Consider the following 57,671-nt stretch of genomic DNA (forward strand, 5'->3'; position numbering starts at 1 on the left):
TACTTGGTTTTTTCGGTGAAATGTGTATAATAGAGTTCAATATAATAATGTCAAACTTGGTTACGCCGTTTTATGCTATTTTAAATGATATGGAGGGTTTACGATGAAAATTGTGGTAACAATTGTGGGACAAGACCGGGTAGGTATTATTGCGATGGTGAGTAACATATTGGCGAGTTATAATGTGAATATCTTGAATATTAATCAGAATATTTTGGAAGGGTTTTTTAATATGGTTATGATTGCCGATATGACCCAAGCGACAATCAGTTTGAAAGATTTGCAGCAAATACTGCGGGAAAAGGGAGAAGCCATCAGTTTGGATATTAAAGTCCAGCATGAGGGCATTTTTCAAATTATGCACCGGATTTAGCGCCTGGGGGCAGTTTTCTCCGGAATGAATGCAGTTTTTCAGCGGTAAAATCAGAGGAAAAGAGGAGATTGGGATGCTAACCATACGCGATATTTCAGAAACCAATCGTATGATTGAAGAAAATAAATTGGACGTGCGTACGATTACGATGGGAATCAGTCTGCGCAATTGTGCTCATCCGGATGTAAATCAGTTTTGTGCCAATATCTATGAAAAAATTACCCGCGCGGCGGAAAATTTGGTGCGAACCGGGGAAGATATCGAGACGGAATACGGCGTTCCCATCATTAATAAAAGAATATCCGTAACCCCGATTGCCATCGCGGCGGAAAGCTGCCATACCGATAATTTTGTAGCAGTCGCCCAGGCTTTAGACAGAGCCGCCAAAACGGTCGGCGTAAATTTTATTGGCGGTTTCTCCGCGTTAGTGGAAAAAGGCTATACTCATGGCGACCAAATATTGATTCAGTCTATACCGGAAGCGCTGGCCCAAACCGAACGGGTATGTTCCTCCGTGAATCTGGCTTCTACCAAAGCGGGCATTAATATGGACTGTGTCCGGGAAATGGGAGAAGTGATCAAGAAAACGGCAGAATTAACCAAAGAGCAAGATGCCTTGGGCTGTGCGAAGTTAGTGATTTTTGCAAACGTACCGGAAGATAATCCTTTTATGGCGGGCGCTTTTCATGGTGTGGGCGAACCGGAGATGGCGATTAACGTGGGAGTAAGCGGCCCCGGGGTGGTTAAACGGGCTTTAGAAGAAGTCAGGGGAATGGATTTTGGTACCGTGGCGGAAACTATCAAGAAGACTGCTTTTAAAATTACCAGGGTAGGACAACTGGTAGCTCAGGAGGCTTCCCGGCGGCTTGGTGTTCCCTTTGGAATTATCGATTTATCTTTAGCTCCTACTCCGGCGGTCGGGGACAGTGTTGCTCATATCTTAGAGGAGATGGGCCTGGAAAGCTGCGGTGCTCCCGGTACTACGGCAGCGTTAGCATTATTGAATGATGCCGTAAAAAAAGGAGGGCTTATGGCTTCCTCCTATGTGGGAGGATTGAGCGGTGCCTTTATTCCGGTGAGCGAGGATGCCGGTATGATTGCCGCCGTAGAGCGGGGGAGCCTGAGTCTGGAGAAGCTGGAAGCAATGACTTGTGTATGCTCCGTGGGACTGGATATGATTGCGGTTCCCGGTGATACTTCGGCGGCTACCCTGTCGGCCATTATTGCCGATGAAGCGGCTATTGGCATGATTAACAACAAAACGACAGCCGTGCGAATCATTCCTGTACCCGGCAAGACGGTAGGGGAAAAGGTGGAGTTTGGCGGCCTATTAGGTTACAGTCCTATCCTGCCGGTTAGTTCCTTTAAATCGGACCGCTTTATCGCCCGCGGCGGACGCATTCCGGCTCCTGTACGGAGTCTGACGAATTAGGGAATAACTTTTCGTTTCCGGGGAGGAAAATAAAGTGGCCCTGAAAAAAGTGAGAGTGGAAGACGCGGTGGGAATGGTTCTGGCCCATGATATGACGAAAATTGTTCCGGGAGAATATAAAGGACCACTGTTTCAGAAAGGTCATATCATCCGGGCTGAAGATATTCCGCATCTGAAGGATATTGGCAAAGAACATATCTATCTCCTCGAAATAGCGGCAGGACAACTGCATGAGAATGAAGCCGTCGCCCGGATTGCCCGTGCTGTCGCGGGAGAGAATGTCGAGCTTACGGTGCCGGTAGAAGGCAAAATTATCATCCGCGCCGCCAGAAGCGGTTTATTAAAAATCCGGCGTAATGCCGTAATGGAAATTAACAGGATTGAGCATATGGTGTTATCCACCATTCATGAAAACATGGTTGTACAAACAGGAGACAGCCTGGCCGGAGTGAAAGTGGTGCCGCTGGTAGTAGCGGAAAGTGCCGTATGCGCCGTTGAGCAGATTGCGGCCGCCTGTTCCGGCAGTATTATTTATATAAAGCCGCTGCAAAAGCTGAAAGTGGGAACCGTCATTACCGGCAATGAAGTATACTTCGGCAGAATTCAGGATCGATATGCCGCTGTGTTTGCCGAGAAACTGGCAAAGTATGGTGCCACGCTTATGGGGACGGTCTATTTGCCCGACGATTGCGCCAGAATTGCAGCGGCGATCGAAACATATAAGCAGCAAGGGGCAGATCTTATCATTACTGCCGGTGGCATGTCCGTCGATCCGGACGATGTCACACCCGACGCAATCCGGGCTTCGGGCGCTCAGGTCATCAGTTACGGCGCACCGGTGCTTCCCGGGGCGATGTTTATGCTTGCTTATTTCGGGGATACAGCCGTTTTGGGAATGCCTGCCTGTGGCATGTATTCGAAAATAACGGTGCTTGACCTTGTTTTGCCCCGGTTACTAGCAGGGGAACGTTTAAATAAAGCAGACATTGCGAACATGGGTTACGGCGGATTCTGCCGGTCCTGTGACCGTTGTTCGTATCCTTGCTGTTCCTTTGGAAAATCATCGTGATTGCCGCTGTAATTTTAGCTGCCGGACAAGCTTCCCGTATGGGGGCTCCCAAACAGTTGCTCCCATTGGCGGGAAAACCGGTAATACGCCATGTGGCCGAGACAGCCTGCCTGTCGGCGGTGGATGAATGCGTAATTGTAACCGGATGCTATAGCCGGGAAGTTATGGCAACGGTAAGGGATTTGCCGGTAAAAATTATCTACAATCCGGCTTGGACTAAAGGGCAGGCCGGCAGTGTAGTGGCGGGCATCCAGGCCGTATCTTCTGCGGCCGCGGGGGTTTTATTCCTGCTGGCCGACCAGCCGTTGGTGACTGTTGAATTTTTGAATCATTTACTAGTAAACTATCGAACGCGTCCGGAAACGATCGTTGTGCCGGTTTATCAGGGGAAACGAGGAACCCCCGTCTTGTTTGACCTTCCCCATTGGCGCCGGGAACTGCTTTCTCTGACGGGGGATGAGGGCGCCAGAAAAATTATTTTGCAGCACCCGGAGAGTGTATGGCAAGTCGAATGGGAGGATAAAAACGTATTTCGCGATATTGATACGGAGGAGGATTATCAGGAGATTTTACATCTCTAATTTTGGGTTCGATGGAGGAATTATGCGTATCACAAAGGCGGTTAAACAGCAAATGCTTTCTATTTTGCAGGAAACTTACCGGGATACGACAACCGCGCTTAATTATAATGCTCCTTTTGAATTATTAATTGCGGTTATACTGTCGGCTCAGTGTACCGATATCCGGGTAAATCTGATTACGGCCCGTTTGTTTCCTGAATATAATACACCGGCCAAGCTTTTGAGCCTGGGACGGGAACGGTTGGAAGAATTGATACGGGATTGCGGGTTATTCCGCAGTAAGGCAAAAAATATTTTGGCAACTTGTGAGATTCTTTGCCGGGAATACGGAGAAAATGGACAAATCCCGGATACGTTTGACGCGTTAATCCGGTTGCCAGGGGTGGGCCGTAAGACGGCCAATGTGCTTTTAAGCCAGTTGTTCCGGGTTCCGGCCATTGCGGTGGATACTCACGTATTCCGGGTAGCCAACCGTCTTCATTTGGCTCCGGGGGATACGCCACGGGAAGTGGAGGAGGGCCTGATGAAAGTAATTCCCCGGGAGAACTGGGGGGACGCGCATCATTGGCTGATTTGGCATGGCCGGAAGGTATGCCGGGCTCAAAATCCGGCGTGTTCCATTTGCCCATTACAGCCATTATGTCCCAGTAAAGAGTCATAAACATTCCTGGTTGTATATATATATAATATTTGTTATAATTATACAAACTAGGAGGGATGATATGATTTATCGCAAAGCAATATTTCAGGATGTTGAATCCATTCATAAATTGGTTAATACATACGCTGAACAGGGTTTAATGCTGGGGCGCTCACGAAATATACTGTATGAGACCCTGCGCGATATGGTAGTTGCGGAAAATGACGGTGAGATTGCCGGTGTCGCCGCTTTGCATCTGGTTTGGGATGAGTTGGTTGAAATCAGGGCGCTGGCAGTGGCGCCGGAGGCAACGCAGCAAGGTGTAGGGCGACGGATTGTGGAAACTTTGCTAAAGGAAGCGAAAGAGCTGGGGGCCAAAACGGTGTTTGCGCTGACGTATCAGCCGGGATTCTTTAAAAAATTAGGTTTTCATGAAATCCCTAAAGAACAATTGTCTCCCAAGGTTTGGAAAGAGTGTATCAATTGTGCTAAGTTTCCTAATTGTGACGAAATTGCCATGGTGAAAGAATTATAGAGTAAAAAAGAGAGTCTAAAAGTTGTTTTTTTAGACTCTCTTTTTTGCAGTAATCGTTTTTCTTTTTCATCAGGCAGGAATTATTTGGAACTTTACAGAATACTATGTACTATTCTTGCCGTGGCTAAACTACTATATACACCCGGAATAGAAATGCCAACGGATGGAATTTTGCATTGATCGATGAATAGATTTACATTTTTTGGGGGAATATAATAGGAAAAACGAATTTGTTTATTTGTTTTCGCACCTGCCGGTTCTTGGAATTGCCTAAGTAGGGAGAAGAGGGTGATGATGGATGGTTTTAGAAGTGCACTTGTATTCGGATCTTAGAAGATATGCGCCAACCAGTTCTACGGGGATGTTGGCGGTGGATGTGCCTGACGGGATTGTGGTAGAAGAATTATTAAACGAGTTGGAAATCAATTATACGGAAATTAAGACAATTGTTGTAAATGGTTCAACCAGCGATTTACAACAGGTATTGGAAGATGGAGATCATATTAGTTTGTTTCCATAAATGACACTAAATAATGCGGGAATTAGGAAGGCTTATTGAAAAAAGATTGACAACATTCTACAGTTCTGATATATTAAGAATAATATAGCAATAAGAAATTGCAATGAACGGGAGAAGTAAGCCGGTAGCGTTTTTCAGAGAGCCGGGGCATGGTGTAACCCGGTAAATGTGCCGATTGAAATACACCCGTGAGCAGCAGGTCGAAAGCTTAAACCGAGTAGACCGGGCCGGAATGCCACCGTTATCATAGGCTAGGGTATCGGAGAGGGGAAAAAACTCTGTCCTGTACCGGAAGAAAGATGGCTTGCAATAGCAAGCAGGGTGGTACCGCGGGTAATTGATCCCGTCCCTGATTTGGGGACGGGATTTTTGCATTTTCAAATAATACAGGGAGGAAGTTAAAAATGATTATTGTCATGAATAAGCAGGCTAGTCAGACAGAGATTGAAGGAGTTGTTGCCAGAATTACGGAGGTCGGACTTAAGGCGCACTTATCGGAAGGCAGCTTTCGTACCATTATTGGTGTAATTGGGGAAAAAAAATTAATTGCCGAGCTGCCGGTGGAAGCCATGGCCGGAGTTGAAAAGGCGATTTCGGTTACGGAAAGCTATAAGCTGGTTAGCCGGGAATTCAAACCGGAAGATACCATTATCGACGTAGATGGAATATTAATTGGCGGCCGACAGTTGGTCGTGATGGCAGGTCCCTGCGCAGTAGAGAGCCGGGAGCAGCTATTGGAATCGGCTTTTATTGTGAAAAATGCCGGAGCTCAGTTTTTACGGGGAGGGGCTTATAAGCCGCGCACCTCGCCCTACGCGTTTCAGGGGTTGGAAGAGAAAGGTCTGGAGTTATTAGCGGAGGCCAGGGAACAGACCGGGCTTAAAATTGTTACGGAAGTCGTTGATGTACAGACTGTGTCCGTTGTTAGTTCTTATGCGGACGTTTTGCAAATCGGGGCGCGCAATATGCAAAACTTTCAGCTCTTAAAAGCTGTCGGGAAAACGGATAAGCCTGTTTTGTTGAAGCGGGGGATGGCGGCTACTCTGAAAGAATGGCTAAATGCAGCGGAATATATCATGAGCGAAGGAAATTACAATGTCATTTTCTGTGAACGGGGAATCCGCACCTTTGAAAATTATACCCGTAATACGTTGGATTTAAGTGCTGTTGCTGCGCTTAAGCAGGTTAGCCATTTACCGGTCATAGTGGATCCAAGCCATGGAACCGGAGTTTGGAAGCTGGTTCGTCCCATGGCAAGAGCCGCAGTGGCGGCTGACGCCGACGGGCTGATGGTGGAAGTTCATCCCAATCCGGCGAAGGCTTTATCCGACGGACCGCAGTCATTAACGCCGGAAAACTTCAGCGCCATGATGCAAGAAATTGATACGGTTGCCCGGGCAATAGGAAGGAGCTTATAATGAGCTCACTTCAGATTGTAATCGTAGGTATCGGCATGATCGGCGGTTCCTTGGGATTGGCGTTGAAAGAAGCATGGGGGGAAGAGGTGCGGGTTACGGGAGTGGACAATGATCAAGCGGCACTGGCGACAGCCTTATCGACAGGAGCGATTGACGCGGCTCTGTCATTGCTTGATGAGAAAATCGCCGCTGCGGATGTTGTTTTTTTGTGTACGCCCGTCCTGCAGATGACCGGGTTGGTGAAAAAAATGGCACCGTTTTTAAAGGCCGGTACGATTCTTACGGATGTAGGCAGTACCAAAAAGCGATTAAATGAACAAATTGTCGCAATGCTTCCGGCTTATATTGAATATATCGGTGGGCACCCCATGGCAGGGCGTGAAAAAAGCGGCATTACTGCCGCTGATAAAAACCTGTTCCGCAATAAAGGCTATATTTTAATCCGGGAACAAAATACATCCATTCGGGCATTGGAACGGGTGAGACAGCTTATTCAAAAGACCGGCGCTATTATTTACTTGATGAACGCCGACGAACATGATCATTGCGCCGCTGTCATTAGTCATGTACCACATGTTGCGGCGGCGGCGCTGGTAAACCTTTTACATTGCTACCCGGAACCGGATACGATAAGTAAACTGGCCGGCGGCGGATTTCAGGATACTACCCGGATTGCGTCTTCCAATGCTGACATGTGGGCCGATATTTGTCTCACCAATGGAGCGGCTATTATTGACGGCCTCGAAAAAATGCAGCTTATCGTAAATCAGGTTATCGAGGATATACGCCAACAAAAACGGCCGGCCCTCCATAACTACTTTTGCCTGGCTAAACAACGGCGGGATGAATTGCTAAAGAAAGCTCAATTATAATGGGGTTATTGAGTAACCCGGGTCCAATTGGCATTAATAATTTGGGCCATCAATTTTTTCCCTTCTATATCCAGATGAAGACCATCAATGGCATAGCGGTCCGGCAGTTCACGGGCGGCATCACAAAAATAAGGGTCGAGGTCAATGTAGTATCGCTGTCTGCGGATAAATGCATTGACGGTGTCAAATTCTTCCCGCCAGTCCGGCGCTGTTTCTTCATTGAATGCTTTCGCAATTGCAGCGGGATTAATGGGCGGCAGAGTCAGAAAAATTGGCCGTATGCCATGCTGGAACGCTTTGTCACGAATTAATGTCAGTTCGTCGATGACTTCCCCGGCCGGAACGCCGCCCCGCAGGCTGTTGGTCCCGCCTAAAATCAAGAGGAATCTTGGCTTGAAAGGCAGTACGTCCCGGTCAAACCGTTTAGCCATATCTTCGGCGGTATCGCCGCTGCGGCCCAGATTTACCGCCGGAAAGGCCAAATACGTCTGATAGTCGTATTCCCAGTTGGCCGGTGAATACGATATGGCGCCGCCGCCATGGGTAATGCTGTCACCCAGCGTGGCAGCATAATTTCCTTTATTAAGATCGACGACAAACCGGCCGGCGTCGGAAAAAATGCCGACAGCATTCCCCTGCGCATCAAAGCCTCTAACCCGCCAGTAGTAGATACCGGATGTAAGACGGGGTTCTTCATCATAACAATCAAAGCCGGTGACATTTTCTTTACTCCAGATGCGATGCCGGGACGGTTCGGTTCCGTTTGGATTCTCCGGCGGCTGATCCATAACTTCCACTTCATAAGAGACGGCCCCCGTAACGGGAATCCAGGAATAAACCGGATACAGGGGGGTTGCTGTGCCATGTTGATTGAATACGGTAGTAATAACCGGTTTAAGAGTCTGGGGAAGCGTATGGTCGATATAAACAGGGGAGGCATCCGAATAGACGCCGATGGGATTGCCGTCATAATCAAGGGCGCGTACCCGCCAATAGACCTTATTGCCGGCGTACCAGGACAGGTCGGCATTATAACCGTTAGTGAAAACTTCCCGCGAGGAAGCGATCTGATAACGGGACGGATTGATATCATTCGGGTTTTCCGGCAGGGAACTTAAAAATTCAATTTCATAGTAAACCGCGCCGGGAACGGAGGTCCAAGTTAACACCGGCTTGTCCGGAACCGGTTTGCCGTGAATAAAGACGGAAGTTGGCAAGGGTTTTATGGGAGAAAGTTCTTCACCGGAGCTGCCGCCGGCGATTTCTGATAACTTAATGGGGTCGGAATACAGCCCCAGCGGCCGTAGGAAAAGACCTTGCGCCGACACCCGCCAGTATGTATGAAAGGGAAAATTTCGGTTGATAACAAGCTGATTCTGCCAAGTATGATAACTGGTAATTCTTTGCTGCGCCGGAACTGGCGAATGGTCGCTTGCCGGCGGACTGCGGAGGACTTCCACCTCATAATAAGCCGGATAGGGCAGTTTTGACCAATGTAGTATATATTCATTGGCAAAGACCGTTGCCGTCAAATCCGGTTTAAATTGTTCCAATCCGGCAATATTCGTATTTTCTACAGCCCAAAGAACCATGGTTAGCATAAAAACAGCCAAAATCGAACGTTTCAATGATATGCACCTGCTTATATCCAGTGGTATTATAAAAGAAATTGGCGATTCAACGCCAAAATTCCTCTATTGTTTTTCAAGGGGTCTTTTCAGGGAGATGACGATTTGAACGGCGGCAGTATTTATAGCAGACAATTTATTAGTTTGTTACTGGCAAATTTATTTTTCTGGCTGAGCGTAAATGTTTTTTTACCCGTTTTACCGCTCTATTATCACCATCTGGGTATGGACGATAATGAGGTTGGTCTGGCCGTAGGCGCCTATTCTGTAGGAGCCATCGCCTGCCGGGTATTTGCCGGCAAAGCTACGGACCGGTATGGCAGTACTCCCGTAATTTCCATCGGCATTATTATTTCAACGATTGGCATCGCAGCCTATTATGTCAGCGGTTCGTTTATAACCGCGACGTTATCGCGGCTGGTTCATGGCGCGGGAATAACCGGTTTTGCCGCCGCCTCGATGACGATGGCTTCCCTGATGTATGAGAAAGAGTATGCGACGGAAGTATTGTCTGTCTTAACCCTGTCGACGATGATCGGGGTAGGCATTGCGGCCAGCAGCGCTTACGGACTGTATGAGTATGGCGGTATCGGGGCGGTTATTCTCGTTGGTGCGGTGGCGACGTTGTTGTCGTTGTTACTATTCCCGAAAAAGCCGCATTTAAAAATTAAAGCGGTAAAAAGCCAGTCGTTACCGTTGAAAAAGGTAATAACTCATCCGGGCGTATATGTGCCGACATTCAGTTTAGCGGCTGTAAACCTTTGCTTCGGTAGTGTAATGACCTTTTTTCCCTTGCTAATGCTGTCTCAAGGTATGAATCAGTTTAGTTTATTTTACATTGCTTATTCGATTGCCGTTATTTTCTCCCGTATGTGGGTCGGAAAACTTTGCTGCTGGCTGACACCGGAGCGATTAGCTATGTATATTATGATTTTGTTTGGCGGCACAATGGTCCTTACCGGCCAAATTTCCGGCCGGTGGATTGGCGTTTTGTGCGGTGCGGGGGTTGGCATCGGTTATGGACTGGCTTATCCCACGTTAGCGACTATTATAACGACTTGTACGCAACCGGCTAACCGCGGTACGGCCTTTGGTTTTTTCGCCATGGCTGTAGATAGCGGACTGGCAGTGGGAGCCATCGGTATGGGGTTTGTAGCCGGTACCTGGGGTTATCCGGCTGTTTTCACAGCAGCCGGAATGTATACTCTGGTTTATACGATACTGTACCGCTTTTGGTTGAAACCGAAAATGGACGGTTGCCTCGCTGCCCACCCAACCGGAAAAGCAATAACAGATGGTTTGTCAGGATGAAAGAAACCGGTTAGTTGAAATTTAGCCAACTGACCGGTTTCTATTATTATACTAAGTCCAGGATACGAAATGTGGGAAACAATGGGGCGTTGAGCAGGATTTTTGCCGCCGAGGCAGAATCAATTTCAGCGACCATGTTATTCCTGAGGGGAAAATGAAGGGAGCAAAAGAATAAGTGAACGGTTATTTAGCAGTGATTTTACTTTACGCAGTGGTTCTTATTGCAGCCGGCCTGATGATTGGAAGATATGTAAAGGGAGCTTCTGACTTTTTTGTTGCAGGCAGAAAGCTCGGCACGGCATTACTGTTTGCAACGCTGATTGCGCCGAATATTGGCGCCGGGTCGACGGTGGGCGTCGCCGGACTGGGATATAAATTCGGTCTTTCCGCCTGGTGGTGGATCGCTTCTTCTGCGCTGGGTTCTCTGATTCTGGCCTTTGTGGTTGGGCCGGCGATATGGCGGGAAGCGAAAAAACGGAATTTGTATACACTGGGAGATTATTTGGAGCACCGTTATAACCGGAGTTTCCGGGGGCTAATTTCGTTTATGATGGCGGTGGGAACGCTGTCTATTTTTGCGGGACAACTCATGGGCATTGCCTGGATATTGACGGCAGTCGCCGGTACGACAAAAGAGGTTGGTATTTTAATTGGCGCCATTGTCGCGGTATTGTATTTTGCCGCCGGAGGGCTGCTATCGGCGGCTTATGTAAATATCATTCAAATTGTTGTGAAATTCTTCGGTTTTCTTATCGCCATACCGCTTGTATTAGCCTATGTGGGCGGTTGGGGAGGGCTGCAGGCAGCGGTTGCTAAAAACCTGTCCGACGCAGTTCTGACCGGGCAATATTTTCACTTTGACGGCATGGGAGTCAGTATGATCCTGGGATATTTCCTGATGCTGACGCCTTCTTTCTTTATTTCGCCGGGATTAATCGGCAAGATATACGGAGCGGAAAATGAACGGACCGTGAGGATAGCAACGGCCCTGAATGCGGGAGTACAACTATTATTTGCTATCGTACCGGTTATACTGGGTATGGCTGCTTTTGCGGTTTTTCCTCATCTGGCGGACAGGGAACTGGCCTTGCCAACGGTTATGAAGGATTTTATGCCGTTTTGGGCTTCAGCCATTGCTTTGGCTGCTATCTTTTCCGCCGAAGTGAGTGCTGCCGATGCCGTGCTGTATATGATTACGTCGTCCTTTACCAAGGACCTTTATAAATCGTTTATTAATCCGGACATTTCGGATACACAATTATTGAAAATGAGCCGTATTGTCACTGTGATTGCCGGACTGGCCGGTGTTGCGCTGGCGGTTTTACTGCCAAATATTATTACAGCCCTTTCCATTTTTTATTCGCTGATGTCGGTGTCGCTGACGGCACCGCTGCTGTTTGGTTTATTTTCCCGCCGCCCGTCTATAGCCGCCGCTTTTTTGTGCGCTGTCACTGGTGTATTAGTAACGGTAGGACTGCAATTTGGCAATCATGGCAAGGGAATTTGGATTTTAAATGCCCAATCCACCGGTATTTTATGGACGTTAGGACTCATGGTATTTATGATGTATGTGTATCCGGCTACAAACTTCCGGAATAAATAGCTAATTTTTAATCTATCTGCATTTCAGGTTTTCTTCCGGTGAATGCTATAGGATAGGAGGTTTTTACATTGCATATTGTTCTGGTGGAACCGGAAATTCCGGGTAATACCGGTAATATCGCCCGGTTATGCGCTGCGACCGGCTGTGATTTGCATTTGGTCAAGCCGCTGGGATTTTCCGTGGAAGATAAATATTTAAAACGGGCCGGACTGGATTACTGGCATTTAGTTAAGGTCCATTTACATGACAGTTTTGCGGAGATTCAACAAAAGTATCCGGCTTGTTCCTTTTATTTTAATACGACGAAAGCAAGCCGGAGTTATACACAAATGAATTATAGGGAAGATGACTTTCTGGTTTTTGGCAAGGAAACGGCCGGTTTGCCGGCGGACTTACTGGCAGCCAACCGGGAGCATTGCGTACGTATTCCCATGGAAAATGAGGCCCGTTCCTTAAATTTGTCCAACGCGGTAGCCATTGTGGTTTATGAGGCCTTACGGCAGCAAAATTTTAAGAATTTGTGGTGATTCGAATGAGTACAGTAGCACTGTTTGGTCCGGCGGGAAATCCGGATGCCTTTTATAATGCGGGATTTAAAGCGTCGGTTCACATGCCGGCCTGGCTGGCCGGTCAGAAGTTAGGAGCCTATGAGTACCAATGCAGCCGAGGCGTCCACATTGGTGAGGAGACGGCAAGAATGTTGGGGGAAAAGGCGGCCGAATATGATGTGAAGCTAAGTATTCATGCGCCCTATTATATCAGTTTGGCTACGGAGGATGAGTTAATAGCGGCGAACACAACCAATCATTTTCTCAAATCGCTGGAAGCCGCCCGCTGGATGGGGGCTGACCGCATTGTTTTTCATATTGGCGGACCGGGCAAGCTGGAACGTGCCAATGCGATGCAACGGGTCAGAGAACGGTTTGCCCGTATTCTGGAGGAAGCCGAGCGGCGGAGCTTGACGGGAGTTTATCTGGCACCGGAAACAATGGGAAAGCAAAACCAACTGGGAACGCTGCCGGAGGTACTCTCTTTGTGCTCATTATCCTCCCGGGTGATTCCCGCACTGGATTTTGGACATTTACATGCTGTTTCCGGTGGCCGGTATACCACATTTGAGGAATATGAAACCGTGTTTAATCAGGTTGAGGAACAATTGGGGACTGCCGTTGCCGCTAATGTTCACATTCATTTTAGTAAGATCGAATTTACCAAAGCCGGCGAGAAGAGACATTGGACATTTAAAGATCCTTTTGGGCCACCCCATGAAGCGTTGCTGCAACTGATTGCGGCGAAGCATTATACACCCCGGGTCATTTGTGAATCAGCCGGTACCCAGGCCGAAGACGCTGCGGTTATGCAGACATATTACCTCTCGCGCCTGGAAGAAAGATAAGTGGTATAAGGAATTTACCAGGCCGGAAGGAACTTTGCGCTGGAAAAGGGAAGTGTATTATTAAAGGAGATTGCCGCATAATAATATTTGTATGAAAAGGGGAACAGTATGGAGAGAACTGTAAAGACAGTGACTCTAGGAGTCATGGCTGATTTATACAAAATTACTGGCGAATCAGTCGCCGAAGGACTGGATTTTTTTGGTGAAAAGTGATTTGTACGAAAAATTAAAAATTGCATTATTGTCGGTCATTCCACCCGGCCGCATCCGGTTTCAGGAACCTATGACGCTGCATACGACCTTCCAAATCGGCGGACCGGCGGATTTTCTCGTTTTTCCCAATTCGATTCATGAGGTTGCCGCCGCCCTGGACCTTGCCAGGCAACACGGGATTGCTGTCACCGTATTGGGCAATGGCTCCAATGTGCTGGTTTTGGACCACGGCATACGGGGAATGGTTATCAAATTTGGCAATGAAATGGGTTATATCCGGCATAATGGTAATGGTACAAAGGTAATTGCCGGAGCCGGTGCCTTATTAAGCGATGTTTCCAGTTATGCCGCCCAGCACCATCTTTCCGGCCTGGAATTTGCCATTGGAATTCCCGGTAGTATCGGCGGAGCCGTATTTATGAATGCGGGCGCTTATGAAGGGGAAATTAGTCAGGTGGTTGATGCTGTGACCGGTGTTTGTCCCGACGGTAGTATAAAGCGATTTACCTATGCGGAAATTGACTTTGGTTACCGGCATAGTATCTTCCAAGATAATGATTGTACGATTTGTGAAGTGGAATTGGCATTGTGTGATGGCATTCATCAGGATATTCACTGTAAAATGGGGGAATATACAGCAAAACGCCAGACTAAGCAGCCCATTGAAATGCCAAGTGCCGGCAGCACTTTTAAGCGGCCGCCCGGATATTTTGCCGGAACGCTTATCGAGCAGGCCGGTCTGAAAGGATTGCAAATCGGCGGGGCCCAGGTATCTTTGAAACACGCCGGATTTGTAGTAAATGCGGGAGGAGCGACGGCGCAGGACGTGCTGGCTCTGATTAAAGAAATTCAACACCGGGTGAATGATCAATTCGGTGTTTTGCTTCAGCCGGAAGTGCGTATTATCGGCGAAGCATAATATAGAGAAGAGATGGTCTAAAAGTATTAATGCTTTTAGACCATCTCTTTTTTTATTCTTACTGGAATGTAAGGGACTTTAAGTCGAGTGATAGCCGTTAACGGCAGAAGAATCGCCTTATCAACGCTCCGCTGTTACCACTAAACCCACTTTTCGCAGTCATCTTTCACTCGACAATAAATCTCCTGAGAAAAGATAAACTTAGTGAATTTAAGCAAAATATAAGGTCATTGTTTACTTTGTGGCTACGGATGGGGAGAAATATTGTCGCCATAAGTTCAGGGTGCGAAATGTGGGATAACCTCCGCTTATGACAAGACGATCCTTCTGCCTGGATTGCTGCCCAAAATGATTTTCCAGATGGTTTCCCCGCGCCCTGAGCCCTGCGGCGTGAGTCGAAAGACCGCGTAGCGGTTTTTCTTTTAAGAAGGTAAAACAAAGGGGAGTGTGGAATGGTACAATAGTAAGGAAGTTGTCATATGCTAAACCAAACTGTTGCAAAGGAGCGAATTTTGTCGTGCGATTAACATTTCTAGGTGCGGCCGGAATGGTTACGGGGTCATCTTATCTCCTGGAAGTCGGTGAACAGAAAATTTTGGTGGATTGTGGTATGTTTCAAGGTTCAAAAGCTATTACTGCTTTGAATCGCCGTCCGTTTCACTATGATCCGACTGCTCTGGATGCGGTCATTCTGACACATGCCCATATTGACCATAGCGGATTGCTGCCCCTGCTTTGTAAGTCCGGTTACAAAGGGCGTATTTATGCGACAAAGGTGACTGCGGAATTGTGTAGTATTATGTTGCCGGATAGTGCTCATATACAGGAATTTGACGCCGAAATTGAAAATCGTAAAGGGAAGCGGGCTGGTCGAAAATTCGTAGAGCCATTGTATACGGTGGATGATGCCTATGCGTGCCTGCAGCATTTTTCTCCGGCCCTATATAATACGGAGCTCCAATTATCGCCGCAAATTAAAATTCGTTTTCAGGATGCCGGCCATATTCTTGGATCTTCGATGGTTGAGGTTTGGGCAACGGAAGAGGATAAGACGGTTAAGCTGGTTTTTTCCGGCGATTTGGGCCAGCCGGATCAGCCGATATTAAAAGATCCCACTTATATTGATGATGCCGATTATATCCTTACGGAATCCACCTATGGTAACCGTACCCATGAACATTATGACAAGGTGGAGAAACTGGCGGGAATCGTAAATGAGACAATCCGTCAGGGCGGCAATGTGATTATTCCTGCCTTTGCCGTCGGCAGGACACAGGCACTGTTATATTATTTGCACCAGCTCATGAAAGACGGTAAAATTCCGGATGTTACGGTAGTACTGGATAGTCCGCTGGCCATTTCGGCAACGGAAATTTTTATGCACAATTCGCAGGAATATGATAAAGAAGCCCATGATATGCTTTATAAAGACCATGAAGACCCGTTGAAACTGCCGCATCTGGTCATAACAAAAACAGCGGAGGAATCCAAAGCGCTGAATTCTCTCGACCGGCCGGCCATTATAATTTCAGCGAGCGGTATGGCGGATGCCGGCAGAATTCTGCATCATTTGAAACATAATCTATGGCGTCCTGAATCCAGCGTGGTTTTGGTGGGTTATCAGGCGGAAGGCAGCTTAGGACGCAGGCTCCTGGAAGGAGTCAAGAAAGTCAAGATAATGGGTGAGAGCATTAGTGTAAAAGCAGCGATACACAATATAGACGGCTTTTCAGCCCATGCGGACCAGAATCAGTTGCTCGACTGGCTTGCTCACTTCAAGGCCAAACCGGCCAATGTCTTTATTGTTCATGGGGAACATGCTATGTCTGAGCCGTTTGCGGAATTGGTCCGGGAACGGCTGGGTTTTTCCGCTTATATTCCTGCTTATGGTGATGCCGCGGTCATTACCGGACGTACCTGGAAGGCAGAACCTTCCGGCATTAAACCGGTTGATACGTCTTCTTTGCTGCTGCTGCATGAATTCTTTGACAGTATGGAAAGTGAATACGGCGACTACAAGCAATACGTTGAACAACTGGCAGCCGCCGATGCCGGCAAAATTCCGGAAATTATCCGCCGCTTGAATAAAATTCGCGATTTTGTGAGAAAAAACTTAGATAATTTACGATAAAAGCGGATATTGCGATTGACATTTTTAGGATAGTATAATATATTAAATAAAATATGACACTAAGAAGGGTGCTTATGTCGCATCCTTTTTCTTTTGAGCAGGAGGAATTATTAATGAAGCGGGAAGATTTACGTAATATTGCAATTATCGCCCATGTTGACCATGGAAAAACAACACTGGTCGACGCGATGCTGAAACAGAGCGGCATATTCCGGGCCAATGAACAAGTTGTGGAACGCGTGATGGATTCCAATGACCTGGAGCGGGAGCGGGGGATTACCATCCTGGCTAAAAATACGGCGCTTATGTATAAGAACATTAAAATTAATATTGTTGATACGCCGGGCCATGCCGATTTTGGCGGGGAAGTGGAACGGGTGCTCAACATGGTTGACGGAGTTTTGCTGCTGGTGGATGCGTTTGAAGGGCCTATGCCGCAAACCAAGTATGTGTTGCGGAAAGCATTGGCCCAAAAATTGAAGCCGATTGTGGTAATTAATAAGATTGACCGCCCTGACCAACGGGTAAATGATGTTCTCGATGAAGTCCTGGAGTTATTTATTGAATTGGATGCCAATGATGAACAACTGGATTTTCCTGTTGTCTATACGGCAGCCCGTGACGGGATTGCGAAACTTAAAATGGAAGATGAAAACCAGGATTTGGGACCTTTGTTTGAACTCCTGGTATCCAATATTCCCGCGCCCCAGGGGGACATAGACGGTCCGCTGCAAATTATGGTTACCACCCTGGACTATGACGAATACGTTGGCCGGGTTGCGATCGGCCGGGTAATACGGGGGCGGATTTATAATGGACAAACCGTTGCGGTAATCAACGGTGATACAGAAACAAAGAATAAGATTGGCCGTTTATATACTTATCAGGGCTTGAAACGGACCGAAGTAAAGGAAGCGGCCTTAGGTGACATTATCGCTGTTACAGGTCTCGATTCGGTTAATATCGGGGATACCATAGCCGATCCGGAAAAGCCGGAAGCCTTGCCGGCCATCAATATTGATGAGCCAACCTTATCGATGGTTTTCAGCGTCAATAACAGTCCCTTTGCCGGCAGGGAAGGTCAATTCGTTACTTCCCGGCATGTGCGGGACCGTTTATTTAAAGAAGTAGAAACTAACGTCAGTATGCGCGTTAATGAAACCGACAGCCCCGACGCATTAGAAGTGGCCGGAAGGGGAGAACTGCATCTTTCCATTTTGATCGAAACTATGCGGCGGGAAGGATATGAGTTTCAGGTCGGCAAACCGAAAGTTATTTTTAAGGAAGTCAACGGCAAACAGTGCGAACCGATGGAGTATTTAACAATTGATGTTCCTCAGGAATTTATGGGAGCCGTTATGGAATCATTAGGGACGAGAAAAGCAGAGCTGGTCAATATGACGGAACTGGCCGGATATTTACGTATGGAATTTACTATTCCGGCACGGGGACTGATCGGGTTTCGTTCGGAGTTTCTCACCAATACGAAAGGAAACGGCATTATGCACCATGTTTTTCACGGTTATGCACCGCATAAGGGGGACATTCCCGGACGTACCCGCGGTGCTCTGGTAGCCTTTGAGAATGGGGAAACAACCGGTTATGGAATTCATAGTCTGCAGGATCGAGGTACGATGTTTGTCGTTCCCGGTCAGGCCGTCTATGAGGGGATGATCGTAGGAGAAAACAACCGGGAAATGGACATGGACATTAATCCGTGCAAGAAAAAGCACGTAACCAATATGCGTTCCAGTGCCTCGGATGAAGCGATTCGCCTGACGCCGCCGCGCATTTTCAGCCTGGAGCAAGCCCTGGAATGGATTAATGATGATGAATTACTGGAGGTTACTCCCAAAAGTTTGCGGTTGCGCAAGATGGTTCTTGACCGGCAGACACGGGGCCGGGAACGAAAAAATGCCTAGGAACGGGCGCTGAATAGACCGTTTGTCCCATGCAATATAGGACTTTCTACCCAATTTTAGTAGATGTAGAAAAAAATGCATAATAATTGCAGGAACCCTGGAAAATCTGTCGAAAAGAAATCAATAATCAGTTTTTATGTATTGTTGTGGGATATTACGTCTTGGAGGCGAGTCATATGGCGGTCGGTCTCATTGATAAATTGACAAATTTTTTAATGCCCGTAGAAGAAACAGAAACGGTTATGACGGAAGTTCCTGTTGCCCGGGAGAAAAAAACTCACCTGAAATTGCAGCCTGTTTCCAGTTCATTAAAAGTATTTGTGGGAACACCTGGATCCTTTGACGATGTAAAGGTATTGGCCGATTATTTAAGGGCCGGCACGAGTGTCGTTGTAAACTATGAACATGTAGATGAGGCCATTCAACAGCGGATTCATGATTTTCTAACCGGTTTATGCTATGTAATCGGTGGTTTGGCGGAACGAATTTCAGAAAATGTTTTGATCTATACGCCGGCCAATGTTGATGTCAGCAAAGAATTATATTCGTTTGCTGTTCCGACTTATGTGAAGAAGAAAGAGTAATAAACCGGGTCTGACAAAAAGACTCAGCTTTTTTCGAATTTTCGAAAAGGCTGGGTCTTTTTTTATGAGTTTGGAAAGTATCCTAAGAAAATGAATATACTGTAATAATCAACTGTCTGACGGCAGACGGTTTATTAACAAAGCGAGGAGCGGCGATAATGAAAAGACTGTATAAAAAAAGAAATGGGAAATTTGTCTCTTTGGTTAGCTTAATTGCTCTTTCGGCAATGCTGGCAATCTTTTTCCTGGCGTTGCCGGAGTTTTTGGTATCGAAGGCCGGAGTCGCTTTAGCAGTATTTTGGATCTTTACGGCGATGCTTGTTTTTACTGCCCATTCAGTCAGGCTGGGAACCCTGGAAAAGCAAAAGCAGGTACATATGTCCCGCTTAATGATTGAGAAGGAGTTGCAGAATTTGCGACGGGGAAATAAACCGCTAAGAAGGATGCACGGCTAACAGAACGTAATTTTTTAACCGGTGGAAAGAGTTTCGTTAACAGGACTGTTTAAAGGAGATGTAAGGGAATGCACCGAATAAATTAAATAATACCTAAGTTGGGGAGAAATCAATATGCCGAATTTTGTTCATTTGCACGTACATACAGAGTATAGTCTTTTAGATGGTGCCAGCCGTATCGGCGATTTGGTCAACCGGGCCAAGGAACTGAATATGCCGGCGATAGCCATTACCGACCACGGGGCAATGTATGGCGCTATTGACTTTTATAAGCAAGCTAAAAAACAGGGGATTAAGCCGATTATCGGCTGCGAGGTCTATATAGCGCCCCGGTCGCGTTGGGAGAAGAGTGCCGTTGAAGGGGAAGCCTATTACCACTTGTTGTTGTTAGCGGAAAATAATAAAGGGTATCAAAGCTTGATTGAACTGGTTTCCCGTGGTTATACCGAAGGGTTTTATTATAAACCCCGGGTGGACAAAGAGCTTTTGCGAGAATGTCATGAGGGTTTGATCTGCCTTAGCGCCTGTATTGCAGGCGAGATACCGGCCTTGCTGTTAAAAGGGGATGCTGCCGGTGCCGAGTTGATGGCCCGGGAATATGTTGATATTTTTGGCCGGGAAAATTTCTTTCTGGAACTGCAGGATCATGGTTTGCCGGAGCAAAAAATAGTGAATGACGGCTTAATGCAACTGGCCCGCAAACTGGATATCGGGGTAGTCGCAACCAATGACCTTCATTATGTATACAAGAAAGATGCTGAAAGTCAGGATGTTCTGCTGTGCATTCAGATGGGAAAAACCGTGGATGATACCGGAAGAATGCGTTTTCCCTCCCAGGAATTTTATCTTAAAGACCTAGGCGAAATGACCGCTCTGTTTGGTCACTGTCCGGAAGCCATTGAGAATACATGCCGCATTGCCGAAAGGTGTCAAGTCGACTTTGAATTTGGTTCGTTATTGCTGCCGGAGTTTCCGGTTCCGGCAGGACTTAACGCGGATGAGTATCTTCGCCGGCTATGTGAGGAACGTCTTCCGGAACGGTATGCTGAAGTAACGGAAGCAGTACGGGAGCGGCTGGATTATGAATTGGCGGTCATCCGCAAGATGGGATATTCCGGTTATTTTTTAATCGTTTGGGATTTTGTCAATTATGCCAGACAGAATGAGATCCCTGTCGGTCCCGGTAGAGGCTCGGCCGCGGGCAGTGTTGTTTCCTATTTGTTAGGAATTACCAATCTTGATCCGATAAAGTATGGGCTGCTGTTTGAACGTTTTTTAAATCCGGAACGGGTTAGTATGCCTGATATTGATATTGATTTCTGTTACGTTAAACGCAATAAGGTGATTGACTATGTATCAGACCGGTACGGTTCGGACCGGGTGGCCCAAATTATTACCTTTGGTACGATGGCTGCGAAAGCGGCCATTCGGGATGTGGGGCGTGCTCTCAATCTGTCCTATGGCGAAGTGGACAAGGTGGCCAAGCTTGTTCCCAATGAACTGGGGATCACCCTGAAACGGGCGCTCAGCATCAATGCCGAATTGCGTCAACTTTATGAGAGCGATGAAAAGATTCACAAACTGGTTGATTTGGCGATGGCCGTCGAAGGATTGCCGCGGCATGCATCCACCCATGCCGCCGGTCTGGTGATTGCCAAGAATCCATTAACCCAGCATGTTCCCTTGCAAAATTCGTCGGAAGGATTTCTAACAACCCAATATGATAAGGACCGGATTGAAGAGCTGGGGCTTTTAAAGATGGACCTTTTAGGGTTAAGGACCCTGACGGTAATTGGGGATGCTTTGGAGTTTATTAAAGAAAACCGGGGAATTAAGCTGGATATCGATAAGATTCCCTTTGATGATGAAGCGACCTGTACAATGCTGGCTAACGGAGATACGGCCGGTGTTTTCCAGATGGAGTCGGCGGGCATGACCAATTTGGTGAAAGAATTAAAACCGGAACATTTTGAGGATTTAATTCCTCTGGTGGCCCTGTACCGTCCGGGACCATTGGGAAGCGGGATGGTGACGGATTTCATCGAGGGACGTCACGGCAAGAAGAAAACGTCCTATCTTCACCCGCTTTTAGAGCCTATTTTACAAGATACGTTCGGCGTGATTCTTTATCAGGAACAGGTTATGCAGATTGCTTCGGCAATGGCCGGTTTTACGCTGGGACAGGCTGATTTGCTCCGCCGGGCCATGGGCAAAAAAAAGCATGAAGTTTTGGCTGCCCAGAAGGACTCTTTTTTACAGGGGGCGGCCGCCCGGAATATCGATGCGGCTCTGGCGGAGGAAATATTTAATTTAATGGCGCATTTTGCCGATTACGGCTTCAATAAGTCGCACAGTGCGGCGTATGCCCTGGTAGCATATCAGACGGCTTACCTGAAGGCTAATTACCCGCAGGAATTTATGGCCGCGTTGCTTTCCAGCATCATGGGGACCAATGATAAGGTAGGATATTATATTGAAACATGCCGACGTATGGGAATTCAAACATTGCCGCCCGACATAAACGCCAGCAAAGCCAATTTTAGTGTTGACGGAAACGCGATCCGGTTTGGTCTGGCCGGTGTGAAGAATGCGGGGGAAAACGCCATTCAAAGTATAATCCAGGCCCGGAGTGAAGGGGGACCATTTACTTCTCTTGTCGATTTTTGCACCCGCATTGATATGCGGCTTGTTAATAAACGGGTGATCGAAAGTTTGATCAAATGCGGGGCTTTTGATTCTTTGGGCTGGATGCGGTCTCAAATGCTGCATGTGCTGGAGCAGGCCGTCGATGTTGCCGCTAACCGGCAAAAGGACATGGCCAGCGGGCAGTTGGGATTGTTCGGCGAGGAAGAAATCCGGGTGGTGGATGAATTGCTGCCGCCGGATATACCGGAATTGGGGCGGGACGAATTATTAGCCATGGAAAAGGAAATGACCGGTTTTTATGTTACCGGTCATCCGTTGGAAAAGTATCGTGACATTATAAATTCACACCAATCTCTTGAACAACTGCAAAACGATGAATACTCCGACGGGGCGCAGGTCCGGGCGGCGGGATTGATCGCCAGCGCGAAACGGCTTACAACCAAGAAAGGGGATATGATGTGCTTTTTGATGCTGGAGGATTTTACCGACAGTATGGAAGTGGTTGTGTTCCCGCGTGTTTTTGAGCGTAGCAACCGGTTGCTGGTTCCCGATACGGCCGTAAGTGTTACGGGAAGACTTAATGTAAGTGAAGAGAGCAGCAAGATTATTGCCGATGAAATTCGTCCGTTGGCAAACTCCGGCGGTGAACTGAGAATTACAATCCGGAAGGATCAGGAAAATGCTCAGATATTTGCCGAACTGAAAGAAATATTCGCACGGTTCAGAGGGGAAAATGTCGTTTATTTGCACCTTGCTGACAGCCGGCGCCTAATTAAAACGGAACGCCAGTACTGGCTGAATTCTTCCCGGGAAGCAATTGCCGCTATTGAACAGTTATTGGGTAAAGGAACGGTTAAAGTCAGTTGAAAGATAAGACGGTCCATAAACAGGATAAAGCATAATGTTTGCATTTTTTTGAGAACATACATAATAAGTATGTTTTTCTCCGCTCTGTATGCATTAAAAAAATATGCGGAGATTTTTTGCTTTTTGTCTTTTTTATGCCGGAAGATATCGCCTGAGCCGGCTATTTTATGATAGAATAGAAACGGCTTTTGTTGGCGGCATATGTGATGATGGTCTTATTATTTATATTTGTGAGCAATTTCCAAATCCGGCAGGAATCTTGCCTGGTACGGAGAAAAAAGCATGTTAGGAAAACGTTGAAAACAACCGAAGAGGAGGCAACGTTATGTGGACAGTAGTATACATTGCAGCGAATCGCGCCCAGGCCGAGATGCTGAAAAATGTGCTGCGCACCGAAGGTGTGCTTGCAAACACAAGGCCGGTCAATGTTTCTACGCTTGCGGATGGATTATACGAAATATTGGTATTGGAATCGGAAGCGAATGAAGCCCATGCTGTCCTCTGTCAGTATGCAGTTAAATAGAAGCTGCCACTATCGCAAATTACCTTGTTAAAGGAGTGTTCAATTTGGTAAAAAAGACAAAGATTATTTGCACTATGGGACCCAGTACAGAGAAACCAGGAGTTTTGGAAAAAATGTTAAAGGCCGGCATGAATGTGGCCCGGTTTAATTTTTCCCATGGAACCCATGAGGAACAGTACAAACGGATCGAAATGGTGCGGACCGTTGCCGCTAAACTGAGCAAACCGGTTGGCCTTATGCTTGACACCAAAGGACCGGAAATGCGTCTGGGGAAATTTGCCGAAGGTAAAGTAATGCTGGAGGCCGGACAGAAGTTTATTTTAACTGCCAGGGATATTGAAGGAAATAAAGAAATTGTATCCATTAATCACAAATTATTGCCGCAGGAAGTGGCTCCAGGCAATATTATTTTGCTGTCGGACGGTTTAGTGAGCTTGCGGGTAGAAGCGGTTGAAGGTAAGGACATTATTACCACCGTGCTGAACAGCGGTGCTATGAGTAATCAGAAGCGCGTAGCGGCACCGGGCGTAAATGTTAATTTGCCCTTTTTGTCGGATCAGGACAAAAAAGACATTCTATTCGGCGCTGAGCAGGATATGGATTTTATTGCCGCGTCTTTTGTGCAGCGGGCTGCTGATGTTTTGGCGATTCGCAAAATCCTGGAGGAAGCTAATGCATCCATCGAAATTATCGCGAAAATTGAAAATGCCGAGGGAGTAAAAAATATTGATGAAATTTTGAAAGTTGCCGATGGCGTTATGGTGGCCCGGGGCGATCTCGGCGTGGAAATACCGACAGAAGAAGTGCCGCTTGTCCAGAAGACGTTGATTGAAAAATGTAACAGAGCCGGCAAACCGGTCATTACGGCAACGCAAATGCTGGAGTCCATGCTGGTTAATCCGCGTCCTACCCGAGCGGAAGCAAGTGATATCGCCAATGCCATTATGGACGGCACGGATGTTATTATGTTAAGCGGCGAGACTGCCTCCGGACAATATCCGGTAGAAGCTGTGGAAATGATGGCTAAAATTGCGATTCGTACAGAGTCGGCTCTAGGCTATGGCGAGCTGCTTCTTTCCCGTGGTATTCGGTCGCAGCGTTCGACCACCGACGCAATTAGCCATGCAACAGTCCAGGTAGCTCATGAACTGGCGGCTGCGGCGATTCTTACGGCCACTGAGTCCGGCTATACGGCCCGGATGGTCTCCAAGTACCGTCCTCAGGCAACTATTGTGGCAGTTACTCCCAAAGAAAAAACCGTTCGCCGTATGCAGTTGTTATGGGGAGTTCATGCTGTTCTGGGACCGGCGTCGAAGAACTCCGATGATATGGTAACGAATTCCGTGGAAGGAGCTTTATCAACGGGGCTGGTGAAAGATGGCGATTTAGTTGTAATCACAGCCGGTCTTCCCGTGGGAATGTCCGGTACGACCAATATGATCCGGGTTCATGTGGTTGGCAATATTTTAATGCGGGGTACCGGCATTGGACAGCGGGCGGTAACGGGAAAAGTATGTGTTGCCGTTTCGATCAAGGATGTGCACAATAAGTTCCAAACGGGAGATATTTTGGTTGTAGAAAGTGTCGATGAAGAAACGGCGGCGTATGCTGCCAAGGCAGCGGCCATTATAGCGGAAGAGGGCGGTTTTACCTCACACGCTGCAATTGTCGGCATCAATTACGGTATGCCCGTTATTGTCGGGGTGGACGGAGCAACGGACCGTCTGGCCGACGGCGCGATTGTCACGGTGGATGCGGCAAGAGGACTGATTTACCAGGGAGAAATTAACGCGAGATAGATTTACTATTTACCGACCGGGAGGCGCTTATGTCACTCATTGTGCCGGTGTCCATAACGGGCATTCTTGTGATTATAATCGTATTGTATTGGTACCGTTCCCGCAATTTGGACAAGCGGCTCCGGCGGCTAAGTACAAAATTGTCTCATATTTTACGCCGGAAAAAGAACTGTAGCAAGACCCAGACTAAAGAGTTGCTGAAGCAATTGTTTGCTTTGCTGCAAGCCTACATGGACCGGCAAAATTCTGCGGGCGCCTATAAAACTGTTGATTTGCTTAAGCTGGCCTATGGCGAGGGTCTTATGCGGGATACAGAGCTCACCCGGTTGACTGCTCTGATTTTGCAGGCTCTGGACCGGAAGCAGTTTGATATTGCCGGTATGGTTATGGATGCGTACAGTCCGCTTTTGCGGACTGTACCGCTTGATTATGTACCACAGGTAACAGGACATTTAACATTGATTGCGGCTATATCACTGAAAGAGAGGCGTAATTTCCTGGCGTCCAAGGCACTGGACCATATTTATTTTATTTGGAGCCATGGTGAATGGTGCGAGAATGCCGGTGTTGTTCACTCCGCTTTACGGGCTTTCCGGATTATTGGCTATTTAATTTTACGGCGGCGGGATGAACCTTTTTTTCGCGATATCAGCAATCAATTTGTACAATGGAGCGGCAAAGGCTGTGCCCGCAGCATGCCGTCGGACCTGTTGCATATTTTGGTTGGCTGGATGCACCGTATCGTAAAAATAGATGATATGCGGCTATTCAATGTAATGGAAGATATGATAGCCCGATTAGTGGAACAGGGGCTGTTTGGCGAGGCGGCCATGTCTGCTTGGCTCAGGGAATGGCAAAATTTAGCGGGAGTTGCCTGTATGAATCCGGACAGTTCTATGGGAAGCCTGCTGACCACCCAGATTTTACGGTTTGGTGCCCCGGCTGAAGCGGGGATTCCGTGGGACCTCGCTGTAAGCAACGTGGGACAGACGGCTCGCCTGGCAATATCGCTGCATGGACTTAAGGATGCTTTTCCGGTATTTTATGTCTTACTCAATCGAGGCCGGATTCTATTTACAGACCAATTAAAGTTTTCCAGTCTGGAACACATGGGCCGTTCCCGGCAAAATGATTTGTATCTTATTACCCGCGAGTGCTTAACGGTTATTGAATTTGTTTCCCGCAGCAGCATGACCAGTTCCGCCGGCGATGTAATTGTGGAACTTTTTCATTATTGGCTGGCCTATCCACCGGCCGCCAGTCATGCCAAATCCATTAAAAAGTTTTGCCGGTTTTTGCTGGTGTATTGGTCGAAAGTTCGTCCGCGCCAGGCTAAAAAAGGAATGCCGGTCTATGACGAATTGTGCCGGCCGTCATTATTGTCCGAACAGGAACAGGAAAAACTGGGGATTTAAGAAAAACCGCTGGTGCGGTTTTTGGGAAATCGGCAATTGGAAAAAGATGGGGCACAGAAAAATCCGGGACTTATGTCTCGGATTTTAATTTTACCGGCTGGCGCCGGCCTATAAGCAGCAAGCTGAGCCATGGCAGATAGTTGCCGGCTTTTTTCAGCCAGATGCCGAAAGCCAGGCTGAAAACGACTGCAGTAAGATAGAAGATCATGGTGACTGTGTTGGTCATGATAAAGCCGTTATGGGTGAGAAAGGCGGACAGGTAATACATAACGAGCGGGTGTACCAGGTAAATAGGATAAGAGTATTCGCCGAGACTGTGCAGAACAGCGGTACAGACCGCCGGAAGAGGGGAGAGACTGAACAGCATATACCAGAACAGGGCGGCAGCCAGCGTATAAAGGACGCCGATGGGACTGAGCTGATGAGCGATGTTCACCGCCTCTTCCAGACTATAGTGATCAATGAACAACAAATAATAATAATGGGCCAGCATACCACAAAGGGCTATGAGAAAAAAGGCGAGGATCGGACGCTTGTACCGTATTACCAATATTTGAAAGCGATTGTATTCAAGAGCGCATACACCGCCGAAAAGAAAGATGAAAAGATAATGCAGGAATAAGTAACTTAAACGGTATTGAATCGCCAGATTGAGATAATAGTTGGTAAAGTTTGCTTCCAACCGATAACTGGAATAATAATTAAAGGCAACTTGACAGAAGAAAATAATACTTAGATAGCGTACCGGGTGGTTTAAAATGATTCGTATCATTTGACGCCAAAGCGGCATTAGTAAATAGAACCAAAGCAGGATAACCAAAAAGTACAATTGGTACGAAGCTAAGCCGAATAACAGATATTCACCGGTCGCGGCAAGGGACCAGACTGTGGGATCTCCACTTACCCAGGCGGCATGGAGCATATATATATAAGACCAGACAACGTAAGGAATGAGGACTGTTTTAAACCGGCGCCGTAGAAAATCGGCATAATTGAAACCGGAATATAGGTTTTGCTTAAAAAATAGACCAAAGGCCGACACAAAGAAAAAAACAGGAACACTAAAACGGCTGGCAATCTCCAGCAGCGCAAATAAATGAATATTGATTGCCGGATTGCTTAAAGAATAGGCGCCGGTATGGATGCCGATTACCCCGAGCATGGCAATACCCCGGATATATTCGATTGCTGTAATACGTTGCTTGGCCATCATAGACTCCGGACGGACCATTCTTTTTTGGTGTCGCTTTGTTTGGCAAGGATGCTTTTCTGTTGCATTTTTTTTAGAGTCTCCCTTGTAATGTGGATTGGCAAAAGGGGAAAAGTTCCTGTTAGTGTAGAAAGATATATTTCTCGCTTTCCTGTTTTTTTCCTGCCCGTAATCTACCGGCAGGAATGAGAGAATCGCGGCTGGAATATACATTGAATAAATCTTTTATTATTAGGGGGTTTTTTCATGCGTCCTCTTGGACTGGTGGATGGCAGACTGGTTGATTTGACTGAAAATGTTGTTCCTATGGAAGACCGGGGGCACCAATTTGGTGATGGAGTTTATGAAGTCACTAAAATATACAATGGACAATGTTTTGCATTACCCTATCACATGGAGCGTTTGTATCGTTCCTTACGGGAGCTAAAGATCCCCGTAACCTACACCTATGAGGAACTGGCCGGATTTCATGCTGTTCTGTTGCAGGAAAGCGGTATTAAAGAAGGGGCGGTGTATCTGCAAATTACCCGTGGTGTCGCGCCAAGGACCCACAGTTTTCCGGCAACGACGGTGCCCAGGCTGACCATGTCGGTGCGGCCGGCCGATACGGCGAACCGGCAGATGTGGCAGGACGGTGTCAAAGTAATCTGTCTGCCCGATGAACGTTGGCTGCGTTGTGATATTAAATCGTTGAATCTTCTTGGCAATATTTTGGGTAAACAACGGGCCAAAGAAACCAACTGTTTTGAAGGCGTTTTGGTGCGCGACGGCATGATCACCGAAGGGACAAGCAGCAATTTTTTCCTGGTAAGGGATGGTGTACTCTGGACTCATCCGGCTACCAATTTAATTCTGAAAGGAGTTACGCGAACTTTGCTATTGGAGAAGGTTGCGCCGGATCTGGGTTTGCCGGTTATTGAAAAGCCGTTTACCGTGGAATTTGCGCAGGGGGCGGACGAAGCGTTCCTGTCCGGAACAACTACAGAGGTTATGCCGGTCGTAAAGATTGACGGCAAAGCCGTCAATGACGGTACGGTTGGACCAATTACCCGGCAGCTTCAAGCAGCGTATAAGAACTTAATTGAACGGGAATGTTTTTAAAGAAAGTACTATATTGGAACTAAAGATGGGCAATTCAAACTGCCCATCTTTTCTTACATCAGACAGGAGATTTTCCTTTGCTGTCGTATTTAGGAGGAAGAAAAGTGGAACAAGCACAGCAGCTACCGCATCACCGCTGGCTAATTTTCGGCGTAACCGCTACCGGAACCTTCATGGCCACATTGGATGCCAGTATCGTAAATGTGACTTTGCCGATTATTTCCGGGAGTCTTAAAGCCAATCTACCCTTGGTTCAATGGGTTGTATCGGCCTATTTACTCACGATTTCCAGTTTGTTGCCGCTATTTGGCCGGGCTGGCGATATGTTTGGCCGGAAAAAGATATATACATTGGGGTTTCTCATTTTTACAGGCAGTTCAGCCTTCTGCGGCACGTCCTCCACAATCTGGATGTTGATTGGTTCCCGGGTAATTCAGGCAATTGGAGCTTCCATGCTTATGGCCAATGCACCGGCCATTGTCAGTACGACCTTTCCCGGCAAGGAAAGGGGCCGCGCTTTGGGAATGATCGGGACAGTAGTAGCCTTGGGCAGTATGGTTGGCCCCGGTTTGGGCGGACTTATGGTAGGGGCCTGGGGCTGGCAATCCATTTTTTATTTGAATCTGCCCATCGGTCTTTTGGGTTATACATTGGGGCAGATTTTTTTGCCTGTTGAAGGAACGCGTCAGGGAGAAACCTTTGATTTTACCGGTGCCGCTTTGTTTGCTACCGGTATGGTGAGTCTGTTGTTCCTATTGAGCCATGGGCAGGAATGGGGGTGGCAGTCCCCTTTAATTGGTATTGGCAGTGTTTTGACTGTCATCATGCTAACGTTGTTTATTTACCATGAAAGAAGAACGGCACACCCAATGATTGATTTGTCACTATTCGGTTATTGGCCCTTTTTGGCCGGTAATTTGTCAGGACTCTTGTCTTTTATGGCAATGTTTTCGAATGCGATGCTGTTGCCGTTTTATTTACACACAATTTTGGCATTAAATCCCAGCCGAATTGGATTACTAATGACCATGTTTCCGATTGTAATGGCAGTGGTTGCTCCATTAAGCGGCTATGCATCTGAAAAAATAAATCCGATGCTTTTGACAACTGCAGGGATGGGGGTTATGGCCATAGGATTAGTCTATCTGGCCAATTTAGGTTCTTTCGCCGCCATGTGGCAGGTTGCACTGGGCCAGGCCATCCTGGGAGCGGGTAATGGGCTCTTTCAATCGCCCAATAATAACAGTGTATTAAGTTCCGTTCATCCGGCGAAACTGGGACTGGCCAGCGGTATTAGCGCATTGGTGCGAAATGTAGGAATGGTAAGCGGTATTGCTGTAGCCATCTCTGTTTTTGAATTTCGCCGCCATGCCGTTTTACAGGGAGGCATTGGGTCTGAAGCCAGTGCCTTTTTAGCGGCTTATCAGGCAGCACTCTTGGTTGGTGCAGGTTTTGCCGCCATTGCCGCCTTGATTTCCCTGAACCGGAAAGGCTATATGAGTCATCGCCCCTGATTTATTGAAATCATAGCTAAAAAAATGAATACCCCGCTATTAAAATAATATGCGGGGTAATTTGGCAGAGATATTTATAATTGGATGCCAATAAAGCCGTTTGACTGAAATGGCGTATTTGCCGTTAATTGAGGCGGTAAAATATCAAAGTGCTTGAAAAATTTCTTGGCGCCAATATAAGCTCCTTTCGCCGCATAACGAACGGGAAATGAATTGAGTTGGCGTTCGTTAACCGGAAGTACTCCCAGAGCCTTTTGTTCACTGTCGTAGCCCAACATGCAAAAGGTATGATTGGCCAATAGTTCGCTTGCTTTTTTGTTGAAAACAATACGGCCATTGGGAGTGATTTCAACTGTTGGGGCGCCTGATTTTAGCGTCCGGGCTTTTTTGGGTTCAAACAAAGCAAAGGAAAAATCCATAAGTAACACTCCTTGCAAATTTATTTTACTAAAAGTATGCTCAAAATGGAAAAACTATAAACATGATTTTTCCAATAAATCATTTATTTATAGAAAAAAATTAATTTTTGTATTGTTCCTATTCAATTGATTTTTTAAACCTTAACAAAGCTATGAAGAGGAGGAACTCTAATGCAAGGGATTGATAGCCAAAAGTTGACTAGATTATCTCTACTGGCGGCACTGGCTTTATTGTTTCAATCATTGCGTTTTATATTGCCGATTCCCGTGTTTTTCTCCACATTTTTAATCGGCAGCCTGGTAAACGCGGTGCTTTTAGTTAGTGTGTATTTTCTGGGGATATGGGAAACGGTGCTGATTGCGTGCATAACGCCGCTAGTGGCTTATTTTCAGCAGCTTTTGCCGTTGCCGGTATTTATCATTCCCATAGCAATCGGAAATACACTATATGCGGGAATGTTTCATTTACTAAAGCGGCAGTGGCTTGGTACCGGAATTGCTGCTATAGTTAAAACTCTGTTCCTATGGGAAAGTTTCCGGTGGCTTATGTCGTTGGTTGCTATTCCACCAAAAATGGCAGCGGGAATTCTGTTTATCATGAGCTGGCCGCAGCTTGTAACAGGGATTCTGGGCGGGATGCTGGCAATTTTGTTGATTCAGCGGTTAAAATTGAGCCTGTAAATAAGAAAGACCCGCTGCGCGTTCTTTCGGCTCAGGGCGCAGAGGCGCAAAGCGCGGAAAAACCGTCTAAAATTATTTGTTTTTAAAACTTAAACTTTCAATAGTTTAAAAAGAAAGACTTCAGAAAAATAGTTGTGTTTTTCTGAAGTCTTTCTTTTTATTTAAGAGGCTACAAATTCTTCAAATTAAGCATTGGGGGTTCCGCGCCCTGAGCCCTGCGCCATGAGCCGAATTTGCTTACTATTCGATTTCATAAACGACCGTGACAGAAGCGTTGATTTGTAATTCTCCCGGCATGACCGGCGTTGCCGGAGCAGCCGCCAGTGATTTAAACATCAAGGAATCACCGGGATTTTGCAGCGAGATATTGTCTTCTGTTACCGCTATCGGTTTGCCTAAATGAGTACCAAGGGCGGAGGAAATGGCGCTTGCTTTTTGACTGGCATCACGAATTGCGGCTTTAAGAGCTTGCTGCTTCAAATCCGCTTCTTCTTTTTTGCTGAACCGGATATTGGTAACTTGGTTGGCACCGGCCGATAAAGCGCTGTCGATTAATTTGCCAATAGAGGTCATATCATCCACTTTGACCTGAATCGCATTGGTTGCTTTATAGCCGATAATGGCGGGAGCGCCGTCAGTTTTACCGGCATCGTTGTTATAAACCGGCGATACCATATACTGAGTGGTACGAATATTATTTTTATCAATATTCAGGAACATAACTTTGTCCTGGACAGCGGCAGTGATCCGGGCGTTTTCCGCCGCGGCGGCATTGGCTGAACTACCATTGGTAATGACGGCAATGGTAATAAAAGCCTCGTCCGGGACGGTTTCCAGATGGCTGCTGCCTTGGACGGTAAGGGTTCTTACGGGGGAGGTGTTATTTATTGCCGCGCTTTGCGCGTGAACCAGAGCGGAGGCAGACAGTAACAGGATCAGAATGAGAATCAATACGCTAAGACGTTTCATAAGGGATGTTCTTCCTTTCCGTAGTAAATTTAGAGTATCCGGGTCAACAAAGTTCCATTGTGGCGCAGCCATTCACGGCATCGCTTAAAATTCGGAGCAAAGTGATACACTAGCTGCCAAAATTGCCGGGAATGATTGGGCACTTGTAAATGGCATAATTCATGGATGACTAAATAGTCGATTACTTCCATGGGGGCCATGATAATACGCCAGTTATAATTGATTGTCCCCAGGGACGAACAACTGCCCCAACGGGTTTTCTGGTCTTTGAGACAAATCGATTTTGGCGATACGCCAAGTTTTTGAGACCAGTAACCGGTTTTTTCCTGCAGTAATGCGGCTGAGGATTGAAGATACCACTTTTTTAGTACTTTTTCCAGCCTAACTGTTTCATACTCTTGATTTGAAAGGGTAACGACCAGGTTGTTTCCGGTGAGATTGACACTGCTTTTGCCGGTAATGTGCGGAGAAACTGTCAGGATACGCGGTATTCCCAGATAAAGAAGCGCAGAACCGGGAGTCAGTGACTGGTTAACCGGATTGGCAGTCAGTTTTTCCATATAGGTAATTTGTTTATAAATCCATTGAGACTTCGTTTGCAGTATTTGCTTGACATAAAGATCGGATATTTTGCCCGGTGCGGTAATAGACAGTTGATTGGGCGAGATTACTTTGATTTGAATCGTTTTTCGCTTGCGGTTATAAATCAGGGAATATGTTATTTCCCGGTTAGCAATACATATTTTTGGCATAGAGCAATCCTTTTCCATTGGTGTATTATAAATAAATTGGCCTTAATCACCCTAAATTCCTGCCTGGTAAAAAAGACAAAAATATTATTTTACTTAGTTGATTTTGAGGCTTGACAATGTTTTATGTTAATGGTAAGATACTTATTGTCCGGTACGGACGAAAACCTAATATGTGCCGAAGTGGCGGAATTGGCAGACGCACCTGACTCAAAATCAGACGGTCGCAAGGCCGTGCCGGTTCGAGTCCGGCCTTCGGCACCAAGAGAGTAAAGAGACTTGTAAATAGCGCAAGTCTCTGTTTTTTTTGTTCTTAATAACAGGATGGCTTAATTAGGAGTTCAGGAAAATACATGAAAAATGACAGGGCCTAGGATGATAAAGGCCCTGTCATTTTTATTAAGATTTCCGGCTATAGTTCCGAAGAGGCATTCGCAAATTTTCTTACGATTTTGCTTTGAAAGTATGGCAACTTGTGCCATCAGACGTTTTTACTTGCAGATCGCCGCTGGAACGGACTTCGATACCGTCCGCATGGCACTCGTGGTTATTATTATAGTGACATTCTTCACACAGACATTTTACTACTTTTGACATTAGATCACCTCCCAGACTTATTTTGCCGCAAAGAAGGAAGAACTATAACCAGATAAAAAATGAAATTGAGACACCGGACTGTTATTGGTAAAGGAAAAACAGCAATAATATAGAAATGCTTGATAGGGAGGGATGCCGGCAATGATTATGAAATTGGGGCAATATCGTCTGAACTCCAGGATTGAAGAGTATTCCCAGGATGAATTAGGCTTATTTGGCCGGGAATCCTATGCATTAATGGCTACATACGGCATCAAACGGCAGTATAAAAAAGAAGAATTCTTTTGGATTACCGATAATCTGCTCTGTGGGATGAAATGTTCTGAATCCTTTGTTGCCGCCATTGACGGCACAATCTATAAAATTTGCTTTCGCCATAATACGGTTGTCCGGTCGGAGTGCCAGGAATATCGTGATGCAGTAGTGAAATTTGTCATTGAGCAAATGGGAGGAAATTATGAATTGACTAAGTTGAACGACGGCCGTATCCGGTGTATGTGGCAATGTCCTTCGGCAACAGGGATAGTAACGCTGGAGGCGGAAGATTATGCCACGATGCTGGCGCTAACCTCCGGTTTGCTTCAATCGGTTCCCAAACGGCGTTTTTTCGGCATTTTTTAAGGTTGCTTTAAAATTTGGAAAGGGAGACAAAAAAATGAGTCGCATCTGGCTTGAATTATTTGTAATTATGATGGTTGGCAGTATTTTTAAAGAAGGGTTTCTTAACATAATGTTCTGGGTTTTAATTGACCTTGTTGTTTTGGCGGCTTGTTATTGGCGGCTAAAGCGGTATCCTTATATTGATATGAAAAAAAGCATGTTGTTTTTAGGTGGGATTACCGCTGTAAATATTTTAATTGATCTTGGAGTGTTAAGCAGCATGCTGGGAAATATTCTGTTTCTTGCCCTGCTGCTCTGGATGATAGTTGGCGGCAGTGACAGGGGAGGGGGCCCGCGACGTTCAAATTTGCGCCATAAGTGGCATAAATAAGGGCATTCTACTACCAGCACTTTCAATAAATAATCAATCCGGATTATTATTATCAGAAATATGGCGGCGAAGGATAGATTAAAATAAATGTAAATATATGGTAATTAAGTATGATATTGTAAATAAATAGTTACTATTTAGGGATTTTAACATCAGGCCTTTGTCTTTTGAACACCGGATGCTAAGTATTATGTCGAATGTGAGATGGATATAAAAGCTTGTTCCAACAGGTATTACACTTGATTTGACTGACATTTCGACATAGTCGTATCCGGTGCATAAACATTATGTCGTATTTTTACGAAAAGTTATTGGGCTACTTTGGCAGGAAATACAAATATTTACAAGAAAATAGTCATCACCTTAATTTGGAATCTTGTAGTAAAAGGGGTGGCGAATTATGTATTCCGCCGAAGTATGTGATAATAAAGTGATGTATCTGGCTAGGGAAGATGATTATAGGGAGTTTTTTGAAACAACCAAAATTGGTATTATGTATTTAGACCATTCTATGCATATAAAGAATTTAAACCGGGAAGCGGAAAAAATCTGTGGCATAGACCGGACCCAGGTGATCGGCAAAAAAGCCAAGGCAGTGTTTCAAAATTACGGCGAACCATTTCTTAAGATGTTTTCCATTTCAGAATATGATGATTTTTATTCGGCTAACATTAAATTTAAATTGAAAGAGCAGATGGTTTATATTCATGTTGATACGCTGCGGCTGCCCAATTCTTTCGGCAATACCGGCGGTGTTCTCATTGTCATGCAGGATGTGTCGGCGGTCCGGGCCGCTATAAAACAGATTCAAACCACGAAAATGCTAATGTCCCTTGGTGAACTGGCTGCGGGGGTCGCCCATCATGTACGGACTCCTTTGACAACGATCAGCGGGTATTTACAGGTGATGCTGGGCCGGCTGGAGGATGATGAATACACGGTGCGGCGCGATGTACTGGAGACGTTATTGGATGAAGTCTCCTACATTAATAATGTTGTTAAAGAATTGATTTTATTTGCTAAACCGCCGATTGCCAAGGAAACTGGGGTTAATATTAACAAAGTCCTGGAAGAAGCATTGTTTTTAACTTTTAAGGAGCTTGACGGCGATAATATTATTATTGAGAAACAACTAGCCTCCAACCTGCCGCTAATCAATGCGGACAGGAATTTGATGAAGCAGGTTATGATGAATATTATGCAGAACGCCATCGAAGCCATGCCGGGAGAGGGTACTTTGAGTATAAAATCATGGCTTCATGCCGATCTGAACATGTTAGTTATCGCGATCCGGGATACCGGTTCCGGTGTTGCCCCGGAAATACTGGCACGGATTTTTGAACCTTTCTATACGACCAAACTGGACCGGATGGGGATTGGGTTACCGATTGCCCACCGAATTGTAGCCGAGCACGGCGGGTTTATTAATATCAGTTCCGATGATAATCGCGGTACAAAGGTACATATTTATTTACCGGCTACAGACGACCGGGTTCGTCACCTGACCTTGGTACATCAACAAATCCTCAATCTTCAATAACTGGTTTAATCCGCCTGCCAAGAGCCGGCGGATTTTTGTCATACATGCTAAATGCCCTTCATACTATTGCTTTAAACGGTATATTTCAAACTTTGGCGAAGAAGGGATACGCATGCTAAAAAAAACGGTGTTTTTTCTTGCTTTATTGTTGCCTGTGCTAGCCGCGCCTGTATTGGCAGGCCCCAAGGTATTGACTGTGACGAATCCCAGGTTGGTTATTAATTTGCCGAGCCGGACTCTGGACGTGTATTCCGGGAATTCACTGGTAAAGGAATACCCGGTTGCTGTCGGCAAGCCTTCGTCGCCTACGCCGTTGGGCGATTTTTCCATTCTCAGCAAAGAAGTAAACCCGTGGTGGTATCCGCCCTGGGGCGGGAATTCGATACCGTCCGGACCGGATAATCCTTTAGGGTACCGCTGGATGAGCTTTTTGCCGCTGTATGGCATTCATGGCACGAATGCTCCATGGGAGATCGGCATGACGGCTTCGCATGGCTGTGTCCGGATGAAGGAAGAAGACGCGGAAGAATTATTCGCCGTAGTAAACTGCGGTACACCGGTAAAGGTAACCTATGACCGGATCAAATTATGCAAAGAAGAGAATGGGACTGTTTCTTTGGGTATTTATCCGGATATTTATGGTCGCGGCGACATTTCCCTGGCTGATTTGAAAGAAGTGTTAGCTGAATCCGGTTATAATAATTTGGTAGACGATAAATTTCTTCTTAACCTCATTAAAACGCAGCCGGATAAACAGACCGTTCTTGGACAGTTCGCTGGTCTTAAAATCAATGGTAAGCTACAGACGGAGCGGGTACTGGTGCAAAACGGTATAATATACGTTCCGGTATGGACGGTGGCGGGGGCTCTGTCCACATCGATTCAGTGGGATCAATCAACTTCCCGTGTTTGCAGCAAGGGCCGGGTGGTTCCCGCGATGATTAAGGGGGATATCATTTACGTGACCTTGGCTGACAGCAAACTTTTGTTTGGAGGGGAGCAGATTTGGCAGGAAGAAGACCACGCTTTATCAATTTACCGGCTGGCAGTATTCTTAAATGGCAAAGTAATCGAACCTGATGTTCAGGTTATCGACGGCATCTTAGCAGTGCAGGTTTTGCCGTTAGCCAATGCTTTAGAACAGAACGTTGTCTGGAATCAAGGGGAACGGTTTCTGCGCGGGACGGAGGGAAATAAAATTCCCATTGATCTTTTGAACGGTGAACCATATATAAAAATTACCCGGATTAATGAGGCGTTCAATACCTTTGTATATTGGAATGAACCGATGCGGCGCATCGAACTGACATATCCCGCCGGGGCGTAGGAAAGACCGCTGACGCGGTCTTTCTTACGAATAGTCGACTCCTTTTTGCAAATCGTCCGCGGCTATGGTTTCCACACCGACTTCATATTTCATTTCGGCCGGCGCGGTGCGACTCTCTTCTCTTAACAATGATTCCAGACCAATGGTCGATTTGCCGTCAATATTCTTGCCGTTCCAAAAATGGTAAATTTTCTGCATTTTTTAACCTCCTCGCCATCTGAATCATGATTTAAGTTTAGTATGTCCGATTTAGATTTAACATACATAACCGATTCCGGATATGATAAAATAAGAAAGGTATTTTTGGCTTGTTTAGCCAATATAGTAAAGAGCTAGTGGTCTGTAAACCCTCTAGCTTTAGAGTTTACAGACCACTAATATAACAGGGGATCTTGTTCCCCTGTTATACTTTGCAATTTACTTTGTCTTAATTTGGTTCATTTGAATAAAGGGGTGTAGATATGTCCCGTACATTTGTGATTATTGACGGCAGCAGCCTTGTTCACCGGGCCTTTTATGCTTTGCCCGTTTTAACTACGACAAGCGGACGGTATACCAATGCCGTATATGGTTTTACTACCATGTTGATGAAACTTTTGGATGATATTAAGCCGGATGCAGTGGCCATAGCATTTGACAAGGGCCGGACCACATTCCGGACGGAATTATATGCGGATTACAAGGCTCACCGGAAGGCTACGCCTGCTGAATTGTCCGAACAATTTCCCCTGGTACAGGAAGTGGTACAGGCATTTGGTATTACCGTGCTGGAAAAAGAAGGGTTTGAAGGGGATGATATTATCGGCACCCTGGCGCAAAAGGCTGCCGGCTGGGGTTATGAGGCTTTGATTGTTACCGGGGACAGGGATGCGTTGCAGCTTATAGACGCAAAGGTTAAGGTTATGCTGACCAAAAAGGGAATATCGGAAATGGATGTTATGGATTGCAAGGCGGTTCAGGCAAAATACGGAGTTACTCCCAAACAAATCATCGACTTGAAAGGATTAATGGGAGACGCGTCCGACAATATCCCCGGTGTTCCAGGCATTGGTGAAAAGACTGCCGGTAAGCTGATTGCCCAATTTGGTTCGATTGAAAATCTGATTAATCATATTGAACAGGTTGCAGGTAAAAAGTTGCAGGAAAACTTGTATAATCATACGGAACTGGCCATTTTATCCAAGAAACTGGCCACAATTGACTGTGCGATGGAACTTGACTTTTTACCGGAAACTTTTTGTTATAACCCCGATGGAACCCGCTTGCGGGAGTTATTTACCCGCCTGGAATTCAAAGGGTTACTGATGCGAGTTAATGCATTATTGCCGCAGGGGGATTGCGAGGCGGACAAGCCCGGAATTTGTTTGCCGCCGATGACTGTATTAACGGCAGAGGAAGCGGTTGACGGTGCGGTGAGTGAAATCATCCGGACGGGAAGTGTTGAGCTGTATCCCGTCGTTACAGGCCGGATTCCTGAGCTTCAACTGGCGGGAATTGTGTGCTGGCTGTCTGCGGGACCGGTTTATGCAGCTGCGAACGTCCCAGGCTGGGAAAAAATCGTCTCCCTTTTAGCGGATTCGGCAACAAAGAAAGTGACTCACGATGTTAAAAGCTTATATAATTATGGCTGGAGCAAGGGCATTAAAATTAATAATGTAGTTTTTGATACCATGCTGGCAGCGTATCTTTTAGAGCCAACGGCGGCGGAATACCAGTTTGACAGGCTCATGGACAAATATTTGCAGAAACAGCTGACGTGGCCGGCGGTAACGGATCCTGCCGAGTATGGGGCTGCGGCAATTTTCGCCATCCATGAATTATATCCCCCATTGGGTGAATGTCTTTCCCAAAGTGAACTGGACACGCTATATTTTCAAGTGGAATTACCGCTGGCAGGTGTACTTGCCGCGGTGGAGAGTACGGGGATTAAAGTGGATGCGGCTCATCTTAAGGCGATGTCGGGGGAATTTGCGGCAAAAATTGAAGAACTGCTGCAAGCAATCTACATTCACGCCGGTGAACAATTTAACGTTAATTCTACCAAACAATTGGGACAGATTTTATTTGATAAAATAAAATTAAAGGCAGTGAAGAAAACTAAAACCGGGTATTCCACCGATGCGGAAGTGCTGGAGAAATTAGCCGGGCAACATCCGATTATTGATAAACTATTGGAATATCGTTTGTTAATGAAACTCAAGTCTACTTATCTTGACGGGCTCAGCGCATTAATTCATCCGGTTACCGGTCGGATCCATACGACATTTAATCAAACCGTAACGGCTACGGGGCGGTTAAGCAGTTCGGATCCTAACTTGCAGAACATACCGATCCGGACGGAGATGGGGCGGCGTATCCGGGAATTGTTTGTGCCCGGTGACGGATGGGACTATCTGGTAGCCGCCGATTATTCCCAAATTGAATTGCGGATTTTGGCTCATATTTCGCAAGACCGGAATTTGACGGAGGCCTTTCTGCACAATCAGGACATACATACCCGGACGGCTGCCGAAGTCTTCGGCGTACCTATGGAAATGGTAACCGGCGAAATGCGTTCACGGGCTAAGGCGGTTAATTTTGGCATTGTTTATGGCATCAGTGATTACGGCCTGTCAAGGGATATCGGCGTTAGCCGTAAAGAGGCCGGCGAATACATTCAGAGTTACTTTGCAAAATACCAGGGCGTGAAAAATTATATTGATACGGTAGTGAGGGAAGCCCGCCATCAGGGCTATGTCACAACCTTGTTTGGGCGGCGGCGCAATCTGCCGGATATTAACAGCAGTAATTTCAATCAGCGTTCCTTTGCCGAGAGAACGGCTATGAACACGCCGATTCAGGGAACGGCAGCGGATATTATAAAAAAGGCTATGCTGGATGTGGCGCAAACGTTGGCGGCGCAAAAACTGCGCAGCCGGATTCTGCTGCAGGTACACGACGAACTGGTTCTTGAGGTTGCAGCGGAAGAATTAGCGCTAGTGAGTGAACTTGTCAAAACAGCTATGGAGCAAACGGTACAGTTGACGGTTCCTTTGCTTGTTGATGTTAAAGTTGGACGAAACTGGGCGGAAGCGAAATAAAGGGAGGAGTTACAGTGCCGGAATTACCGGAAGTGGAAACGATCCGCCGCACATTAAGTAAAAAAGTACAGGGAAAGACAATTCGGTGCGTGGAGATTTTATTGCCGCGTTTGATAAAGTGGCCGTCGGCGCCGGAATTTCAGGCCGTAGTTACGCATAAGACGGTTAAGAACTTAGCGCGGCGGGGAAAATATTTATTGTTTTACCTGTCTGAGGGGCAAGTGATGGTTGTTCATTTACGCATGACCGGGCGGCTATATTACCGGACACCGGATATGGCCCGTGACCGGTTTACGCACTTGGTATTTACCTTCGAAAATGGGGATGAGCTTTTGTATGCCGATACCCGTACTTTGGGAACACTTTATGTTATGCCGGAAGGAGAATTATGGCGAATTTCCGGTTTGTCGCAAATGGGGCCGGAACCGCTTTCGGCTGAATTTACTCTCAGTTATTTACAGACCATTTTGGCGAAAAGAAAAGGCAAAATAAAATCCCTGCTGTTGAATCAGAATCTGATTGGCGGCTTGGGAAATATTTATGTGGACGAAAGTCTTGCTTTAGCCGGAATTCATCCGGAACGGGCCGCCAATAGCCTGACGGATGAGGAGACCAAAAATCTGTTTCAGGCAATTAACCAGGTAATTCAAGCGGGAATTGACCATGGCGGTACAACATTCCGGGATTATCGCAATGGTGAAGGAAAAAGCGGCGACCACCAGCGCCATTTGCGGGTATACGGGCGAAAAAACCAGTTGTGCGCGATCTGTGGCAGTAAAATTGAACGTACGGAAGTGGGCGGACGGGGAACGCATTATTGTCCCCATTGCCAGCACTAAGGGAGTTGGCGAATGATGTTTGTTATCGGCTTGACAGGTGGTATTTCCAGCGGAAAAAGTACGGTGGAAGGTATTTTGTCGAAACTGGGAGCATATATAATTGATACCGATAGAATTGCCCGCGAGGTCGTTCAGCCGCAAAAAACGGCCTGGCGGGAAATTGTCCAATGTTTCGGCGAACGGGTTTTAGCATTGGATGGCACAATCGACCGCAAGGCGCTGGGAGAAATTGTTTTTAAAGACAGCAATTTTCGGCAGCGCCTGGAAGAGATCACACATCCCCGCATTCTGGAATGTGTCCGGCAAGAAATGGCGGAAGCGGAACAAAAAGGAATTCGTATTCTTGTTCTGGATGTCCCTTTACTGATTGAAGCCGGTTGGCGGCATATGGCCGATGAAGTTTGGGTTGTATATGTGGATTCCGCTACGCAGCGGTCCCGTCTAATGAAGCGGGACGGGATACCTTGCGAGCAGGCCCAACAGCGCATTCGAGCCCAAATGAATTTAGAAGATAAAGTTCGTCACGGTGATGTTGTGATTGATAATAGCGGCAATTTGGCACAAACCACGGAACAAGTGGTCACGGCTTGGCGCCGTATTAATAATAATTTGCTGATAATTAATTCAGAAGATAAATGATGGAGTGATCACATTGCGTAGCACGGCCTGGATGAAAATCCTGGTAGTCGGCTTGACCCTGGCAGTGGCAGGCAGCTATTTTGTTTATAACAGTGATTGGTTTCAAAAAAAGTACGTTTATCCCTTTCCCTACCAAGATATGGTTTTTCGCTACGCCTTGAAAAATGAGGTTGATCCCTTTTTAGTGGCCAGTATTATCCGGACAGAGAGCAAGTTTATTCCCCAGGCCCGTTCCCGGAAAGGAGCTATGGGACTGATGCAGTTAATGCCGGATACGGCAGCTTGGATTGCCCAGAGGATGGATGAGCCGAATTTTGATCCTAAGCAATTACAAGATCCTGAGGTAAACATTCGCTTGGGAACGTGGTATTTATCTTCTTTAATCAAGGAATTTCAAGGTAACGAAGTGTTGTCTTTAGCTGCTTATAATGGCGGCAGGGGAAACGTCAGACAGTGGATGCGCCAGAATGGCTGGGAAATGTCGTTTCAGGATGCCCGGCAACTTCCCTTTCCCGAAACCCGGGAATATGTGCGGAAAGTGCTGCGGGACAGAGCGCGCTACCGCAGTTTATACGGCAGATAGGAGGAAATGGATGACCTTCGGAAAGATTGTGATACATTGGGTTTTGATTGTTTTGTTATTTGTTGTAGCCGGTTGCGGTCAGAAAAATGTTTTGCCGCCGTCAGCGAAAAAAACGGTTTCTACCGGTGGCAGACTGGTTTACGGCAGCCTGCAGGAACCGAACACATTAAATCCGTTATTGTCGGATCTCCTGGCTACCGCCGAAGTCGGCAGCCTTATTTTTAGTGGTTTGGTGACAATGAATGATAAGGGCGAATGGATCGGTGACCTGGCCACACAAGTGCCTTCCGTGCAAAATGGCGGAGTCAGTCGGGACGGGCTTACCGTTACTTATAAGCTGCGTAAGGGAGTCACCTGGCATGACGGGGCGCCTTTTACGGCAGATGACGTTGTATTTACGTGGAAGCTGATTATGAATCCCAAAGTCAATGTTGTTTCCCGTGACGGGTATGATAAGCTCGCTTCCATTACCACTCCCGCCCCCCATACGGTAGTGCTGCATTTTAAAGAATATTACGCGCCCTATTTGACTTTGTTTCCGACCATATTACCCCGCCATATCTTGGAGAATGTTGATAATCCGAACAAAGCTGATTTCAACCGTGCGCCTGTAGGAACAGGACCTTTTAAGTTTAAAGAATGGCGTATGGCAGAAGCAATTGTATTAGATGCCAATCCGGCCTATTTTCGCGGAAAGCCGGTATTGGATGGAATTGACTTCCGGATTTTGCCGGATACTAATATTTTACTGACTCAGCTTAAGGCGGGAGAACTGGATATAGTATCGGACATAAACAGGGATCAATTGGACCAGATAAAAGCAATTGAGGGGATTCGAACTGTGATTACCCCCAATATGGTCTGGGAGCACCTGGATTTTAATTTGGACCGTCCTCTGTTCCGGGATGTTCAGGTCCGGAAAGCAATTGCTATGGCGATTGATGTTCCGGCTATTATCAATACAATCTTAAAAAATGCCGCCAGCCAGGCAACCGGCGACCAGTCGCCGCTGTCCTGGGCGTATAATCCTGCTGTGAAACCGCTGGTTAGGAATAGTAACGGCGCCAGGAATTTATTGCTTCAAGATGGCTGGCAACCGGAAAATGACGGTATTTTTGCTAAAAATGGCAGGCGACTGTCTTTTTCTCTAGTTACTACCAAGGGTAACAAATTGCGGGAACTGGTCGGACAAGCCATTGTCCAGCAGTTAAAAGAGGCAGGCGTTGAAGCAGAATTGCGTCCGGTTGACCCAGCTGTGTTTTTTAATGACCTGCTGAAAAGACGTCGGTTTGATGTTGCTATGTATGCATGGGCTTCAGGCGTTGACCCGGACGATTTAAGTCTTTGGCATTCAGGGAAAATTCCCGGCGCCGGCAATGGCTATGAGGGGCAAAATTATCCGGGATGGCGCAACGCCGAGATTGACCGGTTAACAGAACTGGGGCGTAGTGCCGTTGATTTGGAGACTAGAAGACAAACCTACTTCCGGATTCAAGAGTTAATCCGTGAGGAGTGTCCGGTTGTTCCACTTTATTTTCATGCTAATGTCGCTGCGGTTAAGAATACGGTGGCGAATTACAAGCCGGCTCCAACTCCGGGCGGGAGCCTGTGGAATGCCTGGCAATGGGGATGGAACGCAAAATAATAAGAATTTGAATAAAATTTTCTTGACGGTAACCTTGTGTTATGGTAAGATAATTTTGTTGCTGATGAAGCGGTAAATTATGCGGTCGTGGCGGAACGGCAGACGCGCTAGCCTCAGGAGCTAGTGGGGGCAACCTCGTGGTGGTTCAAATCCACTCGACCGCACCAGTTTTATTTGTAACAAGACATCCTCGTTTTATGCGGTTGTGGCGGAACTGGCAGACGCACCATCTTGAGGGGGTGGCGGTGAACAGCCGTGTGGGTTCAAATCCCACCAACCGCACCAAGGTAATATATTACGTAAATCTCGTAGGCGATGCTTACGGGTTTTTTTATAAGATTTAGAGAATGCCTTATCAATGTTGCTCCGTTACCTCTCCACTTATAACAAAACGATTCTTCTGACGGGGTGAGGCATGTTGCAGAGACGGCTTTCGCGTCCTGAGCCTTGCGCCAGGAGCCGAAAGACTGCGCCGGCGGTTTTCCTATAGGGGGAGCGATAAGAAATGTATAGTTTTTCAATGGAAGAGAATGAGCGGATTTTAAAAAAGGGAATGGCCAGCCTGGAGTGTGAAGAATCCACTTTTAACGGAGCATTATATTTAACTACCGACCGCCTTGTTTTTGTCGGTTATATGCTGAATTTATCCCGTAAATACATACTCAGCCTCTCACTGGTGCATATTAGAGAATTGAAAGCGGCCAAAACCTTTTTTATCCTTCCCAATGTGTTAATTGTTACCAGTATTCGGCATGAGGATAAATTTAAGTTTATAATGGGGCAAAGAGACGAATGGCTTCAGGACATCACACGGCAGATGGATAGAATACAGTGAATGGAAAGGGTTGTCTAACAAGTGTTAAACACTTGTTAGACAACCCTTTCTTTGATTATTGGATTTCTAATTACCAATTTCCAACTTCCTATTACCAGATTGTTGTTTTGTATGCAAACAAGTTTTGACACATATAATATAACGAAGAAAGGAGTGAGGGTGGTGAAATTACTCACCGTTGGGGTAATCGGCGCAACCGACGAACTAAAAGAGAAACTCCAGCAGGATTGTTATACATTGGCGCAAGATGGTTTTCGCGTAGGCATTGACGAGATAAATAAAGGAAACTACACCTTTTTAGGCTGCAATATCAATGAAGGGGAAATGTCATTTCGCAATTATGAACGGATAAAAGGGTTAATCAAGAATTATGCGGCTAAAATGCTGGCGGAACTGATTGTCCGGCAAGAAGAAAAAAATCTTGTCCGCAAGGCAATTGAACGGAACTATTATTATTTCAGCGAAGAGGAGAAAAATGTAATTTATGGTAATGCAATCAGTCTGTTGAACAATGGGGGGAACGAGACCGACGAATTTAATTTTCTCTCCCGCTGCAGTATGATTGAGGCAAAAATTAGTGAATACCTGGATACCCACCATGAATTAGTAGTCGAGGGGTTCATTAATTTTCGTCTGAAAGACTATCGCGAAAAACTTTCCAAAGTGGTTGATACCGCGGTGGATGATTTTATGATGGACGCCGAATATAAAGAGTTTATCCGGGTTCTTCGCTACTTTGTCGATGTTCAGGAACCGCTTATAGAGGAGGTTCATGTTGTTATTATCGACGGTAATAGTTTTAAAATACTGGATGCCCAGGGAAAGGCCATCCAAAATCAGTATTTGGACTCGATGCTGGTTGCTCAGACTACGGAGGAAATTAATTATGAAGATTCAGTGATCAGCGCCTTGATCACTATTGCTCCCTATACGATTATGGTGCATGGCAATAATTTGGCCAAAGCGCAGGAGGTTGTGGAGACTATTAAAAATGTATTTGACGGACGCGTTGTTGTATGTGGCGGCTGTGACCTTTGCCAGGAAAATAAACTATTTGACAATTAGTCAGGAAAGTAGATATAATAAAAACAATTTAATACTGAAAAAGTAAAGCGGAAAACAAGACAGTCCTGTTAGGTGTTTAGAGAGAAAATGTTATAGGCTGCAAGCATTTTTACACAAACCAGGGATTGTTACCATTTCCAAACTGCCATGCTGAACGGTTTAGTAAGCGGCGCCGGGAGAACATTTCCCGTTATCAAGTCAAAGATGGGCTTCGGCCAATCAGGGTGGAACCGCGGGTAATTATTCTCGTCCCTATTTAGGGACGAGTTTTTTATTTTTGATTATCCACATCTTTTTAAGCAGGCTCGATGCAAAAAGGAAACTTTGCCAATGAATGAGGAGGATGCAGAATGGAAAAATTGCAGATTACACTAAAAGACGGGGCGATACGTGAGGTCGAGCGGGGAACGACGCTGCTTGATTTTGCAGGGTCGATCAGCCGTGGCTTGGCTAAGAATGCTTTGGCCGCCAGACTTGACGGCAAAACAGTAGATTTAAAGCAACCGCTGCTGACCGATGGCAGCGTTGAATTTGTTACTTTCGAACAGGCTGAAGGACGGGATGCTTTACGTCACAGCGCTTCCCATATTTTAGCGCAGGCAGTAAAACGCTTGTACGACGATGTTAAGCTGGGAATCGGTCCTTCCATTGCCAATGGATTTTATTATGATTTTGATACCAGCCATACCTTTACGCCGGAAGACTTAGAGAAGATTCAAGCGGAAATGGAGAAAATTGTTAAGGAAGATTTACCGATTGAGCGGCTGGAAGTCAGCCGGGAAGAAGCCCTGCAGCAATTTGCCGCGCAGGGAGAAGTCTATAAACTGGAATTGATCCGGGATCTGCCGGAAGACGTGACCATTTCTTTATATAAACAAGGTGAGTTTGTCGATTTGTGTGCCGGTCCTCATGTTCCGTCCACGGGAAAAGTAAAGGCCATTAAATTGCAAAGTCTGGCCGGCGCTTACTGGCGTGGTGATGAAAAACGCAAGATGCTGCAGCGAATCTATGGTACGACTTTTGAAAAAAAGGCCGATTTGGACGCTTATCTGCACATGCTGGAAGAAGCGGCGAAAAGGGATCATCGTAAATTGGGCCGGGAACTGGATCTGTTTAGTATTCAGGAGGAAGGTCCCGGATTTCCCTTTTTTCATCCGAAAGGAATGGTCATCCGCAATGAACTGGAAAATTTCTGGCGTAAATTGCATGTTAAATATGGTTATCAGGAAATTAAAACACCGATTATTTTGCATCAGCGCTTATGGCAGCAATCCGGTCACTGGGACCATTACCGGGAAAATATGTACTTTACCAATATCGACGGGGAAGGTTATGCCGTTAAACCGATGAATTGTCCCGGTGGCATCCTTGTATACCGGGCGTCGCATCATAGTTACCGGGATTTGCCGCTGAGAACCTGTGAACTGGGACTTGTTCACAGGCATGAAGTTTCCGGCGCTCTGCACGGGCTCATGCGGGTTCGTAGTTTTACCCAGGATGATGCTCATATCTTTATGCTGCCGTCCCAAATTAAAACGGAAATTAAAGGCGTTATTGATTTATTCAATACGGTATACAGCGTATTCGGGTTGTCCTATCACGCAGAATTGAGCACCAAGCCGGAAAAGGCCATGGGTTCCGACGAGGTTTGGGAAACAGCGACAACTGCTCTCCGGGAAGCGCTTGAAGATTATGGAATGCCTTATAAAGTCAATGAGGGTGATGGGGCATTCTACGGACCTAAAATTGATTTTCATTTGCAGGATTCCATTGGTCGTACCTGGCAGTGCGGCACTATACAACTGGATATGTTAATGCCGGAAAAGTTTGATTTAACGTACGTCGGGGAAGACGGACAGCGCCATCGTCCGGTCATGATTCATCGTGTGGCCTATGGCAGTATGGAACGTTTTATCGGTATTCTCATCGAGCATTATGCCGGAGCCTTTCCGGTTTGGCTGGCACCGGTACAAGTCAAGATTCTGCCAATTACGGAACGGCATGCCGCTTATGCCCGGGACGTAGCTAAGATACTGAAAGATAAAGAAATCCGGGTGGAAGTAGACGAACGGAATGAAAAAATCGGTTATAAGATCCGGGAGGCGCAAATAGATAAGGTGCCGTACATGTTGGTTGTGGGGGACAAGGAAGTGGAAAATCGCAACGTGTCTGTACGAAAACGGGGTCAGGGTGATGTTGGCGCAATGACGGTTGATGAATTTGCCGCCGGCCTTCTGCAGCAAATCGCCGATAAATCTTAAATTAATGGCTTGACACGGCTGTCTCTAGATGCTAATATAATTAAGTAATTAAATGTAAGCAGAAGCCATCCGCTTCTCACCTTACGACGCTCCGGCTGTCAGTAGGGTTGCTAACTTAAACGCAAGAGTAGAAATATGCGTTCATGCGGGTGGTATAGACCATCCGTTTTTTATTTATAGGATTATTTTAGGAGGTGAGCGGCAATTAGCAAAGAAACATTAAAGCTTAACGAGGAAATCCGGGCAAGAGAGGTTCGGGTGGTTAGCAGTACGAATGAACAATTAGGTATTATGTTGACGAGAGATGCACTGCGGCTGGCGACTGAACAACAGATGGATTTAGTTGAAGTGGCACCGACAGCCAAACCACCGGTATGCCGTATTATGGACTTTGGTAAGTTTAAATACGAGCAGCAAAAGCGAGACAAAGAAGCCAAGAAGAAACAGCGGATTGTGACGGTTAAGGAAGTAAAACTGCGTCCTAACATTGAGGATCATGATTATAACGTCAAGCTGAAAAACGCCCAGCGCTTTTTAGCTGACGGCGACAAAGTGAAGGCTACGATTATGTTTAGGGGCCGGGAACTTTCGCATCCTGAGCTGGGTAAGCAAATTCTGGTCAGAATGGCAGCCGAACTGAAAGAAATAGCCAATGTTGAGCGGGAACCGAAACTTGAAGGAAAAAATATGATTATGATTTTAGCCGCTAAGATACACAATTAGAAGGGGGAAGAATAATGCCTAAAATCAAGACTCGTAGAAGCGCCGCCAAGCGTTTTCATGTAACCGGTACCGGTGAGTTTAAACGCGCCAAGGCTTTTAAAAGCCACATTCTGGAGAAAAAGTCGCCAGCCCGGAAACGCAACCTGCGTAAAGCCGGCCTGGTTAGTAAAGCCGACCACGATCGCGTAGCGAAGATGCTTCCTTACGCCTAAGTATACATATGAATTAAGGGGGTAATATACATGCCAAGAGTAAAAAAAGGCGTGACTGCACATAGACGGCATAAAAAGATTTTAAAATTAGCCAAAGGATACAGGGGCTCAAAGAGCAAACTGTTTAAGAAAGCCAATGAAACCGTAATGAAGGCTCTTTATTATGCTCGCCGTGACCGCCGGGCTAAAAAGGGTGAGTTTCGTAAATTGTGGATTGCCAGAATTAATGCGGCAGCCCGTATTAATGGCATTTCTTACAGTCAGTTGATTAACGGCTTGAAAAAAGCCGGCGTAGAAGTCAACCGGAAAATGCTGGCCGATTTGGCGATAGCAGATATGGTCGCTTTTGGGAAATTGGTGGATGCGGCGAAAGAGCAACTGAAATAAGGAGAAGAACTCTTGAAATGAAAATTTCAGGAGTTTTTTCTATTTTTTAGGTATAGTATTTATGAGAGGGGAAATAATTTGAAATAACCTTTGCCGGTTGGCTTGAACGCTGAATTTTAATTTTTGCAAATTTTGTGGCAATTCTGCAGGTTTTTAAACGGGAAACGCGAATATGATATAGTAACTTCAGGCAATGTTTAACAATATGTAAAAAGGAGGAGTTAACCCTTGGCTTTGGTAACGATGCGAGAAATTATTCAGGATGCAAGGAAAAGAATGTATGCAGTTGGAGGGTTTAACGTTTTTAACTTTGAAACGCTGGGAGCTGTTGTTGAAGTTGCAGAAGAATTAAAATCGCCGTTAGTATTGGGAATTCCCGAACGTCTGTTTAAGTTTGTCGATGTCGATACATTGAGCGCAGCGATGGTGCGGGCCGCGCAAAAAGCGTCCGTACCGATTGCTCTGCACCTGGACCACGGATACACCTATGAAGGGATGATGAAGGCAATTCGCTGGGGATTTACTTCAATTATGTTCGATGGCTCTTCTTTGTCTTTTACTGAAAACTTAAAACGTACGAAGGAAATTACGCGCATAGCCCATTCTCTCGGTATCTCAGTCGAGGGTGAATTGGGCTATGTTGGTTGTTGCGGCACTGTCGATATTCAGGAGGAAAATTTGGTGCAGCCGGCTACGGCAGCCGATTTTGTGGATAAAACGAAAGTTGATGCTCTGGCTGTTGCGGTAGGAAATAACCATGGAACCTATCGGGGCAATCCACATCTGCATCTGGGACGTCTTACGGAATTAACCGGAACCGTCCATGTTCCGCTGGTGCTGCATGGCGGATCAAAACTTAAAAAAGAGGAATACCGTCAATCCATTCAGTCCGGGATCGCCAAAATTAATATTGCAACGGATATGTCCCTGGCGGCGGCGGAAAACCTGAAGAATGAGCTGGCTAAAAGTCCGGGAGCCAATTATATTCATCTCATGTCTATTGTAAAAAAAGGGGTGAAAGACTCGGTCCGCCGCTATATGTTATCCTTCGACTGCATTTCCAAAGCAATATAACGCCTGGTCCTAGGTAAAAACCGCGTTAGCGGTTTTTCTTTTGGGGGAAATGCGACTGCCGTTGCCACTTAACCTCCGCTCGTTACACAACTCCTTCTGACGAAACGGCCGCCCAAAATGATTTTCAGATGGTTTTTCCGCGCCCTGATCCCTGCGACACGAGCCAAAAGACCGCATATCGGTCTTTCTCATACTGGACGGATAACAAACGATTCGCTATAATAAAACCTATATGAGCGATTACTGCAAGAAGAGGACAAGAAATGGCAGAACAAATAATAAGTCCACAAAACCCGCTTGTTAAAATGGCGGCGTCTTTAAAACAGAAAAAGAATAGAGACAAATACGGATTATTTGCCGTTGAAGGGAGCCGTCTGGCGGAAGAGGCGCTAAAATCCGGCTGGCCTGTGGAATATTGCTTTTTTACGGCAGAAGACAGCCAAAATGAACGGGCCGGTAAAATTATTGAAATGTTGCAAAGCCGTTCCTGCCGTATGCTGCAAATTTCCCGTTCCCTATATGATAAAATATCCGATACGGAGCAGGGACAGGGTGTTATACTACTGATAAAAAAACGACAAGCAGATATAAAGGCAGTTTTTAACAATAAGGAGACTTCTTTGCTTATTGTCCTTGATGAACTGCAAGATCCGGGAAATGTGGGAACCGTGATCCGGACGGCGGATGCCGCCGGTTGCGACGGTGTTATCCTTACACCGGGTTGTGCAGATTTATTTTCGGGTAAAACCATCAGAGCCAGTATGGGGTCGTTGTTTCACCTACCGGTGGTAGAAGCGATGCCGAAGTCTGCGGTTATCAGTATGTTGCGGGAAAAGAAAATTAAGCTGGCCGCTACGGCTTTGAACGATGCCGATATTTATTTTGAAGCGGACCTGCGGGATTCGTTAGCCATTATTCTCGGCAATGAGGGACAAGGTGTCAGTGACGAAATGTTATCGGCAGCCGCCGTTAAATTACATATTCCGCTATATGGACAAGCCGAATCTTTAAATGTCGCTGCCTCAGCTGCGGTAATTCTCTATGAAGCGGCGCGGCAGCGCCGGGTTAACTTGTAATTTTAAGGGTGATATGCTATAATACATCTAGCAATGACCTGAAATTCCAACGATGATCGGAAGAGAGGGTGTGTCTCATGTGGTGACCGCCGAGTTCTTGTGGAAAATATTCGAAGCTACCGGTTCCATTGCTGTGTATCTACTGTATAAACGGTTAATGTTACAATAATGAGACTGCTTAAAAAGATGCAGATACTAGGCGGGGCGAGCATTCGAACGAAGGCGTACTTAGGCGTACGTCGAAGTGAGAACGCACAGCCGCAACAACGTAAGGTCCCACATTTCGCAATGATTCGAGTGACCGGGGACTGCGAAAAGTGGGATTGATGCACTTTTTAAGCAGTCTCAATAATGAAAATTATGATGACGGAGATAGTATGCCGGTGCTGTTTCTACAGGGAGGCTGCCGCCAAAGATTGAGAGCGGCACTGAAATTGTTGGCAGAAATTCACTCCTGAGTATTCGGACTGAAGGGTTTTCCTGGGTAGGTTCGGACGTTTTTTCCACGTTAACGGAAACAAAGTACTGAATTAGGGTGGTACCGCGGAAGTCAAGCTTTCGCCCCTTTATGGGGGCGGGAGCTTTTAATTTTTTAAGATCTAGGAGGTATCCTATGGAACAACAACTGGAAGTGTTAAAACAGGCGGCGATACAAGATTTGTCCCAAGCAGCCAACCTGGAAAAGCTGAATGAGATTCGCATCAAGTTTTTGGGGAAAAAAGGTAGTCTGACGGGGGTTCTAAGGGGATTGGGCGCATTAAGTCAGGAAGACCGTCCCCGCATCGGTCAAATGGTCAATGAAATCCGGGCGGAACTGGAAGCGGCCCTTGCCCGGAAGGGAGAAGAGTTAAAACAAGCGGAATTATCCCGGAAACTGGCTGCCGAAAAAATTGATGTAACTTTACCCGGCCGCAGGAGTGCTGTTGGACATAAGCATCCCTTGACCCTCACGCTAAACCGGATCAAGGAAACGTTTATGCGAATGGGATTTGATGTTGCCGAAGGACCGGAGGTTGAAACAGATTATTATAGTTTTGAAGCGCTGAACTTGCCTTCGGAACATCCCGCCAGGGATATGCAGGATTCTTTTTACATAACGGAAGAAATTTTATTAAGACCACATACATCGCCTGTACAGGTGCGTACCATGCAAGCAGCCGAACCGAATCAACCGATCCGGATCATTGCTCCGGGCAAGGTTTACCGCCGTGACTACGACGCGACGCACTCGCCCATATTTCACCAGATTGAAGGGCTGGTAGTCGACAAAAATATTAGTTTCGCCGATTTAAAGGGAACTTTGGAATTGTTTATTCACGATATTTTTGGCCGAAATGTAAAAGTGCGGTTTCGCCCCAGCTTTTTTCCCTTTACCGAACCTAGTGCGGAAGTGGATATATCCTGTGTAATGTGTGGCGGCAAAGGGTGCCGGGTATGTTCCAATACAGGCTGGCTGGAAATACTCGGGTCTGGTATGGTTCATCCCCGGGTGCTGGAAATGAGCAATTATGACCCGCAGCAAGTAAGCGGTTTTGCATTCGGCATGGGAGTGGAACGCATTGCTATGCTGGTATATGAAATTGATGATTTGCGGTTATTCTATGACAACGACATTCGCTTCTTGGGTCAATTTTAGACAGGAGGATCAGTATGCGTGCATCAATTAAATGGTTAAAAGATTATGTGGAATTTTCTCAATCGCCGCAAGAACTGGCCGATATGCTTACCATGGCCGGAGTGCCTGTGGCGTATGTTGAAGAATTAGGTAAGGGAATTGAAAATGTGGTAACCGGGAAAATCATTGCTCTGGAGCGGCATCCGCATGCCGATAAACTGTCTGTCTGCAAGGTCGATACAGGAAAAGAGATTTTAACGATCGTGACGGGGGCAACGAATATCCGGCAGGGCCATGTAGTACCGGTTGCTTTAGTAGGGGCTAAATTACCCAGTGGCGTGGAAATCGGACTGACTGATCTACGGGGCATTGCGTCGGCGGGAATGATGTGTTCGGCGGAAGAATTAAATATGGATACTAAAATTATTCCGGTGGAAGCCCGGGACGGAATTTATATTTTACCCTCCGATACCCGTTTGGGAGTTGATATAAGAAGTGTTCTCGGCCTGGACGACTTTGTTCTGGAATTTGAGCTGACGGCCAATCGGGCCGATTGCTTCAGTGTCCTGGGTCTGGCCAGAGAGATTGCCGTTCTGACAGGCGGCACACTGAGAAAACCAATGCTGACTTTACGGGAAGAAGGACGCGAAAAGGCGCCTTCCTTAGCGGCCGTTACCATTGAGGAACCGACCTTATGCCCCCGGTTTACCGCCCGGGTCCTGCAGAATATAAAAATCGGCCCGTCTCCTTTATGGCTGCAGCAGCGGATTCAGGCAGCCGGTATGCGGCCCATAAGTAATGTAGTCGACGTAACCAATTTTGTTATGCTGGAAATGGGGCAGCCGATGCATGCCTATGATTACAACCTGGTCTCCCGCCATGAATTATTTGTCCGGAAAGCGAATCCAGGGGAAAAGATAACTACTCTGGATGGAACGAAACGCGAATTAAATCCGGATATGCTGGTTATTGCCGATGCGGTACAGGCAGTTGGCGTTGCCGGGGTCATGGGCGGACTCGCCACGGAGGTTACGGCCAACACCAAAAATGTGCTATTGGAAGCAGCTGCTTTTCAAGGGGTGAGTATCCGCAAAACTTCCCGGGTTTTGGGCTTGCGCTCGGAAGCGTCGGGACGGTTCGAACGGGGTATCGATACGGCCAATATTGTCCGGGCTTTGGACCGGGCTGCCAAGTTGCTGGAGGAAATGGGAGCCTGTCAGGTTTGTCCCGGTATTATCGACAGTTATCCCGGTCTTGCATTACCGCGGCAGGTCACGTTTACACCGACTGAAATCAACGCCCATCTGGGAACGGATATACCGAAAAAAGCAATGGTAGATATTCTAAGGAGACTGGAATTTGAAACCGATGCGCAGGGTGATAAAATTGTAGTGACCGTACCGTCTTGGCGTGGGGATGTGACCCGGGCCGCCGATATTAGTGAGGAAATTGCCCGGATATACGGTTACAACCGGATTCAGTCCACTACTCCCTGCAGTAATATGGCGCGTGGCAGTCAAAGCAGTGATCAGACGGCCATTGACCAAATTAAGGATATTTTGTCCGGCATCGGGTTCTATGAAGTAATATCCTTTAGTTTTACCCATCCTTCGATCTATGATAAACTGAATTTTCCCGAAGACAGCCGGCTGCGCTGCGCTATTCCGTTAATGAATCCGATTACGGACGATTATCCGCTGCTGCGGACAACTTTGCTCGGCGGAACTCTGGAAACAGCTGTCCGTAATTTTTCCCGGAAGAATGATGATTTTAAAATTTATGAAGTTGGTAATGTTTATTGGCCGGATACGTTGCCTTTAACGGATTTACCGGTGGAAAGAATGATGCTCTGCGGGGCATTGACCGGAAAACGCCAGGAAACCGCCTGGAACAGTTCCCGGGATACGGTCGATTTTTATGATGCCAAAGGTGCCATAGAGACGCTTTTGGAACAACTTGGCGTTACCGGATATGAAGTTGCGGCAGGGGAACACGCGTCCCTGCATCCCGGGAAAACAGCTATTTTCTGTCTTCATGGCGAAGAAATCGGCATTGTGGGGGAAGTGCATCCGAAAGTGCAAAGTGCATTTGCCATAAACCGAAAAATCTATGTTTTTGAGGTGAATCTCCAGGCGCTAATTAAGCATGCATCCTTCATCAAACCGTATTGTGCTTTGCCGAAATATCCTGCCATTCAGCGTGACTTGGCGTTGGTGCTGCCGGAAACTACGCCAGCTTCAGAGGTCGTGGAAACGATAAAAGCCTGTGGCGGGACGTTGCTGACGGCTATCCGGCTCTTTGACGTTTATACCGGGGAACAGGTAGCCCAGGGGTTACGGAGTTTGGCCTTTTCCCTGACCTTCCGCGCTTTAGATCGAACATTGACCGATAACGAAGTTGATGACTACTACAAAAAGATAATTGTTCATTTAGAAGATACATTGACGGCTAAGCTGCGGACCTAAAGCAGAAACGTCTTTGCTAAAAATACATTTATGACTTTACCTGGGCCGGATTTTGTGTTACACTGTTAACCAGGACGGACGATTGGTGGAATGTATTGTATTTTTAGTAAAGAGGGGGAAGAGGATGAGTGTTTTTCGCACCAAGAGTATTGAACTATTGAAAGAAGGAGCAGAAAAAAAGGGCCTGAAAAAGACTCTGGGCGCTACGGACTTAGTGCTTTTAGGAATCGGCTGCATTGTCGGCACCGGCATTTTTGTATTGACCGGCGTGGCAGCGGCTAAATATGCGGGTCCCGGCATTATGCTTTCTTTTGTACTTTCCGGTATTGCCTGTGCTTTTGCGGCTCTCGCATATGCGGAACTGGCGGCGATTGTTCCCATTGCCGGCAGCGCCTATACTTATTCTTATGCGGCTTTAGGCGAAATTGTCGCCTGGATTGTGGGCTGGAATTTAATTCTGGAGTATTCGGTAGGTTCCAGTGCCGTCGCTGCGGGGTGGTCCGGTTATGTGACCGGATTGCTGAAAGCGGGGGGGATCGAATTACCCAAGATGTTTACGGCGGTTCCTGCCGACGGCGGTATTGTAAATCTGCCGGCCATGTTTATTGCCTTATTTTTGAGTTATCTCCTGGTACGCGGTACAAAAGAAAGTGCTACATTAAACAGAATCCTGGTAGTCATTAAATTAGCGGCTGTTTTTATTTTTTTACTTTTGGCGGGTCCCAAAGTGAATCCTGCTAATTGGTCACCCTTAATGCCCTTTGGATTTTCCGGTGTAGCCGCCGGAGCGGCCATTATCTTTTTCGCCTATATTGGTTTTGATGCGGTAGCTACGGCAGCGGAAGAGTGCAAGAATCCAAACCGGGATTTGCCGATCGGGATTATCGGTTCTTTGATTGCGTGTACAGTGCTTTATATTGTAGTAGCCGGTGTATTGACCGGAGTGGTGCCATACCAGCAATTGAACAATGCCGAGCCGGTCGCGTATGCCTTGCGGGCGATCGGTTATAATATGGGATCGGCTTTGGTGGGTACCGGTGCAATCTGCGGCATTACAACTGTTTTATTGGTTTTAATGTATGGCCAGACCCGTATATTTTTCGCCATGTCCCGGGACGGCTTGATTCCGGCGGGAATTTGCAAGGTGCATCCTAAATATGGAACTCCTCACATTATAACTATCATTGCGGGCATTGCGGTAGCATTAATCGCCGGGTTTACC

53 protein-coding genes, 3 tRNA genes and 3 other annotated features (1 of these 59 cut by a window edge) are annotated in these 57,671 nt (G+C 46.5%); of the genes, 49 read left to right on the forward strand and 7 right to left on the reverse strand.

Annotation, left to right across the window (positions count from 1 at the left end):
• The first annotated feature begins 103 nt into the window (after positions 1 to 103).
• From LUCIF_RS19760 to LUCIF_RS19800, 9 genes are all read left to right on the forward strand, one after another.
• On the forward strand, positions 104 to 373 hold the full coding sequence (locus tag LUCIF_RS19760) for an ACT domain-containing protein (RefSeq protein WP_122629576.1): 270 nt from the start codon (positions 104 to 106) through the stop codon (positions 371 to 373).
• A 73-nt stretch (positions 374 to 446) separates the two neighbouring features.
• Complete coding sequence (locus LUCIF_RS19765) at positions 447 to 1,805, forward strand: PFL family protein (RefSeq protein ID WP_122629644.1); 1,359 nt, start codon at positions 447 to 449, stop codon at positions 1,803 to 1,805.
• Positions 1,806 to 1,839: 34 nt separating this feature from the next.
• Positions 1,840 to 2,874, forward strand: a complete 1,035-nt coding sequence (locus LUCIF_RS19770; RefSeq protein ID WP_122629577.1) for a molybdopterin-binding protein — start codon at positions 1,840 to 1,842, stop codon at positions 2,872 to 2,874.
• Entirely contained in the window at positions 2,871 to 3,455 is a 585-nt protein-coding gene (locus LUCIF_RS19775) for a nucleotidyltransferase family protein (protein ID WP_122629578.1), read from the forward strand. Before LUCIF_RS19770 ends, LUCIF_RS19775 begins: the two co-directional genes overlap by 4 nt.
• Positions 3,456 to 3,477: 22 nt before the next feature.
• A complete protein-coding gene (nth, locus tag LUCIF_RS19780; RefSeq protein WP_122629579.1) occupies positions 3,478 to 4,116 on the forward strand; it encodes an endonuclease III in 639 nt (212 codons plus the stop codon).
• A gap of 61 nt (positions 4,117 to 4,177) precedes the next feature.
• Positions 4,178 to 4,630: an N-acetyltransferase gene (locus LUCIF_RS19785; RefSeq protein ID WP_122629580.1), complete on the forward strand. Its 453-nt coding sequence runs from the start codon at positions 4,178 to 4,180 to the stop codon at positions 4,628 to 4,630.
• Between the two features lie 298 nt (positions 4,631 to 4,928).
• Positions 4,929 to 5,150 (forward strand): MoaD/ThiS family protein, encoded by a 222-nt coding sequence (locus LUCIF_RS19790; protein WP_122629581.1) that lies wholly within the window; start codon positions 4,929 to 4,931, stop codon positions 5,148 to 5,150.
• Positions 5,151 to 5,244: 94 nt separating this feature from the next.
• Positions 5,245 to 5,504: a binding site (T-box leader), on the forward strand.
• A gap of 50 nt (positions 5,505 to 5,554) precedes the next feature.
• Complete coding sequence (gene aroF / locus LUCIF_RS19795; protein WP_122629582.1) at positions 5,555 to 6,568, forward strand: 3-deoxy-7-phosphoheptulonate synthase; 1,014 nt, start codon at positions 5,555 to 5,557, stop codon at positions 6,566 to 6,568.
• Positions 6,568 to 7,440 carry a prephenate dehydrogenase gene (locus tag LUCIF_RS19800; protein ID WP_122629583.1) on the forward strand — a complete coding sequence of 291 codons (873 nt, stop codon included), beginning with the start codon at positions 6,568 to 6,570 and terminating at the stop codon, positions 7,438 to 7,440. Before aroF ends, LUCIF_RS19800 begins: the two co-directional genes overlap by 1 nt.
• A gap of 5 nt (positions 7,441 to 7,445) precedes the next feature.
• Here LUCIF_RS19800 and LUCIF_RS19805 read toward each other — a convergent pair whose 3' ends face one another.
• On the reverse strand, positions 7,446 to 9,068 hold the full coding sequence (locus tag LUCIF_RS19805; protein WP_122629584.1) for an SGNH/GDSL hydrolase family protein: 1,623 nt from the start codon (positions 9,066 to 9,068) through the stop codon (positions 7,446 to 7,448).
• 69 nt (positions 9,069 to 9,137) lie between these two features.
• Between LUCIF_RS19805 and LUCIF_RS19810 the strand changes: the two genes are divergently transcribed.
• The 13 genes from LUCIF_RS19810 to LUCIF_RS19870 all read left to right on the forward strand — a co-directional run bounded on the left by LUCIF_RS19810 (position 9,138) and on the right by LUCIF_RS19870 (position 26,852).
• Positions 9,138 to 10,379, forward strand: coding sequence for an MFS transporter (locus LUCIF_RS19810; RefSeq protein WP_165866081.1), 1,242 nt, complete (start codon positions 9,138 to 9,140; stop codon positions 10,377 to 10,379).
• A 175-nt stretch (positions 10,380 to 10,554) separates the two neighbouring features.
• On the forward strand, positions 10,555 to 11,982 hold the full coding sequence (locus tag LUCIF_RS19815) for a sodium:solute symporter family protein (RefSeq protein ID WP_122629586.1): 1,428 nt from the start codon (positions 10,555 to 10,557) through the stop codon (positions 11,980 to 11,982).
• 68 nt (positions 11,983 to 12,050) lie between these two features.
• Entirely contained in the window at positions 12,051 to 12,509 is a 459-nt protein-coding gene (gene trmL / locus LUCIF_RS19820; protein ID WP_122629587.1) for a tRNA (uridine(34)/cytosine(34)/5-carboxymethylaminomethyluridine(34)-2'-O)-methyltransferase TrmL, read from the forward strand.
• 5 nt (positions 12,510 to 12,514) lie between these two features.
• A complete protein-coding gene (locus tag LUCIF_RS19825; RefSeq protein WP_122629588.1) occupies positions 12,515 to 13,378 on the forward strand; it encodes a TIM barrel protein in 864 nt (287 codons plus the stop codon).
• 202 nt (positions 13,379 to 13,580) lie between these two features.
• Positions 13,581 to 14,510 carry a UDP-N-acetylmuramate dehydrogenase gene (murB, locus tag LUCIF_RS19830; protein ID WP_243638763.1) on the forward strand — a complete coding sequence of 310 codons (930 nt, stop codon included), beginning with the start codon at positions 13,581 to 13,583 and terminating at the stop codon, positions 14,508 to 14,510.
• Positions 14,511 to 15,027: 517 nt separating this feature from the next.
• Positions 15,028 to 16,641: an MBL fold metallo-hydrolase RNA specificity domain-containing protein gene (locus LUCIF_RS19835; protein ID WP_122629590.1), complete on the forward strand. Its 1,614-nt coding sequence runs from the start codon at positions 15,028 to 15,030 to the stop codon at positions 16,639 to 16,641.
• A gap of 113 nt (positions 16,642 to 16,754) precedes the next feature.
• Positions 16,755 to 18,563, forward strand: a complete 1,809-nt coding sequence (gene typA, locus LUCIF_RS19840) for a translational GTPase TypA (protein ID WP_122629591.1) — start codon at positions 16,755 to 16,757, stop codon at positions 18,561 to 18,563.
• Positions 18,564 to 18,739: 176 nt separating this feature from the next.
• Positions 18,740 to 19,147: a cell division protein SepF gene (locus LUCIF_RS19845; protein ID WP_122629592.1), complete on the forward strand. Its 408-nt coding sequence runs from the start codon at positions 18,740 to 18,742 to the stop codon at positions 19,145 to 19,147.
• Between the two features lie 158 nt (positions 19,148 to 19,305).
• Positions 19,306 to 19,602 (forward strand): hypothetical protein, encoded by a 297-nt coding sequence (locus LUCIF_RS19850; protein WP_122629593.1) that lies wholly within the window; start codon positions 19,306 to 19,308, stop codon positions 19,600 to 19,602.
• 114 nt (positions 19,603 to 19,716) lie between these two features.
• A complete protein-coding gene (locus tag LUCIF_RS19855; protein ID WP_122629594.1) occupies positions 19,717 to 23,115 on the forward strand; it encodes a DNA polymerase III subunit alpha in 3,399 nt (1,132 codons plus the stop codon).
• Between the two features lie 325 nt (positions 23,116 to 23,440).
• Positions 23,441 to 23,638, forward strand: coding sequence for a hypothetical protein (locus LUCIF_RS19860; RefSeq protein ID WP_122629595.1), 198 nt, complete (start codon positions 23,441 to 23,443; stop codon positions 23,636 to 23,638).
• Positions 23,639 to 23,682: 44 nt separating this feature from the next.
• A complete protein-coding gene (gene pyk, locus LUCIF_RS19865; protein WP_207858121.1) occupies positions 23,683 to 25,437 on the forward strand; it encodes a pyruvate kinase in 1,755 nt (584 codons plus the stop codon).
• A gap of 29 nt (positions 25,438 to 25,466) precedes the next feature.
• Positions 25,467 to 26,852, forward strand: a complete 1,386-nt coding sequence (locus LUCIF_RS19870; protein ID WP_122629597.1) for a hypothetical protein — start codon at positions 25,467 to 25,469, stop codon at positions 26,850 to 26,852.
• A 70-nt stretch (positions 26,853 to 26,922) separates the two neighbouring features.
• Here the strand turns inward: LUCIF_RS19870 and LUCIF_RS19875 are convergent, their stop codons facing one another.
• On the reverse strand, positions 26,923 to 28,065 hold the full coding sequence (locus LUCIF_RS19875; RefSeq protein WP_207858123.1) for an acyltransferase: 1,143 nt from the start codon (positions 28,063 to 28,065) through the stop codon (positions 26,923 to 26,925).
• Positions 28,066 to 28,308: 243 nt separating this feature from the next.
• Here LUCIF_RS19875 and dat point away from each other — a divergent pair, with 243 nt between their 5' ends.
• Both dat and LUCIF_RS19885 read left to right on the forward strand, forming a co-directional pair.
• Positions 28,309 to 29,163 carry a D-amino-acid transaminase gene (gene dat, locus LUCIF_RS19880; protein ID WP_122629599.1) on the forward strand — a complete coding sequence of 285 codons (855 nt, stop codon included), beginning with the start codon at positions 28,309 to 28,311 and terminating at the stop codon, positions 29,161 to 29,163.
• A gap of 104 nt (positions 29,164 to 29,267) precedes the next feature.
• Positions 29,268 to 30,677: an MFS transporter gene (locus LUCIF_RS19885; protein ID WP_207858125.1), complete on the forward strand. Its 1,410-nt coding sequence runs from the start codon at positions 29,268 to 29,270 to the stop codon at positions 30,675 to 30,677.
• 74 nt (positions 30,678 to 30,751) lie between these two features.
• Here the strand turns inward: LUCIF_RS19885 and LUCIF_RS19890 are convergent, their stop codons facing one another.
• The gene (locus LUCIF_RS19890; protein WP_122629600.1) at positions 30,752 to 31,096 is read right to left on the reverse strand and encodes a hypothetical protein; all 345 of its coding nucleotides are present in this window, start codon (positions 31,094 to 31,096) and stop codon (positions 30,752 to 30,754) included.
• A 171-nt stretch (positions 31,097 to 31,267) separates the two neighbouring features.
• Here LUCIF_RS19890 and LUCIF_RS19895 point away from each other — a divergent pair, with 171 nt between their 5' ends.
• On the forward strand, positions 31,268 to 31,777 hold the full coding sequence (locus LUCIF_RS19895) for a hypothetical protein (RefSeq protein WP_122629601.1): 510 nt from the start codon (positions 31,268 to 31,270) through the stop codon (positions 31,775 to 31,777).
• A 240-nt stretch (positions 31,778 to 32,017) separates the two neighbouring features.
• Here LUCIF_RS19895 and LUCIF_RS19900 read toward each other — a convergent pair whose 3' ends face one another.
• A complete protein-coding gene (locus LUCIF_RS19900) occupies positions 32,018 to 32,746 on the reverse strand; it encodes an SIMPL domain-containing protein (protein WP_165866082.1) in 729 nt (242 codons plus the stop codon).
• Between the two features lie 29 nt (positions 32,747 to 32,775).
• Positions 32,776 to 33,498, reverse strand: a complete 723-nt coding sequence (locus LUCIF_RS19905) for a M48 family metallopeptidase (RefSeq protein ID WP_165866083.1) — start codon at positions 33,496 to 33,498, stop codon at positions 32,776 to 32,778.
• Positions 33,499 to 33,672: 174 nt separating this feature from the next.
• Here LUCIF_RS19905 and LUCIF_RS19910 point away from each other — a divergent pair.
• A tRNA-Leu gene (locus LUCIF_RS19910) sits at positions 33,673 to 33,759 on the forward strand.
• Positions 33,760 to 33,939: 180 nt separating this feature from the next.
• On the opposite strand, the gene LUCIF_RS19915 is transcribed toward LUCIF_RS19910, so the two are convergent.
• A complete protein-coding gene (locus LUCIF_RS19915; protein ID WP_122629604.1) occupies positions 33,940 to 34,092 on the reverse strand; it encodes a DUF1540 domain-containing protein in 153 nt (50 codons plus the stop codon).
• 141 nt (positions 34,093 to 34,233) lie between these two features.
• Between LUCIF_RS19915 and LUCIF_RS19920 the strand changes: the two genes are divergently transcribed.
• From LUCIF_RS19920 to LUCIF_RS19935, 4 genes are all read left to right on the forward strand, one after another.
• Positions 34,234 to 34,713, forward strand: a complete 480-nt coding sequence (locus LUCIF_RS19920; RefSeq protein WP_122629605.1) for a hypothetical protein — start codon at positions 34,234 to 34,236, stop codon at positions 34,711 to 34,713.
• Positions 34,714 to 34,747: 34 nt separating this feature from the next.
• The gene (locus LUCIF_RS19925; protein ID WP_122629606.1) at positions 34,748 to 35,083 is read left to right on the forward strand and encodes a hypothetical protein; all 336 of its coding nucleotides are present in this window, start codon (positions 34,748 to 34,750) and stop codon (positions 35,081 to 35,083) included.
• A 400-nt stretch (positions 35,084 to 35,483) separates the two neighbouring features.
• Complete coding sequence (locus LUCIF_RS19930) at positions 35,484 to 36,623, forward strand: two-component system sensor histidine kinase NtrB (protein ID WP_122629607.1); 1,140 nt, start codon at positions 35,484 to 35,486, stop codon at positions 36,621 to 36,623.
• A gap of 112 nt (positions 36,624 to 36,735) precedes the next feature.
• Positions 36,736 to 37,950 (forward strand): L,D-transpeptidase family protein, encoded by a 1,215-nt coding sequence (locus tag LUCIF_RS19935; protein ID WP_122629608.1) that lies wholly within the window; start codon positions 36,736 to 36,738, stop codon positions 37,948 to 37,950.
• Between the two features lie 24 nt (positions 37,951 to 37,974).
• On the opposite strand, the gene LUCIF_RS26215 is transcribed toward LUCIF_RS19935, so the two are convergent.
• Complete coding sequence (locus tag LUCIF_RS26215; RefSeq protein WP_165866084.1) at positions 37,975 to 38,148, reverse strand: hypothetical protein; 174 nt, start codon at positions 38,146 to 38,148, stop codon at positions 37,975 to 37,977.
• Positions 38,149 to 38,411: 263 nt separating this feature from the next.
• On the opposite strand from LUCIF_RS26215, the gene polA reads away from it, so the two are divergent.
• The 19 genes from polA to LUCIF_RS20030 form a co-directional block, all read left to right on the forward strand.
• On the forward strand, positions 38,412 to 41,030 hold the full coding sequence (gene polA / locus LUCIF_RS19940; protein ID WP_122629609.1) for a DNA polymerase I: 2,619 nt from the start codon (positions 38,412 to 38,414) through the stop codon (positions 41,028 to 41,030).
• 14 nt (positions 41,031 to 41,044) lie between these two features.
• A complete protein-coding gene (gene mutM / locus LUCIF_RS19945) occupies positions 41,045 to 41,869 on the forward strand; it encodes a bifunctional DNA-formamidopyrimidine glycosylase/DNA-(apurinic or apyrimidinic site) lyase (protein ID WP_122629610.1) in 825 nt (274 codons plus the stop codon).
• A gap of 12 nt (positions 41,870 to 41,881) precedes the next feature.
• Positions 41,882 to 42,508 carry a dephospho-CoA kinase gene (gene coaE, locus LUCIF_RS19950; protein ID WP_207858127.1) on the forward strand — a complete coding sequence of 209 codons (627 nt, stop codon included), beginning with the start codon at positions 41,882 to 41,884 and terminating at the stop codon, positions 42,506 to 42,508.
• 4 nt (positions 42,509 to 42,512) lie between these two features.
• The gene (locus LUCIF_RS19955) at positions 42,513 to 43,091 is read left to right on the forward strand and encodes a lytic transglycosylase domain-containing protein (RefSeq protein ID WP_243638764.1); all 579 of its coding nucleotides are present in this window, start codon (positions 42,513 to 42,515) and stop codon (positions 43,089 to 43,091) included.
• A 10-nt stretch (positions 43,092 to 43,101) separates the two neighbouring features.
• Positions 43,102 to 44,736 (forward strand): peptide ABC transporter substrate-binding protein, encoded by a 1,635-nt coding sequence (locus LUCIF_RS19960; protein WP_122629611.1) that lies wholly within the window; start codon positions 43,102 to 43,104, stop codon positions 44,734 to 44,736.
• An 81-nt stretch (positions 44,737 to 44,817) separates the two neighbouring features.
• Positions 44,818 to 44,903 (forward strand) — tRNA-Leu (locus LUCIF_RS19965).
• A 32-nt stretch (positions 44,904 to 44,935) separates the two neighbouring features.
• Positions 44,936 to 45,021: transfer RNA gene (locus LUCIF_RS19970), tRNA-Leu, on the forward strand.
• 220 nt (positions 45,022 to 45,241) lie between these two features.
• A complete protein-coding gene (locus LUCIF_RS19975) occupies positions 45,242 to 45,571 on the forward strand; it encodes a GRAM domain-containing protein (RefSeq protein ID WP_122629612.1) in 330 nt (109 codons plus the stop codon).
• Positions 45,572 to 45,733: 162 nt separating this feature from the next.
• Entirely contained in the window at positions 45,734 to 46,636 is a 903-nt protein-coding gene (gene ytxC, locus LUCIF_RS19980) for a putative sporulation protein YtxC (protein WP_122629613.1), read from the forward strand.
• Between the two features lie 350 nt (positions 46,637 to 46,986).
• Complete coding sequence (thrS, locus tag LUCIF_RS19985) at positions 46,987 to 48,897, forward strand: threonine--tRNA ligase (RefSeq protein WP_122629614.1); 1,911 nt, start codon at positions 46,987 to 46,989, stop codon at positions 48,895 to 48,897.
• A 50-nt stretch (positions 48,898 to 48,947) separates the two neighbouring features.
• Positions 48,948 to 49,078 (forward strand) — a sequence feature (ribosomal protein L20 leader region).
• A 23-nt stretch (positions 49,079 to 49,101) separates the two neighbouring features.
• Positions 49,102 to 49,620, forward strand: coding sequence for a translation initiation factor IF-3 (gene infC / locus LUCIF_RS19990; RefSeq protein ID WP_122629615.1), 519 nt, complete (start codon positions 49,102 to 49,104; stop codon positions 49,618 to 49,620).
• A 14-nt stretch (positions 49,621 to 49,634) separates the two neighbouring features.
• Entirely contained in the window at positions 49,635 to 49,832 is a 198-nt protein-coding gene (gene rpmI, locus LUCIF_RS19995; protein ID WP_122629616.1) for a 50S ribosomal protein L35, read from the forward strand.
• A gap of 30 nt (positions 49,833 to 49,862) precedes the next feature.
• Positions 49,863 to 50,219, forward strand: a complete 357-nt coding sequence (gene rplT / locus LUCIF_RS20000) for a 50S ribosomal protein L20 (protein ID WP_122629617.1) — start codon at positions 49,863 to 49,865, stop codon at positions 50,217 to 50,219.
• Positions 50,220 to 50,447: 228 nt separating this feature from the next.
• Positions 50,448 to 51,293 (forward strand): class II fructose-bisphosphate aldolase, encoded by an 846-nt coding sequence (locus tag LUCIF_RS20005; protein WP_122629618.1) that lies wholly within the window; start codon positions 50,448 to 50,450, stop codon positions 51,291 to 51,293.
• 263 nt (positions 51,294 to 51,556) lie between these two features.
• Positions 51,557 to 52,369 (forward strand): TrmH family RNA methyltransferase, encoded by an 813-nt coding sequence (locus LUCIF_RS20010; protein ID WP_122629619.1) that lies wholly within the window; start codon positions 51,557 to 51,559, stop codon positions 52,367 to 52,369.
• Between the two features lie 52 nt (positions 52,370 to 52,421).
• Positions 52,422 to 52,538 (forward strand): YqzL family protein, encoded by a 117-nt coding sequence (locus LUCIF_RS27410; RefSeq protein WP_207858129.1) that lies wholly within the window; start codon positions 52,422 to 52,424, stop codon positions 52,536 to 52,538.
• Positions 52,539 to 52,723: 185 nt separating this feature from the next.
• Positions 52,724 to 52,938 (forward strand) — a binding site (T-box leader).
• 44 nt (positions 52,939 to 52,982) lie between these two features.
• Entirely contained in the window at positions 52,983 to 54,005 is a 1,023-nt protein-coding gene (gene pheS, locus LUCIF_RS20020) for a phenylalanine--tRNA ligase subunit alpha (protein WP_122629621.1), read from the forward strand.
• Positions 54,006 to 54,019: 14 nt separating this feature from the next.
• Entirely contained in the window at positions 54,020 to 56,449 is a 2,430-nt protein-coding gene (gene pheT / locus LUCIF_RS20025) for a phenylalanine--tRNA ligase subunit beta (RefSeq protein ID WP_122629622.1), read from the forward strand.
• A gap of 124 nt (positions 56,450 to 56,573) precedes the next feature.
• Positions 56,574 to 57,671, forward strand: partial view of an amino acid permease gene (locus tag LUCIF_RS20030; protein WP_122629623.1) — the 5' portion only. It continues 300 nt past the right edge of the window; 1,098 of the gene's 1,398 nt are visible here — the first part of the coding sequence; it begins with the start codon at positions 56,574 to 56,576; the stop codon falls past the right edge of the window.

Origin of the sequence: Allolucifera butyrica, from assembly GCF_900476375.1 — a bacterium.
Taxonomy (GTDB): domain Bacteria; phylum Bacillota; class Negativicutes; order Sporomusales; family UPPP01; genus Lucifera; species Lucifera butyrica.

Excerpts from the sequence above, each read along its gene's own strand:
- LUCIF_RS19960 (WP_122629611.1), top strand. The coding sequence starts at position 43,102 with ATGACCTTCGGAAAGATTGTGATACATTGGGTTTTGATTGTTTTGTTA.
- LUCIF_RS19905 (WP_165866083.1), bottom strand. The coding sequence starts at position 33,498 with ATGCCAAAAATATGTATTGCTAACCGGGAAATAACATATTCCCTGATT.
- LUCIF_RS19765 (WP_122629644.1), top strand. The coding sequence starts at position 447 with ATGCTAACCATACGCGATATTTCAGAAACCAATCGTATGATTGAAGAA.
- LUCIF_RS19875 (WP_207858123.1), bottom strand. The coding sequence starts at position 28,065 with ATGATGGCCAAGCAACGTATTACAGCAATCGAATATATCCGGGGTATT.
- pheT (WP_122629622.1), top strand. The coding sequence starts at position 54,020 with ATGCGTGCATCAATTAAATGGTTAAAAGATTATGTGGAATTTTCTCAA.
- rplT (WP_122629617.1), top strand. The coding sequence starts at position 49,863 with ATGCCAAGAGTAAAAAAAGGCGTGACTGCACATAGACGGCATAAAAAG.
- thrS (WP_122629614.1), top strand. The coding sequence starts at position 46,987 with ATGGAAAAATTGCAGATTACACTAAAAGACGGGGCGATACGTGAGGTC.
- LUCIF_RS19915 (WP_122629604.1), bottom strand. The coding sequence starts at position 34,092 with ATGTCAAAAGTAGTAAAATGTCTGTGTGAAGAATGTCACTATAATAAT.
- LUCIF_RS19870 (WP_122629597.1), top strand. The coding sequence starts at position 25,467 with ATGTCACTCATTGTGCCGGTGTCCATAACGGGCATTCTTGTGATTATA.
- LUCIF_RS19760 (WP_122629576.1), top strand. The coding sequence starts at position 104 with ATGAAAATTGTGGTAACAATTGTGGGACAAGACCGGGTAGGTATTATT.
- nth (WP_122629579.1), top strand. The coding sequence starts at position 3,478 with ATGCGTATCACAAAGGCGGTTAAACAGCAAATGCTTTCTATTTTGCAG.
- LUCIF_RS20010 (WP_122629619.1), top strand. The coding sequence starts at position 51,557 with ATGGCAGAACAAATAATAAGTCCACAAAACCCGCTTGTTAAAATGGCG.
- LUCIF_RS19790 (WP_122629581.1), top strand. The coding sequence starts at position 4,929 with ATGGTTTTAGAAGTGCACTTGTATTCGGATCTTAGAAGATATGCGCCA.
- aroF (WP_122629582.1), top strand. The coding sequence starts at position 5,555 with ATGATTATTGTCATGAATAAGCAGGCTAGTCAGACAGAGATTGAAGGA.
- LUCIF_RS19785 (WP_122629580.1), top strand. The coding sequence starts at position 4,178 with ATGATTTATCGCAAAGCAATATTTCAGGATGTTGAATCCATTCATAAA.
- polA (WP_122629609.1), top strand. The coding sequence starts at position 38,412 with ATGTCCCGTACATTTGTGATTATTGACGGCAGCAGCCTTGTTCACCGG.
- LUCIF_RS19925 (WP_122629606.1), top strand. The coding sequence starts at position 34,748 with ATGAGTCGCATCTGGCTTGAATTATTTGTAATTATGATGGTTGGCAGT.
- LUCIF_RS19920 (WP_122629605.1), top strand. The coding sequence starts at position 34,234 with ATGATTATGAAATTGGGGCAATATCGTCTGAACTCCAGGATTGAAGAG.
- LUCIF_RS19900 (WP_165866082.1), bottom strand. The coding sequence starts at position 32,746 with ATGAAACGTCTTAGCGTATTGATTCTCATTCTGATCCTGTTACTGTCT.
- LUCIF_RS19855 (WP_122629594.1), top strand. The coding sequence starts at position 19,717 with ATGCCGAATTTTGTTCATTTGCACGTACATACAGAGTATAGTCTTTTA.
- LUCIF_RS19935 (WP_122629608.1), top strand. The coding sequence starts at position 36,736 with ATGCTAAAAAAAACGGTGTTTTTTCTTGCTTTATTGTTGCCTGTGCTA.
- LUCIF_RS19930 (WP_122629607.1), top strand. The coding sequence starts at position 35,484 with ATGTATTCCGCCGAAGTATGTGATAATAAAGTGATGTATCTGGCTAGG.
- dat (WP_122629599.1), top strand. The coding sequence starts at position 28,309 with ATGCGTCCTCTTGGACTGGTGGATGGCAGACTGGTTGATTTGACTGAA.
- rpmI (WP_122629616.1), top strand. The coding sequence starts at position 49,635 with ATGCCTAAAATCAAGACTCGTAGAAGCGCCGCCAAGCGTTTTCATGTA.
- LUCIF_RS26215 (WP_165866084.1), bottom strand. The coding sequence starts at position 38,148 with ATGCAGAAAATTTACCATTTTTGGAACGGCAAGAATATTGACGGCAAA.
- LUCIF_RS19975 (WP_122629612.1), top strand. The coding sequence starts at position 45,242 with ATGTATAGTTTTTCAATGGAAGAGAATGAGCGGATTTTAAAAAAGGGA.
- LUCIF_RS19850 (WP_122629593.1), top strand. The coding sequence starts at position 19,306 with ATGAAAAGACTGTATAAAAAAAGAAATGGGAAATTTGTCTCTTTGGTT.
- LUCIF_RS19825 (WP_122629588.1), top strand. The coding sequence starts at position 12,515 with ATGAGTACAGTAGCACTGTTTGGTCCGGCGGGAAATCCGGATGCCTTT.
- LUCIF_RS19895 (WP_122629601.1), top strand. The coding sequence starts at position 31,268 with ATGCAAGGGATTGATAGCCAAAAGTTGACTAGATTATCTCTACTGGCG.
- typA (WP_122629591.1), top strand. The coding sequence starts at position 16,755 with ATGAAGCGGGAAGATTTACGTAATATTGCAATTATCGCCCATGTTGAC.
- LUCIF_RS19890 (WP_122629600.1), bottom strand. The coding sequence starts at position 31,096 with ATGGATTTTTCCTTTGCTTTGTTTGAACCCAAAAAAGCCCGGACGCTA.
- pheS (WP_122629621.1), top strand. The coding sequence starts at position 52,983 with ATGGAACAACAACTGGAAGTGTTAAAACAGGCGGCGATACAAGATTTG.
- coaE (WP_207858127.1), top strand. The coding sequence starts at position 41,882 with ATGATGTTTGTTATCGGCTTGACAGGTGGTATTTCCAGCGGAAAAAGT.
- LUCIF_RS19860 (WP_122629595.1), top strand. The coding sequence starts at position 23,441 with ATGTGGACAGTAGTATACATTGCAGCGAATCGCGCCCAGGCCGAGATG.
- LUCIF_RS19845 (WP_122629592.1), top strand. The coding sequence starts at position 18,740 with ATGGCGGTCGGTCTCATTGATAAATTGACAAATTTTTTAATGCCCGTA.
- LUCIF_RS27410 (WP_207858129.1), top strand. The coding sequence starts at position 52,422 with ATGATCGGAAGAGAGGGTGTGTCTCATGTGGTGACCGCCGAGTTCTTG.
- LUCIF_RS19800 (WP_122629583.1), top strand. The coding sequence starts at position 6,568 with ATGAGCTCACTTCAGATTGTAATCGTAGGTATCGGCATGATCGGCGGT.